Raw genomic sequence first — 57671 nt, 5'->3', positions numbered from 1 at the left:
GTCGCGCCAGCGGATGGCACGATCAACATCCGCGTCGCCGAACTTGGAGAGATCATCGGGCCGGGAAAACCTGTCGTTATGATGGACGTCGATGACCGGTCGTGGTTCGCCTTCACTGTGCGTGAGGACGATCTCCGCGGCATGACGGTCGGTACCCCCGTGACGCTCACGACGCCGACCGGGCTGTCTGTCCCCGCACATGTGACGGAGCTTCGGCCATTGGGCGAATTCGCGACATGGCGAGCGGCGCGAGCTGTCGGAGACCACGACCTCAATAGCTTCCGCGTTAGATTGGAAGCGGATATGCCCACGAGCCTCGAGCCTGGCATGACCGTGCTGCTCGCGCGTCCCTAACCTTGGGCGGATACGCGGGTGTCATTGTCGCGGAAAGGCTGGGGCCGTGGATGGTTCACGGCCCTTGATTGACGTATCGAGGCAGGTCGTCTTCTGCGCGGGCCATCGTCTAGAGTGCACGGCTTTCGTAGCCGGCAGCCTTCAGGGCTTCCGCGACCGGGCCTGGAGCAGCGGCGGTTTCGACGCTGACTTCCCGATTGCCGAGATCAACCTTGATCGTCGCCTGCGGGTCGACGCTCAGGATTGCCTTCTGGACGGCACCGGCGCAGTGGCCACAGGTCATGTTGTCGATCTTGTAGGTCTGCATGCTTGTCTCCTTCGTTTCGTTGTGAGAGAACATGGCGTTTCCCACCGTTGGAAGGTCAAGATGCCCTTTCAACATATTTTTTCGAGGGTTTCCGGGCCTTTCGGATGGTGGCGAAGACGCGAAAGGCACCGTTTCGGTGCCGACAAATGCCCCGAAAAATTTGAAAGTCTTTCATCGCCGATCCCGGGAATGGACGGCTAGCGGTCCGGCTCCGGAAGTCGCACAATCCAAAGGCTGTGCAAGGGGCATTCGCATCGTCTGAAAGAGGGCGGACGATCGCCAGCCGGCAAGAAGCCTTAAGCCAAGCGATCGCTCCGGAAACTCCGGGCGTTCGAAATGCACTGGTCGGGAACTGGAGGAGACGGTTTCCCGCTCACTGTCGTTCGGCTGCGTCGTGGTGACGCCGCCAAGGGAGGAAAGATGTTTGAACGACTATTCAAGCTGAAAGAGCATCAGACGACGGCGCGCACCGAGGTGATCGCCGGTATCACGACATTCCTGACGATGTCCTACATCATCTTCGTCAACCCCGACATCCTGTCGAGCACGGGCATGGATAGGGATGCCGTTTTCGTCGCAACCTGTATTGCCGCCGCGCTCGGCTCCGCCGTCATGGCGCTCGTCGCCAACTGGCCGATCGGCATGGCGCCCGGCATGGGCCTCAACGCCTTCTTCGCCTTCACCGTCGTCGCCGCCCTCGGCTTCACCTGGCAGCAGGCGCTGGGCGCGGTCTTCATCTCGGGCGTGATCTTCCTGATCCTGACCGTGACGGGCGTGCGAAGCTGGCTGATTGCCGGCATTCCGCATTCGCTGAGAAGTGCGATCGCCACCGGTATCGGCCTCTTCCTCGGCATCATCGCCTTGAAGAACGCCGGCATCGTCGTTGACAATCCGGCAACGCTCGTCGGTCTCGGCGATCTCAAGCAGACCGGTCCGCTGCTTGCCATCCTCGGTTTCTTCGTCATCGCCGTACTCGACGCGCTGAAGGTTCGCGGTTCGATCCTTATCGGCATCCTCGTCGTGACGGTTCTGTCGATGATCCTCGGGGTCAGCGAGTTCAAGGGCGTGGTCTCGGCTCCGCCGAGCATCGCGCCGACCTTCTTGCAGCTCGACATCATGGGCGCTCTGCATGGCGGCCTGCTGCACGTCATCCTCGTCTTCGTGCTCGTCGAAGTCTTCGACGCCACCGGCACCCTGATCGGCGTCGCCAAGCGCGCCAAGCTGGTGGAAGAGGGCAAGCCGAGCCGCCTCGGCCGCGCGCTTCTTGCCGACAGCACCGCCATTGTCGCTGGCTCGCTGATCGGTACCAGCAGCACGACGGCCTATGTCGAAAGCGCCTCGGGCGTCCAGGCTGGCGGCCGCACGGGTCTGACGGCACTCACCGTCTGCGTGCTGTTCCTGGCAGCATTGTTCTTCTCGCCGCTGGCTGCTGCGGTTCCGTCCTATGCGACGGCTCCGGCTTTGCTCTACGTCGCCGGCCTGATGATGCGCGAACTGACCGAAGTCGACTGGGACGACCTGACGGAAGCGGCCCCGGCTGCGCTGACAGCGCTTGCCATGCCCTTCACTTACTCGATCGCCAACGGTCTCGCATTCGGCTTCGTCAGCTACGTCGTGCTCAAGGTCTGCACCGGCAAATGGAGCGTCATCCATCCGGCAACCCAGCTCGTTGCGGCGCTTTTCGTCGTTCGCTTCGCGTTCTTTGCAGAGTAACAACCAGAGGAAATTGGCCGGGGCGCAGCTGCTGCGTCGATGTAATGTTTCCTCGTAAATACGGGCCGGAGCAGCATAATCTTGCTCCGGCCTTTCTCAGTATCTGGTTTAAGGATTTGAGTTAAGCCGATGCAAAGCGAAACCATTTCGCCCGGTTTCGGGCTTGCTTAGTACTGTGCGGAAGGCAGGTGCACGACCAGGCCGTCAAGCTCGGCGGAGACCGTGATCTGACAGCTCAAGCGGCTGCGTTCGTTCGGATTGACGACGCACTCAATCATGTCCTGTTCCTGGAACTCGGGCGCCGGCAAGCGGTCGCTCCACTCGCCGTCGATGTAGCAGTGACAGGTGCCGCAGGCGCAGGAGCCGCCGCATTCGGCGGCAATAGCGTCGATGCCATTCTGCACCGCGGCTGACATCAGCGACTGGCCGACCTCCGCCTGGACTTCCTTCGTCTTGCCGTCCGCATCGATGAAGACGATTTTGGGCATGGGTATTCTCCGGATCTGGAATTTGGTTCGGTGCGGATCAGGCCGGACGTATGGCGATCTTCAACCGCTTGGGTCCGCGCACAGACAGTCCGCGCTTGTATTCGGGTTGCCTTTCGACGAGTTCGATCGTCGGGAAGCGGCGAAGCAGCGTGCTGAAGATGATATCCATGTCGAGGCGTGCGAGGTGGTTGCCGAGACAGAAATGCACGCCACCGCCGAAGGCGAGATGCCGGTTGGGCGTGCGGCCGATATCGAAGCTGTCGGCATTCTCGAACTGCTTGGGATCGCGATTGGCAGCGCCGTAGAGCAGGCCAAACTTGGTGCCGCGTTCGAAGCGCTGGCCGCAGATTTCGACGTCTTCGACGCAATGGCGATGGAAGAAGGGGAGCGGAGACTCGTAGCGGAACATCTCCTGCACCCCGGTCTGGATGAGGCCGGGTTCGCTGCGCAGCCGCGCCATCTGCTCGGGGAAGCGCAAGAGCGCATGCATGCCGCTGCCGAGTACGTCGATGGTCGAGCCGTGGCCGGCCATCAGGATCAGCATGCAGGTCGAGATGAATTCGTCGAAGTTCATCGCGCCTGAGCGTTCCGCCTCGATCAGCACGGAAATGAGATCATCCTTCGGCGCCCGCTCACGTTCGCCTTTCAGCGCCGTCAGATATTCGTAAAACTCGGTCGTGTTGCGCTCGGCGATTTCCTTGCGCGCGTCCGAGCGGTCGACGTCGAAGAACTGCACGATGTTTTCCGACCAGATGCGCAACTGGGGACAGTCCTCGTCCGGCACGCCAAGCAAGCGACCAATAATATGACCCGGAACGTGGGCGGCGAGGTCATCGACGAAATCGATCTCCCCGCGATCGGCAAGGCTATCGATCAGCCGGTCGACATAGGCCTGGATCTGGTCGCGGAGCTTGGCGATCATCGCCGGCGTGAACAGCTTGAACACCTGCTTGCGCAGCCGGTCGTGCACCGCGCCGTCGCTGTCGAGCAGACTGAACTGCACGAAACGCTCATGATGCGGCATGTCGTGCCAATTGGCGTCCCGCTGGAGTTTCGCAAGCTCTTCGGCCGTGGCGATATCTTCGAGCGAGCGTACCATGCGCTTGTCCATGACGATCGCCGACACGTCCTCGAACCGCGAAGCCAGCCAGATGTCGAAATCCGGAAAGTAGTGCAGCCCTTCCTTCTCGCGCAGCGCCCGATAGGTCGGATGGGGATCGCGGGCAAATTCCGGCGAGAGTGGCGCGAAGGTGAAATTCGCTTCGTCGCCCGATGGCGCGGCTTCAGTCATGGGCTTAACTCCGTGCATAAAGCTGTATGATAGCGTCATCCCGGCGCCATTCGGAATAGTAGCCCCTCGCACGATGATGGACAAAACTCGCATGACCTGCGAGAAAATGGCAATGCTACCTGAAAACGAAGATATCCACTTTCATACCCCGGCAAAGTTCGCCGGCGCATTTCCCTATCTGGCCCTGGTTGCCGGCAGCCGGACCGCCCATCCTGAGGAGGTGCCGATCCGCAAGCGCTTCCACCAGCATGTCTTCGTTTACACTTTAGGCGGGCGTGGGCTGATAGAGGTGCGCGGACAACGCTTCCTCGCCGAAACGGGCAGCGTCGCCTGGCTCGATACCGCCCAAGCCTATGCGCATAGCTGCGCCCCCGACAGCGAAAACTGGCGTTATCTCTGGATGGGGATCGAGGGTCACGGGCTTGATGCGCTCTACACGTTCCTGGCTGTTCAGCAGTCGCCCTTGTTTTTGCCAAGGGATCGGCAAACCGCGCAGGCGGCCTTTAAACGCGTAAGCCGATTTCTTGCGGAACGCTCGCCGGCGACCGATGCCTTGGCGAGCGCGGCCATCTCCGGACTGATCGCAGACATGATCGGGCCGCGCCTGACCGGGAGCGAACCGGGTGAGGACGCAGCGGACGGCGACCGTTTGTTGGCCGTACTTTCAGCGATGCGTGACGATCTCGCCCGCGCCTGGAAGATCGATGATCTGGCCGCTCTGGCGCGGCTCAGCCAGTCGCAATTCTTTCGCCGCTTTCGCGACATGGTTGGGACGACGCCTATGGATTGGCTGCGCCACGAACGCATCAATCAGGCGAAACGCCTTTTGGTCGGCCCTGATGCCAAGGTTTCCGCTGTGGCGGCCGTCTGCGGCTACCCGGACGCCTATCACTTCTCGCGCGATTTCCGCCGGGTTACTGGCTACACGCCGACGAAGTTTCGTCGGGACGGCGGTTACTGATGCCGGATGTCCTGCATTAGGAAAACACACTAAATACCTGATCTGGAACACCGATGACCCGGTCGGATGACCGGGCCATTCGTTCGCTCACACGATCAGGAAAGGCTCCTTGAAGAAGTGTTCCTCCAGATTGACGCCTTCGCCGCCGCGGTCGACCACGGCGAAATCCGAGACGTCGTCGAGCGGCGTCAGGATGCCGTGCCAGACGTTGCGGGCGATGTTGACACCCTGGCCAGGCGTGGTCCTGAAGGCGATCGGCTCACTCGGTCCTTCGTCGGTCTCCCCGGAAACGACGACGAGAAACGGGTTGTCGCTCAAGGGAATGAAGGCCTGACTGCCGAGCGGATGGCGTTCCACCATGGTCAGTTTCAGCGGCAGCGGGTAGGGTACGCCGCGCACCAGGCTGATCATCGGCCGGGCCTTGTCGCCTGTCGTTTCGATCTTAGCGAGGTCATGATAGCGGGTTGCATTGCCGCCGTTGATGGGGAAGTTGTGGGCATTCTCCGTTTCAATCACGTCGCCGAACGGCGCAAAGGCCTCCCGGGTCAGTGGCTGTATGACGATCTCCTTCATGTGACGCTCCTCCGTCGAATGTTGATCGAGGACAGCAACTCCAGAAAAAGCAAGAAGCGTTCTTCCTGAATGTTGCGGTTCAGGTCCGATCATTTCATCACCTCAGTGAAATGATCTAAGGGGTGCCGGCCTTCGCAATACGCCCGAAGACGCGCAACCGGCTGACGCCGCCGTCGGGGAAGATGTTGAAACGCACGTGGGTGACGGGACCGAAGTCCGTTAGTTCGTTCGCCCCGTAGGTATGGATGCGGTCGGCGGAAAGCTTCTGCGCCGGCAGAACTTCGCGCCAGAACATTGCGGACGCCGTGACCGAAGCGGCCAGCTCGCAAGCCGTATCACCAAGATCGGCCGCCTGCAGCGAGCAGGCATCCGGATAATTTCCCTTGAAGTGGGCGGTATCGACGACGAGCCGAGCGATTTCGCCACGGGCTGCAAGCTTGACGACGATCCAGTCGTTTCCGGGCTCGCGCCGCCGGCGGGTCTCCCAGCCGTCGCCCATGTTGATACCACGTCCAGGCGCAAGCAGCCGCTGGTGGCCGTAGTGCCCGTTCGAAAAGGCGATGATGCGCCCCCCGAGAAGCGATGACGCGAGATCGACCACCGCATCTCCGACGGTCATCTCATCGAAGGCCGGTGCACCGTAGACCCTGAAGCGCGCCACGCCGCCATCCGGATAGATGCGCAGGCGCACATGGCTCCATACGCGTGCCGAACCGACTTCGAAGTGATGCAGGGCATTCGGTCCGAGCGGCCGCATGCCCACAAGTTCCGTCCAGACCGTCCGCTCGTGCGGTCCATCCGGCGCCAGGCAGGCGTCGATGGCGCAGGCAGTGGGATAGTTGCCGGTGAAATGCGCCGTATCGACCCCGAAGCCGTGGATACGGCCGCTTGCGGCGAGCGCGATGATGGCGTGGTCATTGCCGGGGCCGCGGCGGCGCCGCGTCTCCCAGCCGTCCATCCACTTGCCGTTGTCGTCATAGACGCCGGGATGATAGACCGGCGGGGCATCCTGGAGCATGCGCTCGAGCGGAGCGAAGAACTCGTCTGTCGCAAAGACCGGCCGCGCGCCGAGCCCGGCGGAGGCAAGGTTGATTGCGTTCAGTGCGAATTCGGGCAGGCTCACGCCGGGGCTCGTCATAACCGGTCCTCAGCTCGGCAGCATGTCCTTGAGCCGCAGATAGGCGATGCGCTCGACCTGACGGCAGGCGGTTTCGAACTCCGTCTCGCGATCGTTGCCGATCCGGCTTTCGAAGGCCGCCAGGATTTCGTCCTTGCTGCGGCCCTTGACCGCCATGATGAACGGGAACTTGAACTTTTCGACATAGGCGGCATTGAGCGTGGTGAAGCGCTCGCGCTCGGCATCGGTCAGTGCATCGAGGCCGGCAGATGCCTGCTCGTTGGTCGAACTTTCGGTGAGCCGCTTGGCCTGGGCCAGCTTGCCGGCAAGATCCGGGTGAGCGATCAGAACGGCGAGCCGTTCTTCAGCCGAAGCTTCGCGGAAGACGGCGGAAAGGGCTGCCGCAAGGCCGATCGCCGTGTCGTTGGCGGGTGAAAGTTCGCCTTGGAAGGCGCGCTTTGCGATCCATTTCGAATGTTCGAAGACGCCGCCGAATTTGGCAACGAAGGCCTCTTCGGTGAGCCGCGACGGGCGATCGTCCCAGGCTTTGTAGGGATAGGCCCCGGCCCAGTAGCGGGCGATATCGATGCGTTTCGCCAGCCAGACCTTTTCGTGGCCCTGCACATAGTCGAGGAAACGGGCCAGCGCGGCGGCGCGACCGGGCCTGCCGACGAGGCGGCAGTGGAGCCCGATGCTCAGCATCTTCGGCGCGCCGGCGGTGCCTTCGGCATAGAGCACGTCGAAGCTGTCCTTGAGGTAGCTGAAGAACTGGTCGCCGCTGTTGAAGCCCTGCGGCGTCGCAAAACGCATGTCGTTGCTGTCGAGCGTATAGGGGATGACCAGCTGATGGCGCCCGGCATGCTCGTGCCAATAGGGCAGGTCGTCGGCATAGGCGTCCGACACATAGTCGAAACCACCGGCTTCGGTGACGAGGTCGAGCGTGTTGTCGGAGCAGCGTCCGGTATACCAGCCGCGCGGGCGCTCGCCGGTAACGATCGTGTGCAGCCGGATCGCCTCGGCGATCTCCTGGCGCTCACGCTCGGGCGAAAAGTCCTTGTGCTCGATCCATTTGAGGCCGTGCGAAGCGATTTCCCAGCCGGCGTCCTGCATGGCGGCGACCTGCTCGGGCGAGCGCTTCAGCGCAGTGGCGACACCATAGACTGTGGCCGGTACGCCGCGGTCGGTGAACATGCGGTGCAGCCGCCAGAAGCCGGCGCGTGCGCCGTATTCGTAGATGGATTCCATGTTCCAGTGGCGCTGGCCCTGCCAGGCCTGCGCACCGACGATTTCCGACAGGAACGCCTCTGAGGCCGCATCGCCATGCAGCACGCAGTTCTCGCCACCTTCCTCGTAGTTGATGACGAATTGCACGGCGATCCGAGCGCCGTCGGGCCATGTGATCTTGAAGTTCGGGCCGTGGCCGTGAAGATCGCGGGGGTATCTCATCAAAGCAGCTCCTCCAGACATTTTCGTCTCTGCATCCAATTTCTAGCGGCATTTGTCTCGAGCCATTCCCCCCAAAAATTTTGAAAGTCTCGAATGATCCGCTCGCTACCAAGCGGGCCGGAATGCCGGAATACTGCGAGGTGGAAAGCTGACTTCGGGAGGAGCGAACAACATGCAATCTCAGGGTGGAAACGCCGGCCGTCTGACGACGCACGTGCTGGATACGGCAAGCGGCAAACCGGCCGAGGGGCTGCGCATCGAGCTCTACCGGGTCGAGGGCGAAGGCCAGACGCACATCAAATCCGTCAGGACCAATGACGACGGCCGCTGCGACGAACCGCTCTTGAGCGGCGAGCGGATGCAGGCGGGCATCTACGAGCTGCATTTCCATGCCGGCGATTATCTCGGCGGCGCAAGCAAGCGCGGCGAGAACCCGTTCCTCGACGTGATCCCGATCCGCTTCGGCATCGATAACCAGGGCGCGCACTACCATGTGCCGCTGCTGCTCTCGCCCTATGGCTACTCCACCTACCGCGGGAGCTGAGCAATGACGATCCAGATCCGCAACACCATCCGTTTCATCCTGAACCATCGCCTCATCGAACTCGCCGATGTTTCGCCGGTCCAGACGCTGCTCGATTTCCTGCGCATCGACCGCAACCTCAAGGGCACCAAGGAAGGCTGCGCCGAAGGCGACTGCGGCGCCTGCACGGTGCTTGTCGGCCGCCTGTTCGACGGCAAGCTCAAATATGAATCCGTCAATGCCTGCATCCGTTTCGTCGGCTCGCTCGACGGCTGTCACGTCGTGACGGTCGATAGCCTGGCGCAGCCGGCAGGCCCGCTGCATCCGGTGCAACAGGCGATGGTCAACACCCACGCCTCCCAGTGCGGCTTCTGCACGCCGGGCTTCGTTATGTCGCTTTACGGCCTCTGGATGGAAAACCCGAAGCCCTCGATCGCCGAAATCGAAAAGGCGCTGCAGGGCAATCTGTGTCGCTGCACTGGCTATGCGGCGATCATCCGTGCGGCCGAGGCAATCTCGACGATCGCAGACGTCGGCAGGGATCCGCTGGTCGTCGAGCGCGAGCGTATAGCCAAGGAATTGGCATCGCTTCAGGATGGCCGCCGTGTCGAAATCGGCACCGAACTGGAGCGCTTCATCCTTCCGGGTTCGGTCGACGATTTTGCTGCTGTGTTCGAGGCCAACCCGAAGGCGACGATCGTTGCCGGCTCCACCGACGTTGGGCTGTGGGTCACGAAGTTCATGCGCGACATCTCGCCGGTCATTCACCTGACCCATCTCGAGGAGCTGCGGCGCATCACGGTTGACGCTGAGGGTGTGGTGCTAGGCGCGGGCGTCAGCTATGCGGAAGCCTACCCTGTTATCGTCGAGCATTTCCCTCAGCTGACGGAACTCTGGGATCGCATCGGCGGCCAGCAGGTCCGCAATATGGGCACCGTCGGTGGCAACATCGCCAACGGTTCGCCGATCGGTGATACGCCGCCGGCACTGATCGCGCTCGGCGCATCGATCACGTTGCGCAAGGGCGATCGCCGCCGCACCGTCGTGCTTGAGGATTTCTTCATCGCCTATGGCAAGCAGGACCGCGAGCCCGGCGAGTTCGTCGAAAGCGTTCGCATTCCCTTCGTTTCCGACAAGGCCCGTGTTGCCGTCTACAAGGTGACGAAGCGTCTCGACGAGGACATCACTGCCGTCTGCGGTGGCTTCAACATCGTTTTCGATGCCGGCCGGGTGACCGACGCCGTGATTGCCTTTGGCGGCATGGCCGCTACGCCCAAACGCGCTGCCAATGTCGAGGCGGCACTCAAGGGCGCCGAATGGAAGGAGGAGGCGATCGAGCGTGCAATTGAAGCTTTCGATGCTGATTTCACGCCGCTGACCGACTGGCGTGCCTCAGCCGAATACCGTCAATTGGTGGCGAAGAATCTCTTGCGCCGCTTCTATCTCGAGACGCAGTCGAGCGGTCAGATCCGTCTCGATCGCACCATTGCTGTCGCGGTTTAAGGGAGGAAGCCATGAACGTGATGCAGCCCATCGACCGCATCCGCGGCGGCGTACACGAAAACGAACGGCACGAATCCGGCCACAAGCATGTCTCGGGAACCGCCGAATACATCGACGACATTCCTGAACCTCAGGGCACCCTGCACGGCTATCTCGGCCTGTCGCAGCGGGCGCATGCCGATATCCTGTCGATCGATTTCGAGGCGGTGAACAGCAGCGAAGGCGTGATCGGCGTGCTGACTGCCGCCGACATTCCCGGCGAAAACGACATCAGCCCGGCGCACAAACACGACGAGCCGATCTTTGTCACCGACAAGGTGGAATTCCACGGCCAGCCGATCTTTGCGGTCATCGCGACATCGCGGGAAGCAGCCCGCCGCGCGGCTGCCAAGGTCAAGATCGAGTACCGTGACCTGCCGCATGTGACCGACGTGCTCGAAGCGGCGGCCGCCAACTATCCGCTGGTGATCGACCCGCTGAAACTCGAGCGCGGTGATATCGACGCGGGCTTTGCCAAGGCGAAGAACATTCTCCAGGGCGAGATGCGCATCGGCGGCCAGGACCATTTCTATCTGGAAGGGCAGATTTCCTTTGCCATTCCCGGCGAGGACGACGAGGTTCTGGTTTACTCCTCAACGCAGCATCCGGCAGAGACGCAGCACATGGTTGCGACCGTTCTCGGCGTGCCGTCGAATGCGGTGACCGTCAACGTGCGCCGCATGGGCGGCGGCTTCGGCGGCAAGGAAACCCAGGCCAATATTTTCGCAGCCGTTGCAGCTGTCGCCGCCAAGAAGTACCGCTGCCCGGTCAAGGTCCGGCCTGACCGTGACGACGATATGAGCGCCACCGGCAAGCGCCACGACTTCCATGTGGACTACAAGCTCGGTTTCGACGATGAAGGGCGCATCGAGGCGGTGGACGCGGTCTTCTCGGCGCGCTGCGGTTACTCGGCCGATCTCTCCGGCCCGGTCACCGACCGTGCGCTGTTCCACGCCGACAATTGCTACTTTTACCCGAACGTGCGCCTGCGCTCGCGGCCGCTGAAGACCAATACCGTTTCCAACACCGCGTTTCGCGGCTTCGGCGGCCCTCAAGGGATGGTCGGCGGCGAGCGCATGATCGAGGACATCGCCTATGCCGTCGGCAAGGATCCGCTCGAAATCCGCAAGCTGAACTTCTACGGCGGCGAGGGGCGCAACCTCACGCCCTATCACCAGACCGTGGAAGACAACATCATCGGCCGGATCATCGAGGAACTGGAAACCTCGGCCGACTACGCCAAGCGTCGCGAGGCGGTAATCGCGTTCAATCGCGAAAACCACGTGGTCAAGCGGGGCATCGCGCTGACGCCGGTGAAGTTCGGCATCTCCTTCACCAAGACCGAGTACAACCAGGCCGGCGCCCTGGTGCATGTCTATACCGATGGCTCGATCCATCTGAACCACGGCGGCACCGAGATGGGGCAGGGGCTCTATACCAAGGTCGCCCAAGTGGTGGCCGACGAGTTCCAGGTCAACCTCGACCGGATCAAGGTGACGGCGACGACAACAGGCAAGGTGCCGAACACATCGGCGACGGCAGCGTCGTCGGGATCCGACCTCAACGGCATGGCAGCGGCAAACGCCGCGCAGCAGATCAAGGCGCGCTTGGTCAAGTTTGCTGCCGAGCGCTGGAACGTGGCCGAAACCGATGTCGCCTTCGAACCGAACACGGTGCGCATCGGGTCCGAGCGCATGAGCTTCAACGAGTTCATCAAGATTGCCTATGGCGCCCGTATCCAGCTTTCGGCCGCCGGCTTCTACAAGACGCCGAAGATCCACTGGAACCGTGCGGAAGGTCGGGGCCGTCCGTTCTTCTACTACGCCTATGGCGCCTCCTGCTCGGAGGTCAGCGTCGACACGTTGACCGGCGAATATCAGGTCGACCGTACCGACATCCTGCACGATGTCGGCCGTTCCCTGAACCCGGCGCTCGACCTCGGTCAGGTCGAAGGCGCCTTTGTTCAGGGCATGGGCTGGCTGACGACGGAAGAGCTCTGGTGGGATGCCAAGGGCCGGCTGCGCACGCATGCGCCTTCGACCTACAAGATCCCGCTTGCGTCGGATCGGCCGCGCGTCTTCAACACCCGGCTTGCCGAATGGTCGGTCAACCGCGAAGAAACCATCCGCCGCTCGAAGGCGGTGGGCGAACCGCCGTTCATGCTCGGCATCTCCGTGCTGGAAGCCTTGTCGATGGCGGCCGCCAGCGTTGCGGAGTATCGTATTGCACCGCGCCTCGATGCACCGGCAACGCCGGAACGGGTGCTGATGGCGATCGAGCGGCTACGGGCGGCCGCGCGGCAGAAAGGATAACAGGGGCTGATTGTCATGGTGGCGAGCCGCGAGGATATCAGGGACTTTCTCCGACGCGAACGCGACTGCGTGCTCGTCGAGGTGACCGGTGCTGCGGGCTCGACCCCGCGCGACACCGACGCCTGGATGCTCGTCGCTCCCGATAGCCTCTTCGGCACGATCGGGGGCGGGCAGCTCGAATACATGGCGATCGATCATGGCCGGCGGGCGCTGAAGCGTGGCGACGCGCCGGAGGCAATGACAATCCCGCTCGGTCCGGAGATTGGCCAGTGTTGCGGCGGGCGCGTGGCGCTCGCCTTCACACGCATCGATCGGGAGAAAGCCGCCATGCTGATTGAACGCAGCGACCTCGAAATCGCCAGCCGGCCGCATGTCTATGTCTTCGGCGCCGGCCATGTCGGCGATGCGCTGGCCATGGCATTGTCCCTGGTGCCGGTGCGCACAGTACTGGTTGATACCCGCGAGAACGAGCTTTCGGCTGTCGCCGACATTCCGGGCATCGAAACCTGCCTGACGGCTATGCCCGAGGCCGTCGTGCGCGACGCCCCGTCCGGCAGCGCGTTCGTCATCCTCACCCACGACCATGCACTCGACTTCCTGATCGCGGCGGAAGCGCTTCGGCGTGACGACGCATCCTATGTCGGCATGATTGGCTCGAAGACGAAACGCGGGACCTTCAAGAACTGGCTGTCGCGCGAGATCGGCCGGCCGGAACTCTTCGACCGGCTCGTCTGCCCGATCGGTGGCACGACGGTGAAGGACAAGCGGCCGGCGGTCATTGCAGCACTTGCCGCCGCCGAAGTCATGGCCGCGGCGCTGAATTTCGAGCGGCCGGCCCTGTCGGATACGGCGCGCCGGCCGGCCGTCGCCAGGCTCTCGCGCTGACGACGGCGCCCAACCACAACGCTAAGCGGCGCTATCGCGCCCACCATTCAGGTGAAGAGCAAAACTGCGTGTGTCCGGAGTGCTGAGCTCCGGGCGAAGCTGCAGGCTCGGGATCACATAATCCCCACCATTTTGCCGGCGATAGGGAATGGGTGTTGTCGTGGCAAGAGTGCGCATCCGTTGCCGCAGCCGCTCGGCGGTCTCGTCGAAACCTGCATCATCAAGGCCGTCCACCCGGTAGGCGACAAAGGGTGGGAGCACGTCATAGCCTGGATAGAAGAGGATGCCATGGTTAATCGGGAACAGAAGGTCGTCGATCGGCCCGTTGACCCCGCGCGAAGAGTAGTGCTCCTCCCAGCCACCGGTGGTCACGACGAGCATGGCGCGTTTACCGGCAAGCGTCCCCTCGCCAAAACGCTTACCCCAATACTTGTCGCTATGTTCGCCGACGCCATAGGCGAAGCCGTAGGCGTAAACACGGTCGACCCAGCCCTTGAGGATCGCCGGCATCGAATACCACCACAGCGGAAACTGCAGGATCAGGGTATCGGCCCATAGCAGCTTTTCCTGTTCGGCCTTGACGTCTTCGGTCAGCGTATCGGTGGCGAAGGCCTCCTTCGAAGCGCGGCTAGGCTTGAACCGGGTATCCGACGTAAGGGCGGGGAAGTCCGCCCGGTCGATTTCCGACTTCCATTCATCGGCATAGAGGTCGGTCACGCGAACCTCGTGTCCCTCGGCTTCAAGCGCCTTGATGGCGACATCGCGTAGCGCGCCGTTGAGCGAGCGGGGTTCGGGGTGAGCATAGACAAGTAGAACTTGTAAAAAGCAGCCATGTTTGGCCGACAATGTTTGTAAGTTATTGATTTAATTGTGTCTGATGCGGTTTCAAGTAATCGAATTTGTCCCAAAGTGCATTCAAGAATGGCCCAGGTTGGCTGTGTGACAGACAATTCTGGGCACAAAAAAACCGGGCAAAGCCCGGTTCTGCGCATAGTCGGTTGGCGGGAAGGAGCCTATGCGTTCTTCACGCCGATACGGCCGGATCGAAGGAGCGCTGACATGGCCAACCGATCACTCGATTGGATCGAATACGTTGAGTATCGAGGTTCGAGTTCTTTCGAGAACTTCGGCGGCATCGACCAGGAGCCCGGCAAATCCAGGGGCGCGTTCGTTCAATCCGACTTTTTGAAGTTTGCGGTCGAACAGGAGCTTGATGACGTCTTTGACCGTGCACCTTGCCCTTCGAGCGGCATCGCCGATGCTCGTCATCCCGGGCGAGAAGCTTTCCATCGTCACACGGTCTCTCAGATCGCTTTGGAAACGCCCCAGTTCCGTTCTCGCGAAGTACGGGATCATGTGGCCACCGTCACGAATAGTGAGTAGCGGCTTTAGACATCCCAAATCGATCATCGCTCGGAAGTCCTCGATGTTCATGCCAAGGAGCTCCCTTGCCTGTCCGAAGGAGAGAGCGTTCCTGGCATCCTCAAGCAGCTTGTCAGCAATGTGCGCTTCCACAAGGGTGCGCTTCTGGCGCTCGCCAGGGATTGAAGGGAGAAGGCCGCCAGCTCGAAACAAAGTTCGGACTTCCGGGACAGCAAGTCCGTGTGCCTTTGCGGCCGTCCCAACGGTATGCCAATTCCGCTCCAACACCGGCGCGAACACCTCGTCGCCCGGACCGTAGGGGAGCTGGGTGACCGCTACCTCGCGGCAGATTTGGCGGACGCACTCGAAACCTGGATCACTTTCACGCGACTTCAAAAGCCGATAGAGCTTGCCGAAAACGGCAGCCGGATGCATCGACACTCTGTTTGAGAAGTAGTCCGAGCAAAGCGAAGCAAAGAAGCTTCGGACGCTGCTTTCGCCCTCGCACATGATATCGAACCCGGCCTTTCCCGCCTGGTGCCACTGTGCATCCGTGACTTCCTCAAAGCTGATCTTCGTGCCGAATAGGGCGGCGGCTCCGACCCACTCGGTGGTCTTGATCGCAGCATAGAGCGGCATCACGTCCAGAAGTGCACCGGCGGAGGCAGCGCCCACAAGCCGGCCGGCGACATAGTGTTCTAACCGGGATGGTTCCTGCGCCTCCGCGTCCTCGACGTGGGCTTGCATTGTCGGACGCTCCCAGTTCAGACGGGCGGTGAAGTCGTAGACTGCGCTACGGGACGTCTTCTCTGAGGTGACGAGCTTCGTTCGATGGAGCAGGCATGTGCGGATGGCGGAGACTGACCAGTTGACCCGGGCATACGCCCGCGTGCCGCGACGGCCGGTGCCGATCGTCTCGTCTTCGACAACGCAATGTGGACAGAAGCGTAGGCGTTGCCTTTGAAGCTGTGTTCGCGGCACGCATTCGCCACCGATCCAAAGGCGCGTGCCGTCGGTGACCATCAGCGCATGCCGTAGCTCGTCGTACGACAGCCCGACAGCGTCTGCGAATGTATCGACGTCGGCGCGATTGCCGTTGGCAAGTCCTCTGAAGCTGAAGCCAAGGTGCGACGCGAAAACAGCGGCTTTGGGCAGCCCGTTGACCGCAGCTGTACGCGAGCAGTAACTCGCGATCGTCTCGTCGCTGTGAAGAGGCACGGTAAGTGAAAGACCGCTCAAGGATTTCTCCCTACGAGTTCAACAAGCAGATGAAGAGGAAGCGCTCAGCTCTATGAGTGAGAGGGGCGCCGTCGAGATGGTCGCACGCGCGGCGGTAGTGGCGTCAGCTTGGCTATTTGTTCCGCGTGAACTTCGATCTCTTTGCGCCTGTAGTAGGTCGTGCGGACAAGCGCCGGATCGAAGGCGGGCAGCACTCCGAGACTCCGAAGGATCATACCCAGCCGTCGTGGCGTCGTGCGGAATTTTTGGGCAATGAAAGACACTGCTTCATACTCGGCCTTAAACTGTTGCAACTTGGCGGCCGGGATCAAAGGTGGCGTCCTTTTGGTTGGCCGAGGATGGGCGATCGACGCTTCAAGATAGCCATGACGAATGAGATCGAGGATCGTTTCGCCGGCCGCGCGAAGCTGCTTTCGAGCCTGCGGTACTGTGAAACCTTCAAAGATCACAGGGCGGCGTAGAGCCTCTCGGACCTCGCGGGGTACAACCAGAACGGCGCCGTAGCCGGTTTTGGAAGAATCCCAAGCCACGGTCTTCAGGTCTCCATTGAAAATGAGGGAGATCACCCGGCTCGCGTTGGTTCTGCCCCGACGCGGGGCGGTCCTCAAATCTACCGCGCCCTGCGGGTAGCCATCGGTGGTCACACTCTGCCGAAGCCGGTCCACGAAGCGGTCGAGTTCCAGGATCGAGAAATAGGGCTCAAGGGCCCTAGGACCCTTCCTGACGTGGTGACTTTTGATTTGGCCCGCCGCCAGAAGTTGATGCAGCGCCGGCTGGGGCATACGGAGGTATGCCGCCGCCGCAGGGCTCGAAACAGCGGTTTCGAGATCCTTCAGAAAATCGGCAGCCGCCTCTACGTGTACAAAGGCGTTCGCTCGTCCGGGCTCTGGTTTCGCTGGCAGGAGCCCATTTGCGCGCAGTAGCGACTCCATCCTTTTTGTGCCCATTCCGAACCTGCTGGAAAGGCTAGGGATCGAATGCCATCTAGTGGTTTCCACTGGGCCGAAGACGTCGTCTCCTGGAGCGAATGGCAGTTCCGCCAAGGCGACGTCGCGCATCACGGCGCGTACTCTATCATATGAGCGATCCTTCAGCCGCACCCCGGTGTAGAGCCGACCGTAAACGCCAGCGAGCGAGTGCATCGACGACCTGCGAAAGTTAGCGTGAAGCGAGCGCAGGAATTTCCGGAAGGACTCCTCGCCCGCGGACATGATTTCGAAACCGGCATCCTCGTAGTCGAAATAATGCTCCCGTCGAACCGGCTCCAAGATGCCCTTGATGTGTACCGTACCGACCAACTCGGTCATGTGCGCGACGACGTGGAGAGGCATAGCATCGAGGAAGGCGTAGCCTGACGGCACGCCTTGGAGACGACGGGCGACGTACTGTTCCAGTTTTGTAGGTTTTGCCGGAGTGCTGTGCATTCGGTGACTCCGCATATTAGGCCGCTCCCAGGCGAGCCTGACCATGAAGTCATTGACGTGCGTGGTGCCCGCGATGTCCGAAGTGACAATCTTGGTGCCATGGATCGGGCAGCAGCGAATGAGGGCGACAAGCCAATTCCTACGCCCGTATGCACGCACGCCTGACCGCCCTGGACCGTTGATTTCGTCGTGATCCAAGCAATGGGGACAGAACCTCAATGGGCTCCGTCGGACGTAGAGCCTGGTGAGGCGCTCTCCTCCTATAAAAGTAAAGTCGCCCTCCCTTTTCACCACGGCGGCTTTGAGCGCTCTGGAGTCCAGGTTGGCGATGTAGCCGAAGGTTTCGACGTCGGCAGGATTGCCATGGGCCAGGCCCTCTAGGGTGAAACCCATATGGCAGGCAAAGGTTCGCGAGTTGGTGTGGCCGAGCGCCACAGCAGTCCGCGAGCAGTAGCTGATAAGTGTTTCATCGGAGTGGAACGGAAGTCGCAATGACAGTCGAGTCATGGTTCTCCTGGGAAAATCTGAGGTCGAGTGGTTACGAGCGAAAAAGACTGCGCAGGCTGCGTCCTGAACGCCCAGTTTGCGACGCGCGCATGCGGCAGCGTTCAACCACTACGTTGCGGTTGAAGGGTGGATGATCTGGCCACGAGTTCGTGGGCTGGTTTGTGGCTTGCGGAAGCGTCAGAAAGTCTCCGGATTGGAGATCTACGAAACATGACAGCAGAAGCTACCAGTCTCGACTTTCTGGCGAACCGATCGAGAACCCAGCTACCTGAGATGCGCCATCTCCGAAGGAAAGTCCTCCGTATGAAGCGGGTGCTGAACGAGACCTATGATCTGGGCAGACGGATTGAGCGGTGAGAAAACGATCTTCGTGACGATATCGAGCTCATGGTCAAGATGGAACTCGGTTGCGCGCTCGCCAATATGCAAACAATGATCGAAAGCTCGCTTGTCCGCATCGGAGAGGGCGTTGGAGGCGTCGTTCAGAGGGGCGATACTCAGGAGAAGTTCTGACGCGCCTGCGATCGACATTTTTACCGCCTCCTCGAGTAACTCTACGCACTGACAAGCTTGCGCGCGGTGTGGTGGGCAAGAAACCATCGAAAGGGCGCGTCACGGCCGCACCCCGAACTTAGTCGGCTTGCGCCTCTTCGCCTCGAAATGCGCCTTCTCCCAAGCGTGGTCGTCGTCGCGCATGAACGCGGTGTAGGGCACCATCTCCGCCCAGCGGTCCACCTTGAAGATGTTCTCCCCGGCCGCGCAGCCTGAATAGGAGGCGTAAACGCGCGCGAAGTGCTTCAGGTCCACGGTTGCGGCGTCTTCGAGGATCGCAAGCTCGGCGGCGCCGCGGACCATCTGGACGATCGAGCCGAAGTCCCCGTCGCACGCGAACGCAAGTCGCTTCGGGAAATCGCCCGCCAGGCCTTCGCCGACGGCCAGATCCGCGTGATCGACAATCACCTTTGCGAGGACCATTGGGATCGTATCCTTCACGGCATTGCCCTTGATCTTGTCGAAGCGGATCACCGTGCGGCGATTGTAAAGCTGCTTGCGGGCGAGGAAGCTTGGAAGCGGCGCCACGCCGGCCAGGATCAGACGGACCGGCCAGTCAGGCATCTGAACCAGGTTCTTGAAAGCGTTGCCGATCTTGGTGGTCATATTGACGTCGGCCGTGTCGACTGCGTGCTGCGCCTCGTCGATCATCACGAAGTTGACGCGGTGTACCTTCAGCATTTTCTGAAAGAGCGCCCATGCCTGATGCTCCGCGAGCGTCGTCTTGATCGGGTATCCGAGCTTCTCCAAGCCGGTGAACGCAACCAGGCGCGGCGTAGACGGAGAGGGCCCATTGAAGTTCAGGAACGGCCAGACTTGGACCCCGTCCTTGTCGACATACGGCTGCATGGCTGGGATTCTGCTCGTATGCTCCATGAGCGCCCGGGTCTTGCCGGAACCGGAGTCGCCGCAGATGGCGACGATACGGCGTTTGTCCGGCCTGGCGATGTTCTCGGCATCGACAGTGGCGATGCTCGCCACCAGCGCGTGCAGGGCCTCTGCGACGACCTTGTCTCGGGCCAGCCCGATGTAGCGCGAGTTCATCTCCGCGATACGTTCTGCCTTCACAAGATGAGTGGGATCGAGCGTCGCCCTCACGCGGGCGACGACTTCTGCCTGATCGTAATTCTGGGACATTGGTGCCTTCCTTAGTTGTCGAATTCGGAGGCGTTGAGGAAGTGCGAGCCATAGCTCTCGTCATCTTCCGGGTCGGTCTCGTCGTCGGCTTCAGCGATCTCCGGGATCGGCGGCCCTGTCTCGACGGGGGCGGCGGCCGTCTTCGCGGCTTCGGAGTTCTCGATGAACTCGACCGGCTTGATGCCCATCATGTCGAAGAACTGTGGCGACGGTCCCCAGTCGGCTTCGTAGTCGTCCGGAACGGCGGCGTTCTTTTCGGAGAGGTTGACCGCGTGGTCGAGTTTCTTCTCGAAGCGCTCGAAATCCTCGTCGGTGACGAAGCCACTTCCGAGCTCCGCCTCCAGCCGTGCCATTTGACCTTGGCTCTGCAGCCACTCCTTGGTTTTCCGGAGCGTCTCACGAGCGAGTTTGGCGTTTTCCGCGTTGAGTAGCCGATGGCGCTCGCAGGCCGCCATCCAGGTCCAGATGCTCATCCCCTTGAACTCGTCGTAGACGGCGGGCACGCGAACCCATCCTTCTCCGTGTCTCAGGGAGATCTCGCCAAGATCGTGACGATCGACACGAATGGTGTACCGCACACGCGGGTCGTCCCGACGTAGCTTTTGGATGAAATGCGACTGGTAGTGGATACCCAGGAAGCGGATGCCTTCGCGTCCGACCTTTCGTGTCGAATTGATTCCGAAGATGTGCCGACGACGATCGCCGGTGGGCGGGGGCAAGACCCCGTGTTCGGCGTTCAGCCTGGCCCAGGCGTTGCGCGGGGTCTCCCCTCCCAGACCGGCGTGAGGCTCATTATGATAGACGTCGACGACGAAGCGAGTGAGCACCTCCGACGTCAGGTCGACTGTCAGGCTCGCCTGGGCCTCGGAATCGTAGTCCCCCTTCTTCTCGATGGAGCCCCACGTACGTCCCGAGAAGTACTGCAACGCCTTGCTTCCGAAGGTGCGGAAGGCGCGTTCGATCGTTCCCCGCATCGCCGGCTTGCCGGCAGGGGGAAGGAACAGGGTCGAGCCAAGGTCGTTCACGACGACGCGAAAAGCGGCGCTCGTGTACCAAGTCGCGGAGTCTGCCGCGACGGTCTCCGGTGTGCCGCACATGTCCCAGGGGGTACGGCAGCCGATCCTGCGGGCGATGTCGGTCTTGTCTCGCGTTACGAGCTCGAGCGCCATGATCGCCGACTTCATCGATGGCGGTTCTCTGTGGACGCGGAGCGCGACGATGCATTTCGACGCCACGTCGATGATGGCAGTGGCCCAGAGGCGGATACGCTTGACCTGCTTCTTCAGCTTCGGCGGCAATTTCTTCCAGAATTCGCTGTGTGCCTGTAGTACATGGCTATCGACTTGCCACTCGTCCGTTTCGACGCGCTCCAGCGGACGGACGGCCTCCACCCCCCGTTGGACGATCGCGTGCTTGCGCGCCGCCGCTTCCGGCCCAAGGCGCCCCAGGTCGATGTACGATTGCGGGAGAGCATTCACGCGGTTCTGGAAGGTGCGCAGGCACGGAACACTGAGCGATTTCATGTCGAGAGAACTGCGGCGCGTATTCTCCGCTTCGATAGCCCCGACCATGTTGTCGTATAGGGCGTTCATTTGTGGCTGGGTGTCGGACGCATACATCCGCGCGTAGGTGGAAAGGATCTGCTGGACCTGGGCGTCGAGCGGACTTGGCTTCGTGTTCGGGTACTTCTCGACGAAAACGATAGGATCATAGCCTGCGTCTTCGTATTCACGCAGCCAACGACGAAGGGTCCTCGGGCCGGGCATTCGCTCGGTCCGGTTCTTCCTGGACTTGTAGGTCGTGCGTTTGATTTCCGTGTGTTGTTCGAGAGCCAACTCCTGGGCGATCAGATACATCTGCAGGCGCATGCACTCGTCGCTTCGCTTGATGTTCGGATCGCGTGCCTCGAGCCTGATCCAGTGTCGGCACCACTTCTCTTTCCAGACAACAACGTTCTGCTGCTGGTTCGTGAGCGCGGAGAGGAGGCCAGCGCCGCCGGCGTGGCGCTTCTCTGCACCCGGAGCATAGGCTGAGGGATGGACCACCAGTGGGTCATCCGTTTCGGCTAGCATTTGGGCGATCTGTTTGTGGCTGAACGCTTCGTAGAGGTTGCTTCCGTCCATGCGACGGAGCACGTGCCCGGCCAGGTTGGCTGAAACGGGCTGGTAGTCGCTGCCCCGATAGACGAGCTTTGCATAGGGGCCGAACCGATAGATCGGTACGTGTTCCGATCCCTGGTCGTTGTTCCGCGGTGGAATGGGAGTGATCTCGTTCATGCGTGTCTCCTTCAACCAACTGTCGCGACTTTCGCCACGAAGGGCGCGTCGATAAATTTGCGGTCGGGCTCTGCGAGCTGCAGGAACCCGTCGTAGATCAGGCACCAGATGGCGTTCTTTCCGGCCGCCCTGTTTCCAAATTGCTCTGCGATATGATCCGCGTGGACGGACCCATGGACGCGCCGAAATAGGTTCCGCATACGGGCGCAGTCCTCTTCATTGCGGGCGCGCCGCGCGCGCAGGATGCTGAGGGCATTCCGGCCCCGGGCCATCGTGATCTGGGTGTCTGTCAGAAGGACAGCCTCGTGTGCGAAGCTGCCCAACACCGGACGGACGCGCTTGAGCACGTCCCGGATACCGCTTTTCACGACGGCCGAGCGCGGCTTTACCGCGATAGCCACACGTCGCCCGTTTCTGTAGGTCGCCCGGTAGTCGAACGTGTGGTGATGACGCTTGCCGTCGGCACCGCGGTAGGAGACGGCCGCAGGCTGGTCCTCCACTTCCACGACGTTGCGATTGGCGAGCAGCATCGCAGCCAGACGCATCTCGTGCGTGCTGGAAAAGCCGATCGCCCGGTTCGCGGCAGGGTCTACGACCCAACCTCGGCTATGGCCCTTGCTGCGAGGCGTCGGCTGGCGTGTGCCGGTCGAAAATGCCGTCGGTACCCAGACCTCGGACCATGGATCGGGCTCGGCACCGCAGTCTGAAGTACTGCCCCCGACATCGAGCAGGCGACCGGACGTGGCGTGGTCGGGGACGAGTCTCAAGCCACGATTAGCGTTGACTGGCAGGCCTGCTCTGGCTTCTTCCTCTTTCATGCATCGAAGAATTTGAAGTGCGTTCATGTCCTGTCCTTTCAGTGGACACGGTTGTTCCTGCGACCCGGAGGCCGCAACGGTGGCGATGGTGTTGGACCGTCGTGCCAGGCCCGCAGCGCGGGCGTTGCTCGCCGAATGCCGGAAGAACGGCGGATCAGAATGCCGTCGCTGCCGCACGTGCCCGCGAGGGTACGGCACGCACACGCGGGTTCTTGGTCCCCGCCTTGCCGCCGTTGTTCAGTGAAGATCGTGCTGGAAGGCGCCTCCGGCGCCCGGCGCCTTTTGCAAGAAGTCCGAGCAGGACCGCGCGGAGCGACGTGATTTTTCTCATCGGAGTAGGTGCAGCAACCGTCTGGACGGCTTCGGCGTCGGCCTCCTCGACCAGGTGCGTGATGCATTTCGTCACGATGTCGACCGCGATTTCGATGAACGTGTCGACGCAGCAGAGCTCGAGCTGAGGCCGGCGCGAATAAAGATGGGCGCCTTCTTCGAAGTCGACGTGCTCAAAATAGTCCAGGTAAGCCTCGTCGATCCCGCGGTGATCGCTTTCCGCCATCTCGAGCGCGAAGTGAAACGCAGTGGCGAAGGATTCGTCGTCCAGCCCGCGTCGGTTCAGCGACGCGTAGACGGAGGTGAGATCGGACATGGTGAGAAGGCGAGGAATGGCGTTGCAGGAAGTCATCTTGTGACCCTTTCCAATTGAACCAAAATTTTGAGTGTTCCGCGCGGAGCCGACTTGGTCCTAAAGGACCGAGTGTTTGAGCATCCGGCATATTATGAGCGCGCGATTCCGCGTGATGCGGCGCATGGCGGACCGTAGAAAGATGAACGGCATGCCTTGTCATTCCTGACGAAGAGTGCATGAACGGGCGGCGGGCAGCGATCACTGTCCGCGCGCCTGGTGCTGGCGCTTCTTAGGGGTGGCTGCGAGGACGCCCGCCGGCAGAGGAAGCGCCGCTCGCGTGAATGGAGCGCGCTGCCGGGGATTTCATGCGGCGCTTGACCGAGCGCGGCTCGGGGAACTCGACGTGGATCAGGTCGTCGGGGTCGCAGAGACCCAGGTCTTCGTCGAGTTCTGACAGGCCGTAGTTGCGAAAGAGGCTGTTGATGGGGTCGCGCATAGAGGACTCCTTGCGTCGATTGATCTCGGGTTCACGAGGGCGGCCGACGTCAGGCGAGACGGGTGGGCGTCGAAGCTGGCTCACAAAGAGAAAGAGTGACCAGAAAAGCGCGCACGGGTTCTCGCTCTGCGAAATGGCAGACCTCGTGATTATCGGTTGTTGTTGGTTGGTGCTTGGGTGCGGCGAGCGGCTCTTAAGCGGCGCTGCCTATGCAGGCGACTGCCGCCGCCTGGTCGTGAGACGTCATCGCCTCGATGATTTTCTTTTCGGCTTGCGCCGGGACGAGCGTACCGCCCGTCCACCGGACTTCGCGGATCAATAGCATCCCCTTGTAGTCGCGCAGCAAGACTGCAAATTCATCGAAAGTGGGGATGCGTTGTGGGCGTCGGGAGGCCTTGGCGATCCCGACGATTTTCCGGACAAGCGCGATATGATGCGCTTCAACGTCCAGATCGTGCTTGTCTGCGCAGCCGACAACTGCAATCATCATAAGGACGACCATGTTGTTGCAGCAGGTTCCGAAACGGCTTTCCATCCACGCGGTCAGCGAGGGGTGGCATTCAAGATCTGCGATGGGAACTGTCATGTCTACTCCATGCAGGGCGTCTGCCCGTTGACGCCAAAACTGTAGGCCAACGATCTGACGCTTGTCACTCGGGATTCGAGGGGTGCACGCTTGGGTGCAACCCGTGAGTGTTTTGGTACAACACGCCAAAGCGAATTTCACATCGCTGAAAACGTACCTGTTTCGTTCCGCGTGGGGGAAGGAGATCGGGTGGCCAATAGGCGCCTGACCGGCGCCATCCTATGACTAGACGTCCATCGCCCGGGACGGGCCTTGTATTCGGGTCGTTCGCATAGATGGACTCCATTGGCGGTCTTTCGCACCTATTTCGACGCCGTTTTGGGCGGGCGTCAAATCGAGTCTTAAAAAAATCTGATTATCGTTAACGCGGCGAATTCTGCGCTTCGACAGTCCCGACAGGGCGATGGCGGTCAAACCGATCTGCAGGAGCCTCCCGAATCCTCCCGATTTTTGGCGCGCACTTGGGCGGGTAGTGCGGGAGCCCGGCCGTTGTTGTTCCATGCATGTCCTCGCATGACGATCACCTCGACGAAACGAAAGCCGAGGGTGCTGCATGTTTATCAAGAACCGGATGCTGGAAATTGAGGAAGCTCTGGGGCCGCATCTGGAGACCTTGGGGCTGGCCTGTGAGGTAGAGCAAGACGGTCATTTTCTCCGAGTCATGTTCGAACTGTCAATCAGCGTCCAAAATTCACCCCTTATCGGCATCCAATTTTGACCCCCTGGTGGTGTAGATCAGCGCTTGGCCTGCCCGGCGCTGGCCGGGGATGCAGAGGGTAGGCCAAGTGCGGGTGACGGGCATCTTCGGCTTTAGCTTTGAGGGCGGTTCTTGAAGCGCCAGGACTCGTTCCCGGTTTCGACGATCTCGCAGTGGTGGGTCAGGCGGTCGAGGAGCGCCGTAGTCATTTTGGCATCGCCGAACACGGTCGGCCATTCTCCAAAGGCCAGGTTCGTGGTGACGATGATCGAGGTGCGCTCGTAGAGCCTACTGATCAGATGGAACAGCAGTTGGCCACCGGCCTGAGCAAATGGCAGATAGCCGAGTTCATCGAGGATGATGAAGTCGAGACGGTTGAGATAGTCGGCCGTCCGCCCCTGCTTGCCGCTGCGCGTTTCCGTTTCCAGCCGATTGACCAGGTCGACGACATTGAAGAAGCGCCCGCGTGTTCCGTTGCGGATCAGTGCACGGGCAATTGCAATGGCGAGGTGGCTCTTTCCGGTTCCCGTGCCGCCGACGAGGACGACGTTGCGCTGATCAGCGACGAAGGTGCCGGTCGACAGCTCCCGCACCAGGGATTCATTGACCGGCGTATTGGTGAAGTCGAAGTCGTCGATGTCCTTGGCGAGCGGCAGCTTGGCGATGCTGAGCTGGTAGCGAATGGAGCGAGCCTGCTTCTCGGCGATCTCCGACTGCAGGAGATCGCCGACGATGCGGGGTGGTTCGTGCTGCCGCTTGATGCCGTTGCCCATGACCTCGTCGTAAGCGCTACGCATTCCAAAGAGCTTCAGCGTACTCATCAGTTCGAGAACCTGTGTGCGTTCCATCAGCTTGCCCTCCTGAGGCTGTCATAGCGGGCGCAGTCGGCGACCGGCTCATGGGTCAACCGCAGCGCATCCGGGGTTTGCAGGGTTGCGGTCGGAGCCGGATCACGGCTCCGGGCCAAAATGTTGAGGATCACCGGGGCCGAGCAGACGCCGTGCTCCAAAGCCTCCTGGCAGGCAGCATCGACGGCCGCCAGACCGTCGGTGGGAACGCAGCCGAGGATGGTGACCATTTGCCGATCACCGTCATGGACGCTCTTCAGCCGCCGGCGCACTTTCTCCATCGCTGCGGGCAAGACCCATTCCCGGAACGGCGCTCCGTTGCGCAAAGCTCCGGGTTTGCGAGCCAGAACAGGGACATAATGCCAGGGATCGTAGACCGTCTCGCCACGGCCAAAGCAACGAGGATGTTCACCGACGTTCACGCCATCCTGCCGGATCACAATCTTCTCGGCGTAGGCATGAATCTCGACAGGGCGGCCGACCGCCGTCGAGAGGACGGAGTATTTGTTGTTGTCGAAGCGGACGGTGCAGGTCTTCGACACCGAGGCCGGAACGCAGTGGAAACCGTCGAACGGCCCGACATAGTGCACCAGGCTGGCGCGCTCCGCCTCGAACATCTGCCAGATCATCCGCTCGGTCTGCTCGGGATGGCGGTGAGCCTTGGCGTAGGCGATGCACTTATCGAGCAGCCAGACGTTCAGCTCTTCCAGGCTTTTGACCCGCAGTCGCGGGGTGAAGAAGCGTTCACGCACGAGACCAACCTGGTTCTCGACCTGTCCCTTCTCCCACCCAGATGCGGGCGTGCAGGCGACCGGGTGAACCAGATAATGGCTGCACATCTGCAGAAAACGGCGATTGTATTGTCGTTCCTTTCCAACGAACACGGCTTCGACTGCCGTCTTCATGTTGTCGTAGATGCCGCGCGTGCAGGTGCCATGGAAGAAGGCGAATGCCTTGTCGTGCGCGTCGAACACCATCTCCTGGCTCTCGCGCATGTAGGCCCGGACGAACATCATCCGGCTGTGGCAGAGCCGGACATGCGCCACCTTCACGGTCGTCGTCACGCCGTTGATCAGAATGATCTCGTGGCTCCAGTCGAACTGGTAAGCCTCACCTGGCGCGTAGTAGAGCGGTACATAGGCTTCCGCCGTCACGGCTCCGCGGTTCTTCGCCCAGGTCTTGGCATATCGCCGGATCGCGTCATAACTGCCATCGTAGCCGAGTGCCCGAACCTCCTCGTAAATCCGGATCAGCGTCAGCCGTTCACGCGACGGCTTGCCCTCATTGGCTGTCAGAAACCGCTCGATCTCAGCCTTCCAGGCTCCGATCCGCGGTAACGGTTGCCGTTCTCGTGCATAGGTAAAATCGGTCTCATCGGAACGCAGTATCTTGCGTACCGTGTTGCGCGACACGTGGAGTTCCCGGACGATCTTCTTCATCGACCAGCCCTGCACATGGAAGGCCCGTCGAACACGCGCAATCGTATCCACTCGCTTCAACTCCCGCTCCATCCGCCGCAAAAAGCCGGATGGTCAGATGAAATCTGAGGGGGGTCAAAATTGGACGCCGATTACCCCGCCAAGGGGGTCAAATTTGCACGCCGGAACACAAGCAGTCGCGGAGGAAGCGATCTTCCTCTGGGACGGCACGCCAGCGGGGGCCTTGACCGATGCCGGCGCCGGGAGCGTCGACTTGCCGAGCTTTCTACCGTTCGATCGTACGATCTCACTTCCTGACGAAAAGCCACTGCGCGTCGCACCACTGAGATTCGGCTACCCCTACGTTTGCCGCTGCCGTTCCATGTTCGTCGGAGGGGGAGCGCCCGACGCTTCCGACGAAAACACGACCGCCACCACCGACGAACTGAGCGTACTCCCGCTTGCTGCGGGGCAACTGGCGCACCCCCGCCGTTTCCTTCGCCACGAGAGCATAGCTGCCCCGGTCCTGATGTTGCCGAAGCATCTTGCCGAGAGCCAATCATTGCACATGGGGTATCAGCAGGCCGATCAGGCGATCGTGCGGTCGTGGAACGACACGTCGTCGCCTCTTGGGACAATAAGCGACGCCAACGATATCCGAGGTGAATACGTCGAGGGCAGCTCTCGCACCACGCCTGAGAGTACGATGCGCATCCTAGTCGCTCCCGAAGCCGCGCTCGACCTGGTCGTGCGTCACGGGAAGTTTGACAAGGGAGACGTGTCCCGCACTCGTCGGGGCGGGCTGCTGGACGTATCCTTCACACCGAGACCTATGCACGTCCCGCAGTCACCGACTCAAGCGCCACGATCCAGCGGCTTTCCCATCGCGATCACCAGCAAAAGAGATACCTTCGATCCCGAAGGCGCGGTCTATCGCCGTACGGTTGCCAGCTCTGCAGAGGATCTGAAAGAGCGGGGCATTCCAGTCTTCGAACCCGGCGGCACCAACACGACGCCGAAGGGCGGACTTGGATATTTGCCGGATCCAGCGATCGCGCACTACACGGTAAGAGCCCGGATCCGGGGCGGCGACCGCTATCTCGAAGATTGGATCGACGCGCCCGCGTTCACCGCACAAGGATATCCGGATGTGCTGCCGCTCGTCGTCAGCGTAGGGAAAGCTGTCGGCAGTTCGAAGACAGTGAGGTCAGCACATCCGACGAAGATCGGCGATATCGCCGTCGTGGCGGGACCAACATGGATTGACGAGACCGGGGTGCTCAAATCAACGAAGCCGAAACGGGGCACGCGCGTAAGTCATGTACTGATCACCCTTCATCCTGGCGAAGACTATGATCTGGAAGTCGCTTGTTTACCTGACGCCGCGATGCTGGCCAGACGTTTCTCCGTTCCGGAAACAATTTCGCTGCAATTGAAGGCAGCAGGGGCGGATCCCAAGAAGCTCGCGCTTCTGAGTTCGATCTGCGGCGGAAAGATCGCTGAAGCTTGTTCTCCAGGTGTCGAATGTCAGCAAATGACCGGACTTGGCGGTATGATCGTTCCATCGCAGGCCGTGGTCGACGATGTTGCTACCAAGCTCCTAAAGGCCATGAAAACCCAGTGGCCAATCGAGGAGATCGCCGCGGTCACGACGCTGAGGGTGTGCCACGCCGTAAACAAGCCGGCTCTTCCTGCCAGATGGCGTGACAAGACATCGCTTCAAGCCATCCGGCACGACTATGATCTCCCTTGTGAAGAGGTGGCTGAACCGGACCTACAAGACAAGGTGAACGCGACGGGTCTGTTTCTGCAGGGCCAGGTCGAGGTCGACCTCGCGCTTGTCGACAGCGTCCAAATCGTGGCGGAGACCGTGGCGACCGACGGGGCGCCGTTGGACACCCGCGAGCGGTCGCGCAGCTCCATCTCGCAACGCTCCGGGCGCTGGCCGATGATGACTACCAAAGATGGCGAGCGGGCCTATGTTTCCGCGACGGACGTCGTCGGTTTCAGAGTTGCCCCGGATGGCGTCGTCACGTTGCCCCGCCAGTCGGTAACCCTCCTAAATATTGGAAACTTGCCTACTCACGGCGCAGTGGGAGAACTCATTTTGCCTGTGAACACCGGGAAAGCCTGTGAGGCCCCGGCCAACGTGGAGTTTCACTCAACTCCATCGGGAAAGAACCCAGGCGAGCCGGTGTTTGGTGCGAGTGCCGGACGATTCACCCAGATCGAACTAGCGCCACTCTTTGCCGCTGCCGCCGTCTCGGTCCCGATCACGTCGCAATTGGCGATGGAACAAAACGCGAAGGACGTCACGCGGCGTACGCGCGTGTTGAAGACGGAGCTGCCTCATGCGTTCAAGGATACTCGAGCTCGCAAACTCACCTTGAAGCTTGTTTCGACCTCAAGACACGCGGCAGCGTTCGAAACCGCTCCGAGATATCTGCAGGGTAAGGAGCAGCTGCTCTATCGTCGCCAACCACTCAGGCGAACGGATCAGGCTGTCATGAACACCGACTTTGCAGAAGTCTGGATGAAGTCCACAGCTCGGCCGGCCGTCCCCGACCTACGACGACCCGAGCCGTCCTTCATCATCTCGCGCCGGTCCGACGGCGAGAACCACTTTGTGACACGCACCGCCCTCACGAGGCTGTACCTGGGGCGTGGATGGTTCAGCTCCGGAGAAGGCGAGCGGCTTGGCATAGTATTGTGGCCGCCGGGCTTTGAGGCCCTCAACAATGGTGATGTTGATGCGGATAAGATAAACGTGAACGGGCGGAAGCTCTATCTCAGGGATTTTCAGGATTCTGACCTTGGTGTTGGCGGCGGCTTCATAACGCGGTGGGGTGGCGATCCAATTCGAAAGGATCCCACGGAGCAAGAGGCGAACTTCATTCCACCGAAGGCCTTTGAGGATCTGAAGCATCTCGGGACAGGCCCGCATCGTCCAGAAATCGTATCGACGGCACTGATGCCTGTTCGCGCCGCCGACGGGCCAGCTCCGGAGTACCTTGCGGTTTGCCTGCTGACCTACGTCCCGTGCTTCGATCTCGACCGCGAAGAGTGGTACGTGGACGTGGATCTCAAACCCAACCGCGCCTCCGAGCCCTTCGTCCGGTTCGGGGTCGTGCGATATCAGAGCCAGTCGATCTCTCGCGACCTTATGGTGTCCGAGCCCGCGAGCGTAACCATGCAGCTCCTGGCGAATCGTCAAGTCGACATCATCGAGCTCTTTGAAAACGTGCCTGCCACAATTCGCCAATTTTCAATCGAGGTGAGGGGGCTTGGATCACGTGACATCAAGGACATCTTTCCCGAGTTGCTGCCGGACGCCGACGAACAATGGGCTGCCAATTTTGACACCCTTCGACGGCCCAAGATGAAGCTTTCGTTGTTTCACGAAGCTGATGACGAGGAGAACGGCCTTGTTCGTACTCCCTTGGAGAGCGTTCCGGCTAAGATCGAGGGGGCGCAGGGGACCGTCAGTCGATCGAAAGATGAGGACTTTCATTTTGAAGTCGAACCAACTCTCGCCAACGCTGACCTTCTTTGGTCGATCGTCGTCAAGCTCGAAAGGTCAATAATCCATGACCTCGGCCGTGGGCGTATCGTCGCCTACGTCGAAGAGGTCGACCGTCGCATGCCAGCAGCCTACCGCAAGGAACCGGTTTCCCTGAGAGATATGTTCGCGATGGACACGTTCGTTGAGTCCGGACCACGCTTCAGTGCGCGTGTGCCGTTTCTTGAAAAAACCTAATCTTTGACAGGGGGAGTTCGATGGGTGGCTTCAGCGTCTGGCACTGGGTGATCGTGCTTGGAATCATTGTCCTCCTATTCGGGCGCGGCCGCATTTCTCGGCTGCTCGGCGAATTGGGGCAGGGCCTTGGAAATGTGAAACGGCATTTGAAAGGCTGAGCTGGCATGATCTGCCTCGACATGCCACCGGTCAGAAACCGCGAAAGAACTCTGAGGAGAAGATAAATGAGTTCGCAAAACAGACTTGGAGACCGCGCTCGCGGCGCCTTGTACTGCATCAGTGCCCTGGCCGTTGTTTTGCTCATGATGACGGCCAATCCTGCCCGCGCATACAAGTGGCTCGAAATGGATTGGAGCTATCAAGCCAACCCCATCGAAACCCACTTCGTGGTTTGCGAGAACGAAGCTCCCGTCGGCGCCTCGGCACGGATCAAGGAGGCGGCCGCGAAGTGGAACTACGCAAAGCTCAAGTTTGTGTTCGACGAGGATGATTGCCCCGCACAAACGCCAAAAAATTACGTCGTGTTCGATACATTTACGCAGAGGGATGCGGCTGTGTCCGATCCGAAAAATGTACCAGAGACGCACGAGATGACGGGGTGTGTCATTCATTTCAACAAGAACAGGTTTTGGTACGTGGGAAATGGCACCCCTGATGCGGACGAGAACGATCTTTTCAGTGTCGCGCTCCACGAGTTCGGCCATTGCTTGGGACTGGGTGACGTCAGCGTGAAAGGGGTGGTGATGCAGGAGAAACTAGATGCCGGCAAGCAACTGCGTCAGCTAACCTCCGACGATATCGCCGGAAGAAATAATATTTATGGGTCGCCATGACTTCGCTTGTCGGGTTCGACGAACTTCAGTTTGAGTAAGAAGGGCGCTTATTTGTGTGGACTCGCAGCGGCCGTTAAGGGGATCGGATAGAGCGGCAAATGGGATACCGCATTGCCGTTGACCGGTGGTGAGCTGACCCGTGAAGTAGGCGACCGGAGTACCGTGAAGGTTTCCGCTCGTTTGTCGTGTCGAGCGTGTGAAAATCTGTATGAGCGTCGAGCCAGAGCACGAAGAAGGGACGGTCAAGCTGCGCCGCACATCTGGCCATTCCGAAAACGGTACCAGCCTCCAAGGAATATGGGCATTCTGTCCTCACTTGCCTCATACGCAAGCCGCGCGCCGGCGCCCGTCCAGCCGGCAACTTCGTCCATTGCGAGCACAGCTTTGTTCGGATGTTCTGAGCCGGAGTGTTCGATCGGCTGCAAGTTGCCGACGTCGACGACGCCGTGACCCAACTCCTTGAGGGCTTCCGCTAATCCCGCGACCCTCAAGGCATTGGTCCCATTTCGCAACCAAGTTAGGACGCTCCAGCCTGGAGCGGTATTCCCATGATCTTACAAAGCACTCAATTCTCCTTGCTCTGACGAAGTTGTCAGCGCCCCGGAACCGCGGTCCGCACTTCGACAAATCTGAAAATTCGGCCGAAGACCGCCCCCATGAGGAGATAGATCGTTCCTGCAATGAGGAAGGTCTCGAACGGGGCGTAGGTTCGGGCAACGAAGACACGGGCCGCGCCGGTCATTTCCATGACGGTCACGGCACTTGCGAGTGTAGATCCTTTCATAACCAGGACCAGTTCGTTGCCGATCGCGGGTAGTACAGCACGGTAGGCCTGCGGGAGGATGATCTTGCTCAGCAGCACCCGATAGCGGATTCCGAGCGCATTCCCGGCTTCCCACTGTCCGCGCGGCAACTGCCTGATTGCCCCGGCGAGCAGCTCGGCCGAATAGGCTGCGGAGTTTAGGCCGATCGCCAAAATCGCGCAGTAGATCGGGCTCCGGAGCACTGGCCAGATGAAGCTTTGTCTCACGGCTTCGATCTGGCCTAGTCCGTAGTAGATGATGAAGAGTTGGACCAGCAGCGGGCTGCCGCGCACAAGGAAAGTGTAGGCAGACGCGGGCAGGCGTACTGACCGTCGTTCCGAGTTCAGAGCGAGCGCTAGCGGGAGAGCCAGTACCTGCCCCAAGGCGAAACTCGCGAGCGTTATGCAAATGGTCAGGAGGAAGCCATTCTTGATGGCCATGAACGCGGGCTCGAAAAGGTCCAGGGAAAACATTTGTCACCTCAAATGTGATGTGAGGCGGGACTCGTATGCCTTTAAGAAGGCCGTCGAGACACCGGTGATCATGACGTAGAGAGCCGCCGCAGCGAGGTAAAATGCGAGCGGTTGATGGGTGGCTCCGGCGGCAACTACCGACTTGCGCATAAGCTCTTCGAGGCCAACCACAGAGACCAAGGCGCTTTCCTTCAGGATGACAAGCCACTGATTGCCGAGGCCAGGCAGTGCGCGAGCCATCATTTGCGGTAGCACGACCAGACGAAAGGCGCGGCTTCGCCGGAAGCCTAGCGCAAGCGCGGCTTCCCATTGCCCGGCGGAAACGCTTAGCAACGCACCGCGCAGGATTTCGGTCAAATAGGCCGCGGCAACGATAGAGAGAGCGGCAATGCCCGCACTCAGGGCATCCACCTCGATGTAACTACCCGCAAGATATGTGAGGAGAACCGTGCCGCCGTAAAAAATGAGAAAGATAACCAGCAGCTCTGGCAGTCCGCGGATCAGACCCACATAGCCGACAATCAACCGGCGAATGATCGGATGCCCGTAGATCGCGAGAGGGGCCAGCGCAACCGCGATCACGAAGCCGACAACAAAGCTGCCGACTGCGACCCCAAGGGTCATCACAAGCCCTTGGAGAAGCTGATCTTGATATTGATAGATAGCTTCAATCATTGGCACTCACCCGTGGAACACCGATCTCGCGTTCGCTAAGAGCTGCGAAGAATTCTGCAGAAAACCCGATCATGTTTTCGAAGTGCTCGATCAGGATATTTTCATCCGGGGAATGGAGCATTGCTCCGTGGTGCGTCAGGCCCGCTCCGAACAGCGTCGCGCCGAATTTATGGACGAACGGATGGGCAAGTCCCGAGGCCGCAGAACTGGGTTGGATCACGGCTGGTCGGCCGAACCACTTTTCGAGCAACCTGGCTCCGACTTCGACGGAGTAATTTAGCGGATCGCTCCGTACGCCGAGAACTTCGGCATCCAAAATCTTCACTTCGATATCGTCGAAGCCATTTCTATCGAGTTGCCGTCTTAGCAACTCCGCAATTCTGACGGGACGCTGGCCGGGTGCCAGACGGAAGTCCAACTTCGCACTGCCGTAGCAAGGCAGCACCGTTTTGGCCCCTTCACCCCCATAGCCTCCATGAAAGCCGTTTACGTTCAGGCATGGCTCGAAATTCAGATGTTCGTAGAATGACGATGCGTCGACACCACTGAGAAGCCGCTGTCCGCCGGTCTCATCTTGAAGGTCTTCGAGGGCGAATGGAGGCCAAGCGGCGAGCTTGGCGCTACGTGCGTTGGGCGCGATCACGTCCTCATAGAAGCCGTCTATAAGGACGCGCCCCGAAGCGTCACGAAGGGACGACACTGCAGCCGCCAGCCGCCACAGTGGATTGTCGAAGATAGCTCCCAGACTGGAATGGAGATCGGTTTTCGCGGTCCGGCATTGAAGCTCGACTGCGAGGATTCCTTTAAACCCCATTAGGATAATGGGCCGCCCCGATCTATCTACTTCCCCAAATTCCCACCAGCAGAGATCCGCTTTGGTGTCAGGGAACCTTTCGCCGAGAAACCGCACGAGGGAGGGGCTGCCGATCTCCTCTTCGCCTTCGACGATCCAGATGAGCTTGAACGGCAGAGGTTGCTGGTATTGCGACCGGAACGCTCGCCATCCAGCAAGACGACTTACGAACTCGCCCTTGTCGTCGGCCGAACCACGTCCGAAGAGGCGGCCATCCCGTTCGGTGAGATCGAACGGCGGTGCTGTCCATAAACTGACCGGGTCTTCGGGTTGGACGTCGTAGTGATTGTATATGACCAGGGTGAAGGGGCCGTCACCAACTTCTCCGACGACAAACGGACCCACGCCTCCCGGATACTGCGCGGTCTGGAAACCCGCCTCAGACAACAGTTCCTCGACCCTTTGCGCACATCGTTCGAGGCCTTCGCCTCGGGCACTTACGGATGGAATAGCGACAAGGTCAGTCAGATTTTGCCTTGCTGCGGCGAGAATTTCGGGGGAGGGACGCATGTTTTCTCCTGAAATGGGAGGCGGGATACCGCCTCCCGCTGGACGTCACTTCTTGGAGACGTCGTAACCGAACCACTTTTCGGAAATGGTCTTGATGGTTCCGTCCTGCAGCATCGCCTGAATAGCGCCATCGATCTTTTGTTTGAGGTCGGACTTGCCCTTGCCCATCGCGACGCCCTGACCCTTGCCGAATTCGTGAAAGTCAGCGCTGGTAAGAAGCGGGCCTGCGTAGATAAGCTTGTCCGCTCCGCGATCCTTGACGAGAGGCTCCCAGGCAGATCGCTCCATAAGGCCGGCATCGATGCGTCCAGCGATCAGGTCGTCGGCGACCTGGTCTGGGCGGTCGTAGACACGAACATCGGCATCAGGGAAATTTGCCCGGAGAACTTGTTCGTGCGTAGTGCCGGTCTGTACGCCGATCGCTGCCTTCGCCAGTGAGCTCTTCAGCTCGGAAGCCGACTTTGAATCGGCGGAATGGTTGCCTGCGCCGACGACGATCGAGTTCGGAGCATCCGCGTAGGCTGCTGAAAAGTCGACTTTCTGCGAGCGTTCGTCATTGATCGAAACGCCCGAAATGACGAGATCGAACTTGCCAACCTGCAAGCCCGGCAAGAGGCCATCATAGGCTTGGTTCTGCCAGGTGCAGGTCGCCGAGATGCGCTTGCAAATTTCGTCGCCAACGTCCTTGTCGAAGCCAACGATGTTTCCGCTGGCGTCAACGGATTCCCACGGCGGGTAGTCGGCGCTTGTGCCGACGCGAAGATCCTCGGCCGAAGCGGCGGTGGCGAGTAGTGAAAGGCCGAGGGCGATAGTCAGTCGTTTCATGAGATTCCCCTTTTGTTAGAAACGAAGCATCCTCCGCCCTCTGAAAGGGCGGCAGGAATTCTTTGGATGGATGAAATCAGGCGGCCGAGGCGGCACTTTCCTTGAGGAAATGCGAAATGCGCCTCAGGCCTTCGCGAAGGATTTCTTCTCCGTTCGTGTAGCCAATGCGCAGATACCCCTCCATGTCCATCGCGCTGCCGGGGGTGAGCATTACGCCGGTGTTTTCCAGAAGGCGGATGCACAACTCCTCGGAGGAAATCGGCAGGTCGTACTTCAGCAGCGCGGTCGTGCCGGATTTCGGCTTGATCCAGGAGATCAAAGGCTCGGAGTCGACCCAGTCTGAAACGATCGCGAGGTTCGTGCGGGTGATCCGGTGGCTGCGCTCAAGGATCTTGTCCTTGCTTTCCAACGCGATAGCCGCGAAGTGGTCATCCAACATCCCGACGGAAATCGTGTTGTAGTCCCTGTGGATGGAGACTGCATGGATCAGTTCCGCGGGTGCCACGATCCAACCAAGCCGAAGTCCGGCCAGCGAGAACGACTTGGACATGCTGCCGGTACTGATGCCCTTCTCGTAGAGGTCTGCGATCGACACGGTCATTCCGGTGTCGCCTTCCTGATCCGTGCCACGGTATACCTCGTCGCAGAGAATCCAGGCGCCGCACGCTCTGGCGATCTCGACGATCTTTTCGAGATAGGCGCGATCCATAAGAGAGCCCGTCGGGTTGTTCGGATTGTTGATCGCGATCAGCTTCGTTCCGGGGATCGCAAGCTCCCTTAGTTCTGCCAGATCGGGGAGAAAGTCGGTCTTTTCCGTCAGCTTCAAAATTAGCGTGTCGGCGCCGATGCTCTCGGGAATGGAGTAATGCTGCTGGTAAGTCGGAAGAACGGAGATCACTCGATCCCCCGGCTCCACCAGAGTCTGGTGGACGAGAGCATTTGCGCCGATCGCACCATGGGTGGTGATGACGTTTTCAACGCTCTGTTTCTCGTAAAGATCGGCGATACGAGACCGAAGGCGAACGCTTCCTTCGATTTCGCCATAGGTCAGCTTCAGCGGCAAAATTTGTTGGGCGATTTCATTGATGCCGGCCATATCGAGCAGTTCGGCGACAGTGAGAGACTCGACGCACGTTTCTGCAAGGTTGAGCTCGCACTTCGTCTCGTAATGGTTCATCCAAATTTCCACACCGAAATTGCGAATTTTCACGTTCTTCTCCTCGTGTGATGTTTTACGCGCGTGTGGCGGCGAGTAGCGCGGCTGCAGCGGCAACGTCTTCCAAGCCCAATCCGATGGAGCGGAAAAATGCCGGACGTTTGCGGCTGGGAGCTTTGGCGCGTCCGGTCAGAAGCTCCGCAAGATCGCCGCAAAGGGAATCGGGATTCCACTGACCGGCAGCGGTGGCAAGCTTCATCTCGCCGGCGGCTGCGGGCGTGGTTGCCCGGTAGTCGCAGTAGACGTCAAAGTCTTGCAATGCGGCAGGGTCGACTTCGTGTGCGTTGGCGACGTTCGTGCTAATGGACGTGACAACCGCGGACTTGGACAGTGCGGCCGTATCGACAACTGGGGTCCCGGACGAGGTGCACAGCATCACAACGTCTGCACCTTGAACGGCTTTGTTGGCATTGGTTGACTTCGAGACCAGGACCTCGCTGGAGATCGTACGGGGCACTTCGCGCGTGTCGATTTCAGGAGACGCGATTCTGACTTCCTTCCATGGGCGAATGCTTTCCGCGTAGCGGAGATGCGCCAGTCCCATCGGCCCTGAGCCGACGATAGTCAGCACCGAAGCCTCCTCGGGAGCGAGCACATCAGCAGCGATGATCGAAGCAGCAGCGGTCCGCTCTGTCGTCAATTTCTTGGAATCGCAGAGAAGCAGCGGCGTTCCGGTTTCCATCGACATAAGGAGAGTCCATGCTGTCACCAGCTCTTTGCCGTTGCCGGGGACGTATGGCGACAGCTTCGCGCCGAATACCCTCTCATCCGCCAGAACGCCGAGGTATGTGATGAAGTCGCCGGCGTCGGCCGGGAAGAGGCTCAGCGTCTGGGGCGGTTGCACGGCGTTCCCGTCAGCCAAGGAGCGGAACATGCGTTCCAGGACAGAGCGGATGTCGACCTTCGGAAGGAGCGTCGCGATCTCAAGTTCACTGAGAACGATCGGTTGCGTCATTGAGTACCTCGCCGTTACATGGCGGCAGCCCTAGGACGCACAGGATCAATCCCGCGTTTGGATAAACGCGCGGCGGATTTCGCTGTTGAACAGTCTGCCGGTTAAGAGTAGAAGGACGATATGAGCAATATACTGCACAGTCAAGCGCGAAGTGACGTCCTCGCGCACGTTTCTGGAAATCTCAGACGGCTGCGTCAGGCGTTGCGCATGAGCCAAGCAGCTCTTGCCGAAGCGTCCGGGATAAGTCGTAGGATGATCGTGGCAGTAGAAGCCGGCGACGCGAACATCAGCCTTTCGAGTCTCGATAAGCTTGCTGCTGCAATGGGCGCCGGATTCGTCGATCTTGTGAGGGATCCGGAGCAAACGTCGTTCTCCGATATCAGGGAAGTGACTTGGAGAGGGCGTGAGCCCGAAAGCGAGGGTATTCTACTTGGGACCGCGCCAGCCGCTCGCGAGGCCCAGATGTGGCTATGGTCCCTGGGAGGATGCGAGCGTTACGACGCTGAGCCTGATCCTCAAGGCTGGCACGAAATGATATTTGTGGTTGAAGGTGTATTGACCTTGATGTTGGGGGACGCCGGGAAGGACTATCCGGCCGGTACCTTTGCGATCTACAGCTCCGCTCAAGTGTATTCTTACGTAAATGCCGGACAGGAGACTGTGAAGTTCGTGAGAAACGTCATCTCCTAAGAGGCGGGGATCGGTCTCGCTCAAACAAGCAGAGGCCTGCGTTTCAGCCGATGAGTCTATTGTCGACAATAGCCAATCTATGCTAACGGTTTGCGATGTCTACGACTACAGAATTCAAAATCAAAAAAGTGCAGAAGCTGAGCGCCGAAGTGCAGGCCGCCTCTGCATTGCGCCAAGGGATTCTGGACGGGGAAATCCCGCCTGCCACGCGCCTGACGGAGATCCGCATGGCGGAACAGTTGGGCGTGTCCCGCGCCACTATCCGAACGGCATTTCACCAGCTGGCACAGGAAGGGCTGATTGACCAGATACCCTACACTGGTTGGGCGGTCATGTCTCTCAGCGCGCACGACGCCTGGGAACTCTACACGCTCAGGGCGAGCCTGGAAGCGCTGGCTTCGAAGCTTGTGGCCACTGGCATCCGGGAAAAGGGAACGACATCGCCCGCGATCGCGCGACTTCACGAGGTTTTTTCGGACCTAGAAGTAGCCTGCAAAAGTCGAAAGAGAAAACGGATAGCCGAGGCCGACTTTGCGTTGCATCGCACGATAATTGATCTAGCCGGTCATCGAAGGTTGGGGGAACAGTATGCGATGGTGGAGCAGCAGATCCGAATCTATATCGCGTCCAGCGACGCGCTTTTGGACCCAGCATCCATTATCGAACAGCATAGACCCATTGTCACGGCCATAAGCGCCGGCGATGTCGAGCGGGCTGTTCAGGCTGCCGTTGAACATAATGAACAGGAAGGCGGAAAACTTGTCGCGCACCTTGAGGCGCAGGAATAGGGCCTCCTGATCTGACGAGCGATACGCCATCTGATCTCAACTCCAAAAGCTGCCTTTTCCTCGAGAAGTTGGGCGCTCGTAGGTGAATTGTCCGATAATCGATTAAGGGAGATTAGCCCCTGCGCCGGACTGTTTCGGCGCACGAGTTATCCTCGGTTTGGACGTGGCTCGCACTGAAGGACCGATCAGTTCGCGGTTCTTCAGTGCGACGCATTTCTACGGAAAGTCGCTCACGCAATGGATGTACGGACAGGCGTAACAGACGTGCCAGATGCCTGCCCGTCCAAGTAAATCAACCACGTGTTCAAGGCGCGTCATCCGGCATTTGATCTGGCGTGCGCGTATAGCCGTAGGCATTGTGTTTGCATCGTCCCAATGCGGATCGGCCGACCTTTCGACTGTGGCGTCTTTGGCCATGCCGCGATGCTGGCCCCACCTTGCCGAGTCTTCAGCTCGCTATTTTGCCGACACGAAAATCACGCACTGAGTGCCCAAACGAGCTTTCGGGAGACAGGGAAACAAGGCCGCCGAGTCTTGAGTGCTCGTCGAAGTAGCGCTCTGGCCTTGCCACTATAAAGGACGCCATCGTGTGCCGCGGAGAGTAGTGGTCGAGAGCGGGGGCTGATTGTGCTGGAACTACCCAAAGGTTGCGCAGAAGTGAGCGTCGGCGTTGGCTCACGGCCCAGGGGTTGAGCCGACGCTGACGAGACATCCAGGCATTGCGATGATAGTCGATTGTCAGACAATCGATTGACAGATGCGACTAGATGTGACACCTTTTCCCTATCGATCCAGCGAGGATCAAACACAGAGGGAAGAGTTATGGACAAGACCGACAAGCGCAGGCGCAGCCAGAAGCAGTTCACGGGACTGGAGCGGTCGCTGCAGCGCGCATGGGCAAAGGGCGCCGGGCTGATCGACGAGGAGTTCGAGCAGCCGATGATTGCCGTCGTCAACACCTACCAGGACTTCTCTCCGGAGAACTTTCATCTTCGCCAGGTGGCTGATGCCGTAAAAGCCGGCATCCGCATGGCCGGCGGCACGCCATGCGAGTTCAACACTTTCCACGTCACCGACTCCGAGACCTTCGCCTCGGTTGGCATGCGCTACGTCTTGCCAAGCCGCGACGTGGTCGCGGACATGATCGAGCTGATGGTCGAGGGGCATCGCTTCGACGGCATGGTGCTCATCGGATCAGGCGACAAGGTCATGCCGGGTATGGTGATGGCCGCCGCCCGCCTCGATCTTCCGGCGATGATGATCTACGGCGGGCCGACGCCAGTCGGGCGCTATCGTGGTCGCAAGGTGTTTCTCGAAACCGTCTATGACGGCGTCGGAGAGCATTTGCGAGGCGAGCTGTCGCTTGCCGACCTGAAGGGCCTGGAAGACAACCATTTCCCCTTTTCGGGCGCCTGTGACACGGCGACATCAGGCAACACCGCCGGCATCTATACGGAGGCGCTTGGCCTGGCGCTCCCGCATTCCGGAACGTTGCCGGCCGGCTCGAACTACCAGTTGCGGGCTGCGAAATACACCGGCATGCGCATCATGGATCTGGTGCGAGAGGACATTCGTCCCTCCACCATCCTGACAAAGCAGGCCTTTGAGAATGCGATGCGGGTTGGGATGGCTGTCGGCGGTTCCACCAACATGGTGCTGCACTTCATGGCGATGGCGAAGGAAGCCGGCGTCGACGTGTCTTTCGACACCTGGGATAAGCTATCGCGCACGACGCCAACTCTGGTCAAGCTTGCGCCCTCCGGTCCGTGGGGTGTGACGGAACTCAACGACGCCGGCGGCGTACCCGCCGTGTTGAGAGCGCTCGGCGAGCGGGTGAACCGGTCGGTGCCGACGGTGAGCGGCAAGAGCGTTGGCGAAATCGTCGACGAGGCGGTCATAGAGAATGAGCAGGTCATTCACACCGCCAGCGATCCTGTTGAGCCCGAAGGCTCGCTCTTCATCCTCAAGGGATCGCTCGCGCCGGGAGGGGCCGTGGTCAAGGCATCGGGCGTCGCCAAGAGCATGTGGAAGACGGTTCTGAAAGCTCGCGTCTTTGAAGATGAAGAAAGTGCGATCGATGCTATGCGCGCAGATGGCATCGCGCCCGGGACCTGCATCATCATCCGCAATGAAGGCACGAAGGGCGGGCCAGGCATGCGCGAAATGCTGGGCGCGACCTCCGCGCTCATGGGGGCGGGGCTTGGTGAGACCTGTGCCCTTGTCACGGACGGCCGGTTTTCCGGTGCGACCCATGGGCCGGCCATCGGATATGTTACCCCGGAGGCGGCGCGCGGCGGCGTGATCGCCGTAGTCAAGGACGGTGACGAGATCCACATTGACCTCGCAGCTCGCAAACTCGACCTGGATGTCTCGCAGGCGGTGATCGATGCGCGCTGGGCGTCTTATGTTGCTCCGGAACCGAGGATCAAACGCGGCTACATGAAATTCTACTCAGAGCATGTGGCGCCGGCATCCGAAGGCGCCGTCATGCCCCGGTTCTAATTCTTGCGCGGGCGGCCCCTGTGCGGCCGCCCGCATTCTTTTCAACGAGAGGACTTTCTATGCTTTCCGGACCCAAGCCCGAATGGTTGACCTTCGACTGCTATGGCACCCTGATCCAGTGGGACGAGGGCCTGCTTGCTGCCGTCGAACAGATCCTGGCGAAACATCCCGGATCCGACGTCGATCCCGAGACCTTGATCCGGGTTTACGACAAATATGAACATGCGCTGGAGGCGGAGCGTCCGCACAAGTCTTTCCGCGTGGTTGCGGGCGAGGGCTTGCGCTTGGCGATGGAGGAACTCGAGCTTGCCTACACGTCGGACGATATCGAAATTCTAACGGGCAGCATATCGCGCATGCCGCCGTTTCCGGAGGTCGTTGCAGCCCTCGGTGAACTGAAGGCGCAAGGCTTCAAGCTCTGCATTGTCTCCAACACCGACGACGATATCATAGCCGGCAATGTCGCGCAGCTCGGCGGCCATATCGACCGCGTAGTAACCGCCCAGCAGGCGGGCGCCTACAAGCCGACCCAGCAGATCTTCGATTTCGCGCACGACGCCCTTGGTCTTGGCCGCAGCGACGTCGTCCACATTTGCGCAAGCCCGCACCTTGATTTGGCGGCGGCGCGAGATCTCGGCTTTCGCTGTATCTGGATCGATAGAGGTACAGGCCGCAAACCCTTGCCCGATTATGCCCCGAACGCAGTCTTTCCGACACTCGACTGTGTTCCGCCTTTCCTCAGTTCGGCGAACTGGGGCTGAGGCCAAGAGAGCCCGAAGAGGCCGCGCCTGATATAACCAAAAGAGAGGAACGAAAGATGATGAAGCACATTCTCCTGGTGACGCTGAGCGTCGCCTGGGCAGGCACCGCCGTGGCTGCTGACGCCGCAATCCGCGTCGGCTTGACCGGTCCGTTCACAGGTGGTGCAGCGCCGCTCGGCGTTTCCATCCGCGACGGCGTCCGCCTCGCGGTTGCCGAGATCAACGCCAAAGGCGGTGTTCACGGCAAGCAGATCGAGTTGATCGAGCGTGATGACGAATCCAAGCCGGAACGCGGTGTGCAGATCGCGCAGGAACTGATCAACAGCGAAGGCATCGTTGGAGCGGTTGGGATCGCCAACACACCCGTGGCCATCGCCGCCTCACGTTTCTATCAGGAATCGAAGGTACCGATCATCATTCCCGTGGCAACGGGCAGCGTCGTCAGCCGTCAGTTCATGCCGCCGGAGTATTCGGAAAACTACATTTTCCGCATCGGCGCCTATGACACCATCCAGTCGGCGATGATGGCTGAGCTGATGGTGAAGGGGCGAGGCGTCGACAAGGTGGCAATCCTTGCCGACTCGACCAACTACGGTCAGTTGGGCCAAGCCGATCTCGAGGTCGCACTCGACAAGCTTGGCGTGCAACCGGTCGCGACCGAGAAGTTCAACGTTCGCGATCCCGACATGACGCCGCAGCTTCTCAAGGCGCGCGCGGCAGGCGCACAGGCCGTATTTGGCTACGCCTTGGGCCCGGATCTGGCCCAGGTCGCCAACTCGATGGCCAAGATCGGCTGGAAGGTGCCATATGTGACGAGTTGGAACTCGTCGATGTCCAACTACATCGACAATGCGGGCGCGAACGGTGAGGGCGTCTACATGCCCCAGACCTTCATTCAGGACGAGGGCGTCAGCGAGGCGTGGACGCGGTTCATCAAGGCCTACCAAGCGGCTTACAAGGTGGATCGACTTCCAAGCCCTTCTTCGGCTGCCCAATCCTACGATGCCATGCTTCTGCTTGCAGCGGCGATCGCCCAGGCTGGTGACGGTGCTGATGGAGCAGCCATAAAGCAAGCTCTCGAGGGCCTAAAGGATCCCGTCGACGGGGTGATCACGGACTATGTCGCGCCCTTCAGCGCACAGGACCATGAGGCGACTGAGGCCTCCCATGTTGTCGTCGGAGTGGTGAAGGAGGGGCGTGTCGCCTTCGCCAATGACGCCGACAAGGCGCGCGTCGGCCGCTAACAGATCCGAAACAGCGATTGGTACTCAAGTGCCGCCGGCCGATCCCGGCGGCAAGGGGGATTGTCATGTTTGAATTGCTTCCGCAGGTCCTCGTCAGCGGTGTTTCTCTTGGAATGATCTATGGGCTGGTCGCGTTCGGCTATCAGTTGACCTACGTGACGTCAAAGACTGTGAACTTTGGTCAGGCGGAAGCCTTGGCCGTCGGTGCCCTTGTCGGGCTGAGCCTGCAGCCCATCCTGGGTTACTGGATGGCGATCCCTGTCGTCATGATGTTCGGTGCGCTCTATGGCGCTGCGGTCGAGCGCATCGCGGTTCGTCCTGCGCTACGGGCTGGAACTGAGGGGTGGATCCTCTCGACGATCGCCCTTGGCATCATCATGAAGAACGTTGCGGAGAACATCTGGGGTAAAGAGGATCTTCCCTTTCCCTCACCGCTGCCGCCTGTGCCGTTGTCGATCGCGAGCGCCTACGTCATGCCTATGGAGATCCTGATCGTTGCAGGGGCGTTGGTGTTGATGCTGGTGATCGAAGCACTCAATCGCCTGACGCTGATCGGCAAGGCCTTTGTTGCAACCGCGGACGATAGCGATGCCGCAGCGTTGATGGGCATCAGCACACGGGCCGTGATCGCCGGTTCGTTCGCAGTCTCCTGCGCGAGCGCCGCCTATGCAGGCATCCTCATAGCTCCGGTAACCTTGACGGGAGCAAGCATGGGGCTTGTCCTCGTGCTGAAGGGGTTTGCTGCGGCGATCCTCGGAGGCCTGACCTCCGGTGCCGGCGCTTTGGTTGGTGGGCTCGTCATCGGCATCGCTGAGGCGGTGACAGCCTTCTACGTGTCCACCGGCTACAAGGAAGTTCCCGGCCTCCTCTTCCTGCTTATTGCGCTCGCGTTCAAGCCCGAGGGCCTGTTTGGCAAACCCCTATCAAAGAAGGTCTGACATGAAGCGCTCCCTACTCTCTTTAGGCGGGCTTCTGCTCCTCGCCGCTGCTCCGTTTGCAGTCCCGAATGCCTATTACGTCCATATGCTGACGGTTGTGCTGATCTTCGCAATCGCCCTCATGGGTCTCGATTTCATCATCGGCTATGTCGGCCAAATCTCGCTTGGTCATTTCGGGCTGTTCGCAATTGGTTCATATGCGGCCGGTCTGACAGCTGCCGGTGCTGGCTTGTCGCTATTGCCCGCGCTTGGTTTTGCGGCAGCGGTGACTGCCCTGTTCGGCGCCGTCCTTGCTTTCCCGGCGCTGAAGACAGCCGGTCCCTATTTCGCCATGGTGACGCTCGCGTTCGGTTCGATCGCCGTCATCGTTATCAATGAATGGACCGACCTCACCGGTGGTGCACGCGGCCTTGCCGTGCCTAAACCTGCACTTGGGACAAGCGTTCTTGACGGCCCCGGCTTCTACTGGTTTGCCCTCGGCGTCTTCGCGCTGGCGTGGCTCACCGTCGGACGCATTATCTCGTCACGCTACGGGCGCGCCTTCGAGGCATTGCAATCCAGTGCGATCGCGACCGACAGCATCGGAATTTCCTCCTTTGGCTACAAAGTCCTGGCTTTCACTCTCAGCGCGGGTTTCACCGGGTTGGCTGGTGGGCTCTACGCGTTTTCGGAGCTCTATATCACGCCGCAATCGTTTAACTTCGAGCTGACCATCGTCTTCCTGCTCGCACTCATCGTTGGCGGCCGGGCAAGCCGACCGGGCGCGTTCGCCGGTGCCGTTCTGGCGGTTTGGCTGCCCAATCTGCTCGCAGATATGACGACGTTTCGCGTGATTGCGGTCACCACGACGCTGACCTTGTTCGTGCTCGCTGTATGGCGGTCGGGCCGAGGACGACCGGATTGGCGGGTATGGTTGCCGGTCGCAATCACGTTTGCCGTCACGATTCTTAGCTTCCATCTAACCTCGATGATCGATCAGCGGCTGACTATTTTCGGCCTCATCCTGCTGGGGGCAATAACCTATCTGCCAAATGGCATTGTCGGCACTCTCTTGCCGGGTGGGACCGGCCGCGCCGCTGCCATCAGTACCGTCCGGCAAGCGGGCCATGCCTTGCCAACAACCGTTATGAGAGTGGATGGCGGCAAAGCCCTTGAGCTGGGCGACGTGACCGTTGCCTTTGGCGGTCTGACGGCGATCAACAGCCTGTCCGTCGAGGTCGAAGCGGGGACGGTTCATGGCCTGATCGGTCCGAACGGCGCGGGAAAAAGCACTTTGCTCAACGTGTTGACCGGGATCTACAGGCCCTCGAAAGGTGTGGTCAGGCTCCGCGGCCGGCAGATAAACGGCGTCTCCACCGTCGGAATAGCGCGCGCCGGTGTTTCCAGGACATTCCAGAATATTCAGCTGTTCGGCCAACTAACCGCGTTGGAAAATGTCCTGGTCGGTCGCCATCGTTCCTACCGCACTGGCGCCCTGGACATGCTGTTCGCTACGCCTCGATACAAACGGGAGGAAGTGGAGCAGACCGCCGTGGCGATGGCTCTGCTCGACCTTGTCGGCCTTTCCGGCTTGGCGGGGGAAAATGCGCGCAACCTTCCTTACGGCAAGCAGCGGCTGTTGGAAATCGCCCGGGCGCTTGCGACCGGATCAGCAATCCTGCTGCTTGATGAACCCGCCGCCGGTCTCAACCCGTCAGAAGTGCAGGAGCTCGTCACGATCCTCGAAACGATCAAGCGATCGGGGATCACCATGGTCCTGATCGAACACCACATGGATGTCGTGATGGCGCTGAGCGATCGGGTCACTGTCCTCGACTTCGGCGAGAAGATCGCCGAAGGCCCACCTCAGTCCATTTCTGCCGATGCCAGAGTGGTGGATGCTTACCTTGGTACCAGCCTCGCCGTTGCGTGAAGGAAGAAACATGTTGATCGTCGAAAAACTCTCTGCCGGCTACGGCCGCTCCGATGTCCTCCAAGGCGTGGATCTCGCGGTGCCGAGGGGCAAACTCGTGTGCATCGTCGGCGGAAATGGTGCCGGCAAGTCAACTGCAATGCGTGCGATCTCCGGTATGCTTGCCCCCACGTCCGGGCGTGTGCAATTTCGGAATGTCGATGTCACCAGTATGCCTTCACACAAGACGGCGGCTCTGGGGATGGCGCATGTGCCGGAAGGACGCCGTGTCTTTGCAAGTCTCTCTGTCCTGGACAATCTGAGGCTCGGCGCGTTCCGGCGGGCGCGCGCAGATCGGCGCAGGCTTGCGGACGATTTCGATCGGATCTTTTCGTGGTTTCCTCGACTGCGCGAACGACGGGCGCAAGCGGCGGGCACCCTCTCTGGCGGGGAGCAGCAGATGCTGGCGATCGGTCGGGCGCTTATGGCGGAGCCCGAGTTGATCCTGCTCGATGAGCCTTCAATGGGGCTCGCGCCAAAACTGGTTGAAGATGTCTATCGCATCATCATACGGCTGCGCGAAGAGGGCCGCACTATCCTGCTCGTTGAGCAATTCGCCAACCTGGCCCTGAGTGTTGCCGACTACGCTTACGTGCTGGAAAACGGACGTATGGTTTTATCTGGCACCGGGCGGGAACTTCTTAGCCATGATAAGGTTAGGGAGGCTTATATGGGCAATCGCGCAAGAGCATAGCCAGGCCCGCGCACATCCGGACGGACCTCCGGCGTTCCAACTCGCTTGATCTTGTGGTCGTGAACGTTGGGGATGGCGTAGTTCTGGCCACGTAAACGGCTCCACAGAACATGTGGACATGTGCAATCCGAGTGGGGGATCGTGCGCGCCAAGTTTGAACGTTGCCTCATGTGTCAAACCATCGCGCTTCAACAACCCGAGTGCCGCAGCAGAGCCGAGGTATCTGTTCATCCGCTTCGCAGGTCTTGTTCGCCGTATGCCGCTAATGGCCGGGGGCAATTCGCCTATCTGTTCCGCATTCAAATGCGAAGCGAGGAACATTCCGTCATGACAATCGAAATAAGACGCAGAAAGCTGGTCGAGGCAGCCCCACACGCGGCATTCAAGCTTGACGAGATCGCTAGGAGCTTTCCGGATAGCGCGGAGACTTTGCTCATCGACGCTCGACTCACAGATGAGGATGAGGCGAGCGCTCGGGTGTTCCGCGTCTACCAGCCGACTCCTGCGCACTACCATTCGAACTGCGACGAGTATCTGCTGGTCCTTTCAGGACGCGGCCGCTTCTTCATGGGTGATCGAGTTCCGTTCGACGTTGGTCCCGGCGACATGTTGTTCTTCAAGAAGGGCACGATCCACGGCATGCCTGAAATACTCGAGCACCCGTTGTTCATGGTCTCCATCGACACGCCTCGTCGAGACCCCACGGACATTATCTTTGTCGATTCGACGCAAATAACACCTGAGAGTTTCGTGAAGGCAAAATGATCATGCTGGGCGAATTCGTCGTCGGCATTTCCAATTGAGGCGTCTCCGCTGACCACTGCGGACGTTGCGCCGTTCGTTCTTTGAAATCGATTCAAAGGTTCTTGGCAGGCCCGCTGGATTATCACCTGGAGCCTCCTTCGCCATATTGCTCCGCAGCAATCCTTCAACCGACAGCGCTGCTGTCCAAGCACCTCACGCGCGCGTGGGGCGAGAGGACTTTATTATGCCCTTAGCTATCTTTGCCTTGACGATTGCGGCGTATGCAATCGGAACAACGGAATTCGTAATCGTTGGCCTCCTACCAACCGTCGCGACGGATCTCGGCATTACCCTACCGCTCGCTGGTTTGATTGTCAGCGTCTATGCACTTGGCGTCACCTTCGGTGCGCCGGTCCTGACGGCTCTGACGGGCAAGATCGAGAGGAAGCCGCTCTTGCTTGCCCTCATGGCGTTGTTTGTTGTCGGCAACACGATCGCGGCGCTTTCACCGAGCTATGAGCTCTTGCTCGTCGCCCGCGTGCTTGCAGCCTTCGCTCATGGCGTCTTCTTCTCCGTGGGATCGACCATTGCCGCCGATCTCGTGCCGGAGAACCGTCGAGCATCGGCCATTGCCATGATGTTTATGGGACTGACTGTCGCCATTGTCACCGGAGTTCCGCTCGGGACGTACATCGGTCAACTCCTGGGCTGGCGCGCGACCTTCTGGGCTGTTGCCGCTCTGGGTGTAGTTGCATTCTTGGGGATTGCAGCTCTTCTGCCGAACACCCTGAAAAAGGCGCCGCCGGCGAGCCTGCTTGACCAAGTGCGCGTTCTTGGTTCCGGTCGCTTGCTGATTGTTTTCGCCATGACCGCCCTCGGCTATGGCGGTACCTTCGTGGCGTTCACTTTCCTCGCTCCGATCCTGCAGGAAATCACTGGCTTTTCCGAGCAAAGCGTGAGCCTGATCCTCGTGCTCTACGGTATCGCCATTGCCATCGGTAACATCGCGGGCGGCAAGATTGCCAACAGCAATCCGGTCAAGGCGCTGGTCGGTTTGTTCATCCTTCAAGCGGCGGTCCTGGTGATCCTGACCTTTACCGCTGGTTCTCCGATCCTCGCGATCATCACGCTCGTCGCCCTCGGTTTCCTTCAGTTCGGCAACGTACCGGGCCTTCAGCTCTATGTAGTGAAGCTAGCCAAAGAACATCGTCCTGGCGCTGTTGATGTCGCGTCGGCGCTTAACATAGCCGCCTTCAATCTCGGTATCGCCATCGGCGCTTGGCTCGGCGGTTTGATTGTCGAATCTCCGCTAGGACTTGGGGCGACTCCCTGGGTCGGAGCGATCCTCGTCGTCGTCGCCTTGTTCTTGACGATGTGGAGCGGCGCGTTGGACCGGCGTGCAACTCCCGTCCTGAACGCTGCCTGATCCACGTCACGTCCGGCGCGCGTAGCGCCGGGCGTTTCTCACCGAACCTTATTCCGGAGAACCCAATGTCTACTTTCAATGCCGGTCAGTTCCTTGCACTTGACCGGATCCGCAAGCCTGGCGGTGGCCTGACCCTTGGCATCGAGCTGCCCCTCGACAACGATTGGTCGCCGGAACGGGAAGAACAGCGTGTCGCCGAAGGTCGCCCTTTTGGTGTTCCCGACCTTGCCCACTATCCCGAGTTGGTTAGGCAGGTCGATCGCTCAGGCTTCGCGGCCGTCTGGATGCGGGATGTGCCGGTCTTTGATCCCAACAATTTTGGAGATGCCGGCTCTGTCTACGATCCCTTTGTCAACTTGGGATTCCTCGCGGGGATTACAAAGAATGTTGCCCTCGGTACGGCGGCGGTTGTCCTGCCGCTGCGCCACCCAATGATGGTCGCCAAGGCCGCCGCTTCCGTCGACAGGTTGTCAGGCGGGCGGCTGATCCTCGGCGTAGCCTCTGGCGACCGGCCGGTGGAGTATCCGCTGCTCGGCCTCGATTTCGAAAGTCGCGGAGAAGCCTTCCAGAGCGCTGTCGCCTATCTACGTGACGCGTGGAAAAACGACGGATTGCCGATCGGGGACGGGCGGATTGAACCGAACCTCGAACTCCTCCCAAAGCCTCTTCAACCACAAATCCCGATGGTGATTGCAGGTCAGGGCAGGCAGAGCCCGGATTGGATCGCGGCGAACATGCAGGGGCGTTTCGTCTATCCAAACGGCCTGGAGCGGCTGTCGCTGCAGGCGCGTGAGTGGACCACCGCTCGCAAGAGCCTCGGTCTGCCTCGCGGGGCCTTCATAAGCGCCTTCCACCTAGATCTCGCCGATGATCCGGGCGAGCAACCGACACCACGCCGCTTCGGCGCCCGCACCGGACGAAAAGCCTTTTTCGAACACTTGAGCGCGCTGGAGGAGGCGGGCGTTGATCATTTGGCCCTCTTGTTACGCCCCTCTCGACGTCCCCTGGACGAGGTGATCGATGAGCTGGCACGCGACGTGATCCCTGCCTTCAAAGCACAATCTCCCGCGACGAACGCCGCTGCGGAATAACCTCGGAGAAAAACCAATGCATACTGTGACAGCCAACGGCGCCAGCATTCCGGCTCTCGGCTTCGGCACTTTCCGAATGCCTGGTCCGGACGTCATGAAAATTGTTCCCCACGCTCTGAAACTTGGGTTTCGTCACGTCGACACGGCGCAAATCTATGGCAACGAAGCGCAGGTCGGCGACGCGATCCGCAACTCGGGTGTACCTCGTGGCGACATTTTTTTGACCACCAAAGTGTGGGTCGAAAACTACAAGCGTGGCGACTTTACGAGATCAGTTGAGGAGAGCCTGAGGAAGCTCAAGACGGACTACGTGGACCTGCTGCTGCTGCACTGGCCAAATGAATTCGTTTCTCTTCCCGAACAGATCGCGTCACTGAACGAAGTCAAGGAGGCCGGGAAGGTTCGCCATATCGGAGTTTCCAATTTCAATACGCAATTAATGGGTGAAGCGATCAAGCTTTCCAAGGCTCCGCTCGTCACGAACCAGATCGAGTATCACCCGTACCTGGATCAGGACGTGGTGATAGCGGCGGCGTCGACGGCCGGTATGTCGGTAACAGGGTATTACGGTATGGCCGACGGCAAGGTCTTCGCCGACGCCTTGCTGAAAGACATCGGCGCAAAGCACAAAAAATCGGTCGCGCAGATCGTCCTGCGCTGGCTCATCCAGCAGGAAGGCATCGTGGCGCTATCCAAGACCGTAGGCGAAGCCCGCGCTGCTGAAAACTTTGCGATATTCGATTTTGAGCTCTCTGGCGACGAAATGGACGCGATCCACGGCTTAGCTAAGCCTGACGGCCGGATTGTCTCTCCAGAGGGGCTCGCTCCGGCCTGGGACAAATCTGCCTGAAACTCCGGAGGAGCGGACGGAGCCGCCGCTCGTCCCAGTATCCCGAAGTGAACTTGCGTGCGTCCCAAACGGGAGATTGTATTGAGCGCCTTCCGTTTCCCGGAAGCACGTTCGAAGCCAATTCCGGCGATCTTTTCACGGCCGGCGAATGAAACCACGGGCGAGTGCGGGCCTGATTTCGGGCAGAAGGCCTTGGCTGACTTGCCGTTAGACCCATAGGCCGAAAGGCGACGCCGGAACCAGTCTTGGTCGTCCTGCAGCGTGGGCGGCGTATGTGTACGGCGCGAAATTGGAACGCGCCCTCAGACGGAACCCATTGGGCCGCAGAGCCGGGTACGAACGTGACGAAAGGAATGTCATGAGTCTTGAATGGTCTGCCACCCTCATCATTTCTGTCGTTGCAGCCGTGACACTGCTGGCGCGCCAAATACGGATAGCCGATCCTATCTTGCTGGTCATCGCAGGCATCGGCTTGGCATTCGTACCCGGGCTTCCCAAGATCGCCGTCGATCCGAAAGCGCTGCTTCTTGCCGTCTTGCCGCCGATGTTGTTCTGGCACGCCTTCATCGTGACCCCGCGCGAGATCCGTGCGAACGCGCTTGCTGTCGGCTTGCTCGCACTGCCGCTCGTTGCACTTACCGTCGCGGCTGTCGCGGCTGTGCTCCACCTCGTCGCCGGCCTGCCATGGGCCGTTGCAGTGGTTGCCGGAGCCATTCTTGGCCCCACGGACCCAGTCGCCTTTCTAACGGTCGCGCGCCGATTGGGCGTCTCTCCGCGCCTTGTCGGCCTGCTCGACGGGGAGAATCTCCTGAACGATTTCACCGCCTTGGTGGTCTATGGCCTAGCCGTTGATGCCGTGCTGTCCGGTGCATTCTCGATTACAGACGCACCGTTCACGCTGCTGGCGACTGCGGTCGGCGGCATCGCGATTGGATTGCTCGTCGGCTATCTAGTATCGATCATCAATAGCCGGGTTTCTCATGCGCTCGTCGCTCCGATAGTCACCCTCTCCGGCGCGTACCTCGCGTTCCTGCCGGCAGAGGCTTTGCATGTGTCGGCTATTCTGGCGGCCGGTGTCGCCGGACGGGTGGCCGGAGCCAGATCGGCGGTTGTTGACGAACCGCAATCCCGTCTGGTTGGCTACGGCTTTTGGAACACGTTGATCTTCTTGCTAACAGCAATCCTCTTCGTACTCGTGGGATTGCAACTTCCTCTTGCTGTTCAAGGCACCGCTTCGGACATCGGGGTTCTGAAAATATGCCTGCTGGTCACAGTGGCTGTTGTGCTGACCCGTTTGCTTTTCACTTTGGGAATCGGATTATCGTTGCCAAACGTTGCACGTCGGATGAGCAAAGCAGGCTATAGATGGCCCTGGGCGGAGAGCCTCGTTGCTGGTTGGTCGGGCATGCGCGGGGCGCTGTCGCTCATTATGGTGATGACACTGCCTGGAGACTTTCCCTATCGCGATCTGCTGCTAATCGTGACGTTCTCGGTGTTGCTCGCGACGCTCCTGGTCCAAGGGTTGTCGCTTCCTCTTGTCATTCGATGGCTGCCCGTCGAGCGAGACAATCTAACCAAGCAGGAGATTGCCTTGGTCCGCGACGCCGCTCATGCCGCTGCCTCGGACCGACTGAATGCGATGGAAGCTTTAGGTGAGATCCGCCCGGATGAAGCGGATCGCCTGCGAAGCATGTATCGATGGCGCCAATCGTCGGCAGCGATGGAAACGAAGGACATTGAACTTAACCTTATCCGCGCCGAGAGGGCAGAAATACTGCAGATGCGGCGGCGCGACGTGATTAGCGACGAGGTCATGCGCGAGCTGGAAGCTGAGCTTGATATGCGCGTGGTCATTTTGACAGGTGAAACGCCGTTCTCGGGCTAGTCCAAGATCCAACTTTCTCTTGCGCCGCAGGTGCTTAAGGGAGAAATTAGCTCTCGCAAAGCACCCGGTACGGCCCCAGAATCGAGGCCGTCGGTTGATACCGTCCCCGCGATTTCAGCGCGTCCGCCGACGGATGCGGACAATCCGCCATTAAGGGCGTCGCTCCAAGGAGATGGCGGCAGCACGAGCGCGGCCGCCGATCCATTTCGGACGGTCACGCACCAGCTTACCTTGAAATGCGGGGCTGTGAGGCCGCGCGCCAACATTCCTGTTCGAGCCAAGAGGCACGCCGCGCAATTGGCATTTGCGCGGCCTTTGCATGTAATCCGGCGCTTCAAGTCTTGCGTCCAGATTCACAGGTGATGTGAAGATTGGTCGGATTATCAAGAAAATAATTTCCGACACAATACATGGCGTCGTCATGTAAAGCACGATTGATGTGGCGACTGTCAATGTATTGTCTAAAAAAATATAGGAGATTTCCATGCATGCGAAACATAAAAAATGGCAGGCACTTTTCGCTGTTGCCATCATCGCCCTCCCGGCCGGTCTTTCCGATGTCGGCCCTGCGGCGGCTCAAGGTATTTCTGAAGATTACGTCGTCTTCAATGCCCCTGAAGTGGCGAAAGACTTTCCTTCGTCCGCCGCCACCGTGGTCGTCGACAAGCGTCTGGTGGAGCAGCCCACATCGGGTCTGCGCGTTGAGCGCGTCTATCAAACGATACCGCCGCACAAGCACGAACGCACCGACGTCTACAACTACCTGGTTTCTGGCCGTGCAAAGTTTGCAGTCGGCGATCAGCCCGCTCAGGAAATCGGTCCTGGCACGACAATTTTCGTCAAGAAGGGGACAGTCCACTCGTTTCCCGAACTGATCGAAGGGCCGCTTGTCTTCGTGACCATCGAAACGCCCCCGCGTGACCCGTCGGACGTCGTCTTCGTCGGCCAGAGTGCTGACAAGGCCTTCATTTCCACCGAGCAGCCGAAATAGTCGGCATGGTGTCCAGAAAATCATCTTCAAACAATGCCGGAGGAATCCAATGACCAATGCACATAGACAAGGGGATGGCGTAACTCGCCGCCATCTGGCGAAAAGTCTCGGCGCGGGAGCGTTTATGACTGCGGCTTTCGTGGGTTCGGCCAACGCGCAGACTCCTGCCGGGACCGCCCCACCCTTCGAACTCCCGCAGGGCGCGGTGACGGTTGTCGCCTACCTTCAGGCTAGCGGAGGACGGGAAAACAAACTCGCGGAAATCAGCAGTCACTTGATGGCTGAAGTTCGCGAAAACGAACCCGGCAACCTTCTTTTTCAGACCCATCGGGGCGCGGACGTGCCGGGCCTCATACTCTTCTACGAGGTCTTCGCCACCGAAGAAGCATTCCAGGCGCACAAGGACGCCGAGCACACCAAGCGTTGGTTTCGCGAGATCGAACCACTGGTCGCCGGCCCGGTCCAAGTTTTCGTCCTTCGTGCCGTGTGAAATCTAAGACAGAAAGGTAAGATCATGAACTCCTCATGGAAAATGGCGTTGGGTGCCGCTGCCGTTGCAGCAGGCGCACTGGCTTTCATCGCCGGCGCCTCGGCCGCCGAATTGGAAACGATTGCGAAGTTCTCCGATTTTAGACCGGGGAATCCAGCGATCAGCGACGATGGTCGGCTTTTTGTGACGATGTCGGCGTTGGGCGGATCAAAGCTCAACGTTGTCGAAGTTCTCAAGGACGGCACCACCAAGCCGTTCCCGGATGAGGCTTGGTCTGGCAAGCCCGGATCGCGGGATGTGGTGGGAATTAATTCCACGATTGGAATCCAAGCAACGTCCGACGGAACTCTCTGGGTTCTCGACATGGGAAATCGCTCGGCCTCACCCGCCCAGCCCCCGAAGCTTGTCGGCTGGGACCTCGACAGCGGACAGCTGAAGCAGGTGTTCTTCATCCCCGATCCGGTACTGCGCGACAATTCCTTCCTGCAGGACTTCGCGGTTGACGTGGAGCGGGGGGTCGCGGTCCTTGCCGACATGACCCAACCCTTCGCAAGCGACGAGGGCCCGGCGCCGAGCAATCCAGCGTTCGTCATCGTCGATCTCAAAACCGGAATGACGCGCCGCGTCCTCGAGAACGATCCGAGCTTCAGCCCGAGCGGCGAACCTATTGTCATTGACGGCACGACGGTTCTGCACAAACCAAAGAACGGTCCGTCTTTCCCGCCGACGTATCCGCTGAACCCCGTTTCGATCGATCCCGATTTCAATTGGGTCTACTTTGGAGCGATGGGCAACAAAGTCGTCTACCGCATCCCTGCAGAGGCGCTCGCTGATGAATCACTTGACGACGCCGCTCTATCCAAGCGGATCGAGCGTTATGCCGACAAGCCGGAGACGGACGGCTTTGACGTTGACAACAAGGGACAAGTCTACGTCACAGATGTCGAGAACTTTGCAGTCGGGGTGACTTCGCCAGCGGGCTACAAGGTACTCGCGCAAGACAAAGAGAAGCTAACTTGGCCTGACGGTGTTTCCGTTTCAAAGGACGGCTGGCTGTACATCGTGTCAAACGAATTGAACACCTTGGCAGCATTGAACAACGGAGAGGACGTTTCGTCTCCACCCTACTACGTCCACAGACTGAAACTCGATTAACATAAATAGCATTTTCTACAGTGCGCAGAATAGAGGAGGGCGGCTCGCTAGAGCCGCCCTTGTTGCAATTTCCGTGCGCCCTGGAAGCGAGCGCAGCGCATCACCGAATAGGGCTAAGATCGTCCGGACATGAAGTTCTGAAGACGCGGCACTATGAAATCAAGAAAGATCCGAACGCGCTGCGGAACGTTTTGGCCACCGAGGAAGATGGCATGCACTTCCTCGGTGTCCTGACCTGTATCCGCAAGGATCTCGACCAAAGTTCCGGCGGCCAAATCGGCGTCAACATGAAAATCAGCAAGTCGTGCTACTCCGGCGCCGGCGACGGCAAGGCGTCGAACGGTCTCGCCGTTGTTGGCAAGAAAGTTCCCGTGGACTAGGCGGTCGACGATGCGGCCTCCTTGGCTGAGGGGCCACACTGGCTGTGAGCGTCGAAAATTGAACCCGAGACAGTTGTGGTTATCGAGATCTTCAATGACTGCCGGTACACCGTGTTTTTCAAGATACCCGGGCGAGGCGACCATTCGCCGACGCGCTACCCCGATCCGCCGTGCCGTTAGCGACGAATCGGTCAAGGCTCCCACCCGAAAGGCGATATCGGTGCGGTCCAAGTAGAGATCAATGATCTCGTCTGACAGTGAGAGATTGACAACAATGCTCGGATGTTTGCTCCAAAATTCCATGAGCAGCGGCTCAATGCCGAATGTCCCAAAAGCGACCGAGGCATTTACGCGGATTGTGCCGCGGGCGGTGCGCGCGTCTCGGGTCAACGAACCTTCGATCTCCTCAAGTTCGGAAAGCAGTTGACTGCTTCGCTCATAGTAGAGGCGTCCTTCGTCGGTCATCACCAACTTGCGTGTGGATCGTTCGAGCAGTCGCACGTCGAGCCGCTGTTCGATGCGCTGGACAAGCCTGCTTACGGTCGACGGCGTCATCAACAGCAGTCGCGCGGCTTCGGAGAAGCTGCCGGCTTCGACGACTCTCACAAAAACCAACATTTCACCCGCTCTGTTATCCATCCGCCTTCCTATCCAATGTCATCCGGTTGCTATCCCCAGCGCGGCAGCGGATGTA

General features: G+C 60.0%; 52 protein-coding genes and 2 pseudogenes (1 of these 54 only partly in view). 27 read left to right on the top strand and 27 right to left on the bottom strand.

From position 1 onward, the window contains the following. A protein-coding gene (locus PWG15_RS27105; RefSeq protein WP_275024606.1) for an HlyD family secretion protein crosses the window boundary here: on the top strand, positions 1–354 show its final stretch. The gene continues 615 nt to the left of window position 1, outside the view; the window shows 354 of its 969 coding nt (coding positions 616–969); its start codon lies beyond the left edge, outside the window; the stop codon is at positions 352–354. 109 nt (positions 355–463) lie between these two features. Here the strand turns inward: PWG15_RS27105 and PWG15_RS27100 are convergent, their stop codons facing one another. Continuing rightward, positions 464–661, bottom strand: a complete 198-nt coding sequence (locus tag PWG15_RS27100) for a heavy-metal-associated domain-containing protein (RefSeq protein ID WP_275024605.1) — start codon at positions 659–661, stop codon at positions 464–466. Between the two features lie 420 nt (positions 662–1081). Between PWG15_RS27100 and PWG15_RS27095 the strand changes: the two genes are divergently transcribed. After that, positions 1082–2374: an NCS2 family permease gene (locus PWG15_RS27095; RefSeq protein WP_275024604.1), complete on the top strand. Its 1293-nt coding sequence runs from the start codon at positions 1082–1084 to the stop codon at positions 2372–2374. A 167-nt stretch (positions 2375–2541) separates the two neighbouring features. On the opposite strand, the gene PWG15_RS27090 is transcribed toward PWG15_RS27095, so the two are convergent. Both PWG15_RS27090 and PWG15_RS27085 read right to left on the bottom strand, forming a co-directional pair. Beyond that, positions 2542–2862 (bottom strand): 2Fe-2S iron-sulfur cluster-binding protein, encoded by a 321-nt coding sequence (locus PWG15_RS27090; RefSeq protein WP_275024603.1) that lies wholly within the window; start codon positions 2860–2862, stop codon positions 2542–2544. A 37-nt stretch (positions 2863–2899) separates the two neighbouring features. Then, entirely contained in the window at positions 2900–4153 is a 1254-nt protein-coding gene (locus tag PWG15_RS27085; RefSeq protein WP_275024602.1) for a cytochrome P450, read from the bottom strand. Between PWG15_RS27085 and PWG15_RS27080 the strand changes: the two genes are divergently transcribed. Beyond that, a complete protein-coding gene (locus tag PWG15_RS27080; RefSeq protein ID WP_275024601.1) occupies positions 4113–5114 on the top strand; it encodes a helix-turn-helix transcriptional regulator in 1002 nt (333 codons plus the stop codon). The genes PWG15_RS27085 and PWG15_RS27080 overlap by 41 nt on opposite strands. A gap of 87 nt (positions 5115–5201) precedes the next feature. Here the strand turns inward: PWG15_RS27080 and PWG15_RS27075 are convergent, their stop codons facing one another. The 3 genes from PWG15_RS27075 to puuE all read right to left on the bottom strand — a co-directional run bounded on the left by PWG15_RS27075 (position 5202) and on the right by puuE (position 8250). Further along, positions 5202–5687, bottom strand: coding sequence for an ureidoglycolate lyase (locus PWG15_RS27075; RefSeq protein WP_275024600.1), 486 nt, complete (start codon positions 5685–5687; stop codon positions 5202–5204). A gap of 115 nt (positions 5688–5802) precedes the next feature. Beyond that, the gene (alc, locus tag PWG15_RS27070) at positions 5803–6825 is read right to left on the bottom strand and encodes an allantoicase (RefSeq protein WP_275024599.1); all 1023 of its coding nucleotides are present in this window, start codon (positions 6823–6825) and stop codon (positions 5803–5805) included. A gap of 9 nt (positions 6826–6834) precedes the next feature. After that, a complete protein-coding gene (puuE, locus tag PWG15_RS27065; RefSeq protein ID WP_275024598.1) occupies positions 6835–8250 on the bottom strand; it encodes an allantoinase PuuE in 1416 nt (471 codons plus the stop codon). A 172-nt stretch (positions 8251–8422) separates the two neighbouring features. Between puuE and uraH the strand changes: the two genes are divergently transcribed. From uraH to xdhC, 4 genes are read left to right on the top strand one after another with little or no spacing between them, the layout of a single operon-like run. Next, positions 8423–8794 (top strand): hydroxyisourate hydrolase, encoded by a 372-nt coding sequence (gene uraH / locus PWG15_RS27060; protein WP_275024597.1) that lies wholly within the window; start codon positions 8423–8425, stop codon positions 8792–8794. A gap of 3 nt (positions 8795–8797) precedes the next feature. Then, positions 8798–10276 (top strand): xanthine dehydrogenase small subunit, encoded by a 1479-nt coding sequence (gene xdhA / locus PWG15_RS27055; protein ID WP_275024596.1) that lies wholly within the window; start codon positions 8798–8800, stop codon positions 10274–10276. Positions 10277–10287: 11 nt separating this feature from the next. Then, a complete protein-coding gene (gene xdhB, locus PWG15_RS27050; RefSeq protein ID WP_275024595.1) occupies positions 10288–12627 on the top strand; it encodes a xanthine dehydrogenase molybdopterin binding subunit in 2340 nt (779 codons plus the stop codon). An 18-nt stretch (positions 12628–12645) separates the two neighbouring features. Continuing rightward, positions 12646–13512, top strand: coding sequence for a xanthine dehydrogenase accessory protein XdhC (gene xdhC / locus PWG15_RS27045; RefSeq protein ID WP_275027225.1), 867 nt, complete (start codon positions 12646–12648; stop codon positions 13510–13512). A gap of 21 nt (positions 13513–13533) precedes the next feature. On the opposite strand, the gene PWG15_RS27040 is transcribed toward xdhC, so the two are convergent. The 10 genes from PWG15_RS27040 to PWG15_RS26995 form a co-directional block, all read right to left on the bottom strand. After that, positions 13534–14358 (bottom strand): NAD(P)H-dependent oxidoreductase, encoded by an 825-nt coding sequence (locus PWG15_RS27040; RefSeq protein ID WP_275024594.1) that lies wholly within the window; start codon positions 14356–14358, stop codon positions 13534–13536. Positions 14359–14583: 225 nt separating this feature from the next. Beyond that, positions 14584–16092, bottom strand: coding sequence for a TniQ family protein (locus PWG15_RS27035; RefSeq protein WP_275027224.1), 1509 nt, complete (start codon positions 16090–16092; stop codon positions 14584–14586). A gap of 71 nt (positions 16093–16163) precedes the next feature. Then, positions 16164–18044 carry a TniQ family protein gene (locus PWG15_RS27030; protein WP_275024593.1) on the bottom strand — a complete coding sequence of 627 codons (1881 nt, stop codon included), beginning with the start codon at positions 18042–18044 and terminating at the stop codon, positions 16164–16166. Between the two features lie 264 nt (positions 18045–18308). Next, complete coding sequence (locus tag PWG15_RS27025; RefSeq protein ID WP_275024592.1) at positions 18309–18575, bottom strand: hypothetical protein; 267 nt, start codon at positions 18573–18575, stop codon at positions 18309–18311. Between the two features lie 81 nt (positions 18576–18656). After that, positions 18657–19694 (bottom strand): ATP-binding protein, encoded by a 1038-nt coding sequence (locus tag PWG15_RS27020; RefSeq protein WP_275024591.1) that lies wholly within the window; start codon positions 19692–19694, stop codon positions 18657–18659. A 50-nt stretch (positions 19695–19744) separates the two neighbouring features. Then, positions 19745–22009, bottom strand: coding sequence for a TnsB C-terminal domain-containing protein (locus tag PWG15_RS27015; protein WP_275024590.1), 2265 nt, complete (start codon positions 22007–22009; stop codon positions 19745–19747). A gap of 11 nt (positions 22010–22020) precedes the next feature. Next, positions 22021–22854, bottom strand: a complete 834-nt coding sequence (locus PWG15_RS27010; protein ID WP_275024589.1) for a hypothetical protein — start codon at positions 22852–22854, stop codon at positions 22021–22023. A gap of 127 nt (positions 22855–22981) precedes the next feature. Further along, positions 22982–23473 (bottom strand): hypothetical protein, encoded by a 492-nt coding sequence (locus PWG15_RS27005; protein WP_275024588.1) that lies wholly within the window; start codon positions 23471–23473, stop codon positions 22982–22984. A 268-nt stretch (positions 23474–23741) separates the two neighbouring features. Further along, the gene (locus tag PWG15_RS27000; RefSeq protein ID WP_275024587.1) at positions 23742–23948 is read right to left on the bottom strand and encodes a hypothetical protein; all 207 of its coding nucleotides are present in this window, start codon (positions 23946–23948) and stop codon (positions 23742–23744) included. Positions 23949–24141: 193 nt separating this feature from the next. Beyond that, entirely contained in the window at positions 24142–24438 is a 297-nt protein-coding gene (locus PWG15_RS26995; protein WP_275024586.1) for a hypothetical protein, read from the bottom strand. 649 nt (positions 24439–25087) lie between these two features. On the opposite strand from PWG15_RS26995, the gene PWG15_RS26990 reads away from it, so the two are divergent. Next, on the top strand, positions 25088–25252 hold the full coding sequence (locus PWG15_RS26990) for a hypothetical protein (RefSeq protein ID WP_275024585.1): 165 nt from the start codon (positions 25088–25090) through the stop codon (positions 25250–25252). 92 nt (positions 25253–25344) lie between these two features. On the opposite strand, the gene istB is transcribed toward PWG15_RS26990, so the two are convergent. Then, entirely contained in the window at positions 25345–26079 is a 735-nt protein-coding gene (istB, locus tag PWG15_RS26985; protein WP_275024584.1) for an IS21-like element helper ATPase IstB, read from the bottom strand. Further along, positions 26021–27578: pseudogene (gene istA, locus PWG15_RS26980) on the bottom strand (IS21 family transposase). The gene istB and the pseudogene istA overlap by 59 nt, the downstream one beginning before the upstream one ends. A 94-nt stretch (positions 27579–27672) precedes the next feature. Here istA and PWG15_RS26975 point away from each other — a divergent pair. From PWG15_RS26975 to PWG15_RS26965, 3 genes are all read left to right on the top strand, one after another. Beyond that, a complete protein-coding gene (locus PWG15_RS26975; protein ID WP_275024583.1) occupies positions 27673–31254 on the top strand; it encodes a hypothetical protein in 3582 nt (1193 codons plus the stop codon). Between the two features lie 20 nt (positions 31255–31274). Further along, positions 31275–31412 (top strand): twin-arginine translocase TatA/TatE family subunit, encoded by a 138-nt coding sequence (locus tag PWG15_RS26970; protein WP_275024582.1) that lies wholly within the window; start codon positions 31275–31277, stop codon positions 31410–31412. Positions 31413–31478: 66 nt separating this feature from the next. Continuing rightward, on the top strand, positions 31479–32087 hold the full coding sequence (locus PWG15_RS26965; RefSeq protein ID WP_275024581.1) for a matrixin family metalloprotease: 609 nt from the start codon (positions 31479–31481) through the stop codon (positions 32085–32087). A 132-nt stretch (positions 32088–32219) separates the two neighbouring features. On the opposite strand, the pseudogene PWG15_RS26960 reads toward PWG15_RS26965, so the two are convergent. From PWG15_RS26960 to PWG15_RS26930, 7 genes and pseudogenes are all read right to left on the bottom strand, one after another. After that, positions 32220–32592 (bottom strand): annotated as a pseudogene (locus PWG15_RS26960) (arginase family protein); the annotation flags it as partial. Between the two features lie 87 nt (positions 32593–32679). Then, on the bottom strand, positions 32680–33330 hold the full coding sequence (locus PWG15_RS26955) for an ABC transporter permease (RefSeq protein ID WP_275024580.1): 651 nt from the start codon (positions 33328–33330) through the stop codon (positions 32680–32682). Positions 33331–33366: 36 nt separating this feature from the next. Further along, a complete protein-coding gene (locus PWG15_RS26950; RefSeq protein WP_275024579.1) occupies positions 33367–34038 on the bottom strand; it encodes an ABC transporter permease subunit in 672 nt (223 codons plus the stop codon). Then, a complete protein-coding gene (locus tag PWG15_RS26945) occupies positions 34031–35401 on the bottom strand; it encodes a M20/M25/M40 family metallo-hydrolase (protein ID WP_275024578.1) in 1371 nt (456 codons plus the stop codon). Before PWG15_RS26945 ends, PWG15_RS26950 begins: the two co-directional genes overlap by 8 nt. 45 nt (positions 35402–35446) lie before the next feature. Next, positions 35447–36226 (bottom strand): transporter substrate-binding domain-containing protein, encoded by a 780-nt coding sequence (locus PWG15_RS26940; RefSeq protein ID WP_275024577.1) that lies wholly within the window; start codon positions 36224–36226, stop codon positions 35447–35449. Positions 36227–36302: 76 nt separating this feature from the next. Continuing rightward, positions 36303–37436: an aminotransferase gene (locus PWG15_RS26935; RefSeq protein ID WP_275027223.1), complete on the bottom strand. Its 1134-nt coding sequence runs from the start codon at positions 37434–37436 to the stop codon at positions 36303–36305. A 22-nt stretch (positions 37437–37458) separates the two neighbouring features. After that, positions 37459–38397 carry an ornithine cyclodeaminase family protein gene (locus PWG15_RS26930; RefSeq protein WP_275024576.1) on the bottom strand — a complete coding sequence of 313 codons (939 nt, stop codon included), beginning with the start codon at positions 38395–38397 and terminating at the stop codon, positions 37459–37461. A 120-nt stretch (positions 38398–38517) separates the two neighbouring features. Between PWG15_RS26930 and PWG15_RS26925 the strand changes: the two genes are divergently transcribed. The 13 genes from PWG15_RS26925 to PWG15_RS26865 all read left to right on the top strand — a co-directional run bounded on the left by PWG15_RS26925 (position 38518) and on the right by PWG15_RS26865 (position 53961). Further along, a complete protein-coding gene (locus PWG15_RS26925; RefSeq protein ID WP_275024575.1) occupies positions 38518–39087 on the top strand; it encodes a type II toxin-antitoxin system RelB family anti-toxin in 570 nt (189 codons plus the stop codon). A gap of 95 nt (positions 39088–39182) precedes the next feature. After that, entirely contained in the window at positions 39183–39875 is a 693-nt protein-coding gene (locus PWG15_RS26920) for a GntR family transcriptional regulator (RefSeq protein ID WP_275024574.1), read from the top strand. 822 nt (positions 39876–40697) lie between these two features. Then, positions 40698–42377 (top strand): dihydroxy-acid dehydratase, encoded by a 1680-nt coding sequence (locus tag PWG15_RS26915; RefSeq protein ID WP_275024573.1) that lies wholly within the window; start codon positions 40698–40700, stop codon positions 42375–42377. Positions 42378–42436: 59 nt separating this feature from the next. Next, the gene (locus PWG15_RS26910; RefSeq protein WP_275024572.1) at positions 42437–43138 is read left to right on the top strand and encodes a haloacid dehalogenase type II; all 702 of its coding nucleotides are present in this window, start codon (positions 42437–42439) and stop codon (positions 43136–43138) included. 56 nt (positions 43139–43194) lie between these two features. Beyond that, positions 43195–44382, top strand: a complete 1188-nt coding sequence (locus PWG15_RS26905) for an ABC transporter substrate-binding protein (RefSeq protein WP_275024571.1) — start codon at positions 43195–43197, stop codon at positions 44380–44382. A gap of 65 nt (positions 44383–44447) precedes the next feature. Next, positions 44448–45320 carry a branched-chain amino acid ABC transporter permease gene (locus PWG15_RS26900; protein ID WP_275024570.1) on the top strand — a complete coding sequence of 291 codons (873 nt, stop codon included), beginning with the start codon at positions 44448–44450 and terminating at the stop codon, positions 45318–45320. A 1-nt stretch (position 45321) separates the two neighbouring features. Next, positions 45322–47232, top strand: a complete 1911-nt coding sequence (locus tag PWG15_RS26895) for a branched-chain amino acid ABC transporter ATP-binding protein/permease (RefSeq protein WP_275024569.1) — start codon at positions 45322–45324, stop codon at positions 47230–47232. Positions 47233–47242: 10 nt separating this feature from the next. Then, positions 47243–47965 (top strand): ABC transporter ATP-binding protein, encoded by a 723-nt coding sequence (locus PWG15_RS26890; protein WP_275024568.1) that lies wholly within the window; start codon positions 47243–47245, stop codon positions 47963–47965. 327 nt (positions 47966–48292) lie between these two features. Next, positions 48293–48730, top strand: coding sequence for a cupin domain-containing protein (locus PWG15_RS26885; protein ID WP_275024567.1), 438 nt, complete (start codon positions 48293–48295; stop codon positions 48728–48730). Between the two features lie 223 nt (positions 48731–48953). Continuing rightward, positions 48954–50135, top strand: coding sequence for an MFS transporter (locus PWG15_RS26880; RefSeq protein ID WP_275027222.1), 1182 nt, complete (start codon positions 48954–48956; stop codon positions 50133–50135). Positions 50136–50200: 65 nt separating this feature from the next. Continuing rightward, positions 50201–51226, top strand: a complete 1026-nt coding sequence (locus tag PWG15_RS26875) for an LLM class oxidoreductase (protein WP_275024566.1) — start codon at positions 50201–50203, stop codon at positions 51224–51226. A 16-nt stretch (positions 51227–51242) separates the two neighbouring features. Beyond that, a complete protein-coding gene (locus tag PWG15_RS26870; protein WP_275024565.1) occupies positions 51243–52076 on the top strand; it encodes an aldo/keto reductase in 834 nt (277 codons plus the stop codon). A 358-nt stretch (positions 52077–52434) separates the two neighbouring features. Next, on the top strand, positions 52435–53961 hold the full coding sequence (locus PWG15_RS26865; protein WP_275024564.1) for a cation:proton antiporter: 1527 nt from the start codon (positions 52435–52437) through the stop codon (positions 53959–53961). A 150-nt stretch (positions 53962–54111) separates the two neighbouring features. Here the strand turns inward: PWG15_RS26865 and PWG15_RS26860 are convergent, their stop codons facing one another. Next, the gene (locus PWG15_RS26860) at positions 54112–54447 is read right to left on the bottom strand and encodes a hypothetical protein (RefSeq protein ID WP_275024563.1); all 336 of its coding nucleotides are present in this window, start codon (positions 54445–54447) and stop codon (positions 54112–54114) included. Between PWG15_RS26860 and PWG15_RS26855 the strand changes: the two genes are divergently transcribed. From PWG15_RS26855 to PWG15_RS26845, 3 genes are read left to right on the top strand one after another with little or no spacing between them, the layout of a single operon-like run. Next, positions 54446–54952, top strand: a complete 507-nt coding sequence (locus PWG15_RS26855; RefSeq protein WP_275024562.1) for a cupin domain-containing protein — start codon at positions 54446–54448, stop codon at positions 54950–54952. The genes PWG15_RS26860 and PWG15_RS26855 overlap by 2 nt on opposite strands. A gap of 49 nt (positions 54953–55001) precedes the next feature. Next, the gene (locus tag PWG15_RS26850) at positions 55002–55442 is read left to right on the top strand and encodes a putative quinol monooxygenase (RefSeq protein WP_275024561.1); all 441 of its coding nucleotides are present in this window, start codon (positions 55002–55004) and stop codon (positions 55440–55442) included. A 24-nt stretch (positions 55443–55466) separates the two neighbouring features. Beyond that, positions 55467–56597: an L-dopachrome tautomerase-related protein gene (locus PWG15_RS26845; protein ID WP_275024560.1), complete on the top strand. Its 1131-nt coding sequence runs from the start codon at positions 55467–55469 to the stop codon at positions 56595–56597. Between the two features lie 113 nt (positions 56598–56710). Here PWG15_RS26845 and PWG15_RS26840 read toward each other — a convergent pair whose 3' ends face one another. Beyond that, positions 56711–57616, bottom strand: coding sequence for a LysR substrate-binding domain-containing protein (locus tag PWG15_RS26840; protein ID WP_275024559.1), 906 nt, complete (start codon positions 57614–57616; stop codon positions 56711–56713). Between the last annotated feature and the right edge of the window lie 55 nt (positions 57617–57671).

It is taken from the genome of Ensifer adhaerens, assembly GCF_028993555.1.
GTDB lineage: Bacteria > Pseudomonadota > Alphaproteobacteria > Rhizobiales > Rhizobiaceae > Ensifer > Ensifer adhaerens_I.
This window is presented reverse-complemented; position numbering and strand designations above follow the sequence as displayed.

Coding starts and splice junctions, on each gene's coding strand:
- PWG15_RS26990 (WP_275024585.1), top strand. CDS start 25,088: ATGTTTATCAAGAACCGGATGCTGGAAATTGAGGAAGCTCTGGGGCCG.
- PWG15_RS27010 (WP_275024589.1), bottom strand. CDS start 22,854: ATGAACGCACTTCAAATTCTTCGATGCATGAAAGAGGAAGAAGCCAGA.
- PWG15_RS26840 (WP_275024559.1), bottom strand. CDS start 57,616: ATGGATAACAGAGCGGGTGAAATGTTGGTTTTTGTGAGAGTCGTCGAA.
- PWG15_RS26850 (WP_275024561.1), top strand. CDS start 55,002: ATGACCAATGCACATAGACAAGGGGATGGCGTAACTCGCCGCCATCTG.
- PWG15_RS26970 (WP_275024582.1), top strand. CDS start 31,275: ATGGGTGGCTTCAGCGTCTGGCACTGGGTGATCGTGCTTGGAATCATT.
- PWG15_RS26855 (WP_275024562.1), top strand. CDS start 54,446: ATGCATGCGAAACATAAAAAATGGCAGGCACTTTTCGCTGTTGCCATC.
- PWG15_RS26920 (WP_275024574.1), top strand. CDS start 39,183: ATGTCTACGACTACAGAATTCAAAATCAAAAAAGTGCAGAAGCTGAGC.
- PWG15_RS26865 (WP_275024564.1), top strand. CDS start 52,435: ATGAGTCTTGAATGGTCTGCCACCCTCATCATTTCTGTCGTTGCAGCC.
- istB (WP_275024584.1), bottom strand. CDS start 26,079: ATGGAACGCACACAGGTTCTCGAACTGATGAGTACGCTGAAGCTCTTT.
- PWG15_RS26875 (WP_275024566.1), top strand. CDS start 50,201: ATGTCTACTTTCAATGCCGGTCAGTTCCTTGCACTTGACCGGATCCGC.
- PWG15_RS27005 (WP_275024588.1), bottom strand. CDS start 23,473: ATGTCCGATCTCACCTCCGTCTACGCGTCGCTGAACCGACGCGGGCTG.
- uraH (WP_275024597.1), top strand. CDS start 8,423: ATGCAATCTCAGGGTGGAAACGCCGGCCGTCTGACGACGCACGTGCTG.
- PWG15_RS27030 (WP_275024593.1), bottom strand. CDS start 18,044: ATGACTCGACTGTCATTGCGACTTCCGTTCCACTCCGATGAAACACTT.
- PWG15_RS26880 (WP_275027222.1), top strand. CDS start 48,954: ATGCCCTTAGCTATCTTTGCCTTGACGATTGCGGCGTATGCAATCGGA.
- PWG15_RS26860 (WP_275024563.1), bottom strand. CDS start 54,447: ATGGAAATCTCCTATATTTTTTTAGACAATACATTGACAGTCGCCACA.
- PWG15_RS26940 (WP_275024577.1), bottom strand. CDS start 36,226: ATGAAACGACTGACTATCGCCCTCGGCCTTTCACTACTCGCCACCGCC.
- PWG15_RS26965 (WP_275024581.1), top strand. CDS start 31,479: ATGAGTTCGCAAAACAGACTTGGAGACCGCGCTCGCGGCGCCTTGTAC.
- PWG15_RS27000 (WP_275024587.1), bottom strand. CDS start 23,948: ATGCGCGACCCCATCAACAGCCTCTTTCGCAACTACGGCCTGTCAGAA.
- PWG15_RS26910 (WP_275024572.1), top strand. CDS start 42,437: ATGCTTTCCGGACCCAAGCCCGAATGGTTGACCTTCGACTGCTATGGC.
- PWG15_RS27075 (WP_275024600.1), bottom strand. CDS start 5,687: ATGAAGGAGATCGTCATACAGCCACTGACCCGGGAGGCCTTTGCGCCG.
- PWG15_RS26845 (WP_275024560.1), top strand. CDS start 55,467: ATGAACTCCTCATGGAAAATGGCGTTGGGTGCCGCTGCCGTTGCAGCA.
- PWG15_RS27100 (WP_275024605.1), bottom strand. CDS start 661: ATGCAGACCTACAAGATCGACAACATGACCTGTGGCCACTGCGCCGGT.
- alc (WP_275024599.1), bottom strand. CDS start 6,825: ATGACGAGCCCCGGCGTGAGCCTGCCCGAATTCGCACTGAACGCAATC.
- PWG15_RS26885 (WP_275024567.1), top strand. CDS start 48,293: ATGACAATCGAAATAAGACGCAGAAAGCTGGTCGAGGCAGCCCCACAC.
- PWG15_RS26895 (WP_275024569.1), top strand. CDS start 45,322: ATGAAGCGCTCCCTACTCTCTTTAGGCGGGCTTCTGCTCCTCGCCGCT.
- PWG15_RS26930 (WP_275024576.1), bottom strand. CDS start 38,397: ATGACGCAACCGATCGTTCTCAGTGAACTTGAGATCGCGACGCTCCTT.
- PWG15_RS27085 (WP_275024602.1), bottom strand. CDS start 4,153: ATGACTGAAGCCGCGCCATCGGGCGACGAAGCGAATTTCACCTTCGCG.
- PWG15_RS26945 (WP_275024578.1), bottom strand. CDS start 35,401: ATGCGTCCCTCCCCCGAAATTCTCGCCGCAGCAAGGCAAAATCTGACT.
- PWG15_RS26905 (WP_275024571.1), top strand. CDS start 43,195: ATGATGAAGCACATTCTCCTGGTGACGCTGAGCGTCGCCTGGGCAGGC.
- PWG15_RS26900 (WP_275024570.1), top strand. CDS start 44,448: ATGTTTGAATTGCTTCCGCAGGTCCTCGTCAGCGGTGTTTCTCTTGGA.
- PWG15_RS27025 (WP_275024592.1), bottom strand. CDS start 18,575: ATGTCGATCGCAGGCGCGTCAGAACTTCTCCTGAGTATCGCCCCTCTG.
- PWG15_RS27090 (WP_275024603.1), bottom strand. CDS start 2,862: ATGCCCAAAATCGTCTTCATCGATGCGGACGGCAAGACGAAGGAAGTC.
- PWG15_RS26995 (WP_275024586.1), bottom strand. CDS start 24,438: ATGATGATTGCAGTTGTCGGCTGCGCAGACAAGCACGATCTGGACGTT.
- puuE (WP_275024598.1), bottom strand. CDS start 8,250: ATGAGATACCCCCGCGATCTTCACGGCCACGGCCCGAACTTCAAGATC.
- PWG15_RS26925 (WP_275024575.1), top strand. CDS start 38,518: ATGAGCAATATACTGCACAGTCAAGCGCGAAGTGACGTCCTCGCGCAC.
- PWG15_RS26890 (WP_275024568.1), top strand. CDS start 47,243: ATGTTGATCGTCGAAAAACTCTCTGCCGGCTACGGCCGCTCCGATGTC.
- PWG15_RS27095 (WP_275024604.1), top strand. CDS start 1,082: ATGTTTGAACGACTATTCAAGCTGAAAGAGCATCAGACGACGGCGCGC.
- xdhB (WP_275024595.1), top strand. CDS start 10,288: ATGAACGTGATGCAGCCCATCGACCGCATCCGCGGCGGCGTACACGAA.
- PWG15_RS26915 (WP_275024573.1), top strand. CDS start 40,698: ATGGACAAGACCGACAAGCGCAGGCGCAGCCAGAAGCAGTTCACGGGA.
- PWG15_RS26950 (WP_275024579.1), bottom strand. CDS start 34,038: ATGATTGAAGCTATCTATCAATATCAAGATCAGCTTCTCCAAGGGCTT.
- PWG15_RS26870 (WP_275024565.1), top strand. CDS start 51,243: ATGCATACTGTGACAGCCAACGGCGCCAGCATTCCGGCTCTCGGCTTC.
- PWG15_RS27015 (WP_275024590.1), bottom strand. CDS start 22,009: ATGAACGAGATCACTCCCATTCCACCGCGGAACAACGACCAGGGATCG.
- PWG15_RS26955 (WP_275024580.1), bottom strand. CDS start 33,330: ATGGCCATCAAGAATGGCTTCCTCCTGACCATTTGCATAACGCTCGCG.
- xdhA (WP_275024596.1), top strand. CDS start 8,798: ATGACGATCCAGATCCGCAACACCATCCGTTTCATCCTGAACCATCGC.